We start from the raw sequence: 50,917 nt of genomic DNA, 5'->3' as shown, positions 1-50,917 counted from the left end.
AATCTTTCGAGTAGCCAGTGATAGATTTCGTCTAGCTCGACATCGTTATAGTCACGTGATAAAGACGGTATGTGGATTAGTTAGGTTACATCTCAATGCTTCATTTATACTAAACCATGATATTTAAATAATTCGCTTGAACATTTACTTTTTTAGAAAGCTATGTTTTGAGAAACTTTTGATATTTTTCAGATTTTCATCCTTAAACCGTGATTTTTACGTTCAGCAATGATAACTATCTTATCTCAGTTATATCTCCTATAATCCCTTCACAGTAAGCTTTTTATCTTTTGTAGACAAGTCTATTTTAATGAATTAAGCAGTAACTTGGGACGTGCCATCTTTACAGCAGGATACCAATTAGGATAATTGACAAATATATAATGTTCATATTCATACCAATTCATGTCGCTCTTTTCTTGGTTACAATCTCGGCAAATTACCCATAGGTTTTGAAAATCTATTGATAACCAAGGATATTGTGAGCGTGGTAACTTATGGTCTATACTTTTACCACCTTTTACAGAATAATGTTGCTCACAAATTGGACAATAACCGTCTGAGTTTTCTGTTACCCAATCTTTACTTTCTTGGGTAGTGCCGCATTCATAATCACCATTAATATATCGCCAGTAATCAAATTTTCTGTAATTTTCAAAGTCTTGATATGTAAGTTTGTGATATCGCTTATTCCCAATCTTATTTGCTAGGGAAAATAATTCTTTAAGTTGTTTATCTTCTAGATTCATAATACTTTATTTAATACTGAATATTTTTATGAGAATTGCGTTTATATTTTTTCTTATTTTTATTTTGATAACTATTACTAAAATCAATAAACTCTATTTCCGTGTCAGGAAAATGCGTATCTATAGACTCGGCAATTTCATTTACTTCTACAGCTAACTTTTGATTAAAATCAGTAATTTCTTGAATCGTCTGATATTTGTTACCTATCCGATCTGCTTCTAGAAATAACTCCTCAAGCGTTAAATCATTTAGATTATATTTTTGTAAGAATTCTGCAATTTTTTCGTAAAGACTAATCACATCATTCCAGCCAACATTTTTGTAGCCATTTTTCTTTAGCCAAAATTGGTCTTCTTGATACAATTTAAGTTTATTTTCAGAGTTATTGATTTGTATTACACGATAACTCATACCCTGGAAATTTCTTTTCTTCTTAGTCATAAAATAAATTATCTATCCAAGTGTAGATTTAAACATATGGATTAGTGCTTTCCTAAGTTCACTATCTTCATACTGAAGCAGTTGTTTAGTATTTATAGCTAATTTGAGCCTGATTTCATCTATAAGGTTTTTCAAAGCTTTGTTATCATTTTGTAACTGTTTATTAGCTTGAACTAATTCATTGTTCTGAATATTGGCATTTTGAAGTTTTGTATCCAACACTTTATTTGTGTCTGATAAATTTTGAATTTCATAGGTATATTTTTGCTGTTCTTGTTGGTAAGACTGATTTAGTTGGTTGATTTTAGCTGTATATTCCTGATGAATTCTTTCAATCTCTTTATTTTTTTTTGTTACTATACCTTTCTGAGCAGCTTGGAGTCGTTGGCGATTGATGAGTTCTGTACCCGCAAAACTTGAAATAGCTCGACGAACTGTAATTTCATCAGGATTAGTCTTAAAGTCAACCACTTCCAACGCTCTCATCGCATCTGCTTTTGTCCATCCCTCGTTTTCTAGTAGATTAATTGCTTGTGACTTGTTCACGGTTTTTTGAGGACTGCTAGTAAAATTAATTACATTTTTCTAGATATATCTTACCCATATAGTTAAGTTCAAATAACAATTTCAGTCTATTATCGAAAAATATTAGGCGTTGCTGACTCAATGGATGAAATTTGAAGTGCTGAAATTTCCAAATCTTTATGCTTTCTGCGTCTCTGCGCTACTCTGCGGGTACTCCTGCGGAGAACTCGTAGAGTAGCAGCAAAGCGTCTACTGCGTGATAGAAATTATCCCATATTTATGTAACGCCAAATATCATTTACTACTGCTCACAGCTACAGTGTCTTTAACACGGCACTTGCAAGAATAGTACAAAATGATACCGAGTTAATCTCTGTTTTCTCTTCCCCTAAACCCCCACATCCTTACACCCCTATTTCTTATCAGACAACACCGTATAAGCTTCATTAAATAAACGCATTTTCTCCTGCGCTTGTTTCTGCATCTGGGGTTGATTTACAAATAAATCTGGATGCCATTTTTTGACTAAAGTTTTATAAGTTTGTTTAACATCAGCAAAAGTAGCATTCTGTGGCAATCCTAAAACCTTATAAGCATGAGCAATTTTATCTTTTTCTGTTTGGCTTTGGGGTGGTTTAGGTGCTTGGGTATTTTGATTTGGCTGCTGACTATTTTGAGAACCAGGAGAACGCATATCTGCTTTCATTTGTGCTATTTCCTCATCCATTTCCCAGTTGCGAAACTTTGCTTCTAACTCTGCGGGATTGGGTGAAGGGGTAGTTTTTGGTGGTGGTGAATAAACTTGCTGCTTTGGTTGTGCAACTTTTTTCTCAGTAGTTTTAGCTGTATTTTCTTGTTGTGGTGGGTTAGGTGTAGCTTGGGGTGGGCGAGTATATATGCGTTCTTGTTTTGTCCAAGATTTTTGTTGAGTTTGAGTAACTTTTGGCGTTTCTATATAAGGTTGATAGTTAGAAGCAATTTTGAATTTTTTTAACTCACTCAGTAATTGATTGAAACTCTGTTGCAATCGTTGTAGCTCTGCACGTTTTTGAGTAATTTCTTGTGGTTCTTGAGTAACCTTAAAACAAATTACCTTTTCTGCTTGGCGTTCATATTCAGCTAAGATTGATAAACCTTGATGGCTGAGATGAGCAAAGTACTCTTCCGTTGCAGCTATACAAAGTTTGGCAACTTGTTGATGATAAGATTCATTAGCTAATTGGTCATCTTGCTGTTGTACATTTTTGTTGAGTAAATAGGAAACACTACCAACCACAGCCGCACCGACAGGCCCGCCTAATAACCAACCTATACTACCACCGACAGCAATTGAACCGGGTTCACTCCACGTATCACCACTGTCAGATTTAGGCGGTAGGGTAATAATTGGTTCACTAGGTAAAGGAATTGATAAATCTTCTGGTCGTTCTTCTTGGAAAAATTCGTATGCTTGATAAAGCCACTTCACTACAGCTATTTGTAACTCATTCAAGTCTTTTTTAAGATTGTTTATTTGCCAAGATTTAAAGTTATTTTCTGCTAAAGCAACGGCAGCATCAGCTTGATATTTGGCAAGTAAATTAGGTAAAGCCAGCCAATCACCTAATTCATTAATACTAGCAGTAAAACCTCGTCCAATTAAGTCTTGCGCTTTTTGTTTAATTGCAAACTTGGCATTTTGTTTATCATCAAAAGCTTTAAACTCATGAGCAATAGGGTCAATTTTATTTTTTAATGATAATTGAATTTGGGATGCGATCGCCTGCACTCTCGGTAACTTCACACTGCCCCGATTTTGTTGCAAGATACCCACAACATTTTGCACAGCTGTTTCAAACGCCGCTAAACCGCTACTACTAGCCGCAGCCACATCACCCTTCAACCTGGCGCGTAAAGCGGGTAAAGCATCAACCCGATACAAATTACTAAATCCTGGAGGTAAATCAGCCCGAAAACTTTCTGCAACAAACCTGAGCCGATTTTGTACCTGTTGTTGTTCTTCCGGTTCCAGTAAATTAAGAAAATTAGCAACAAAAATAACTGTTTTAATACCCCTATCCAATAACCAATCGCGCAAATTTTCCCGTTCACCCAGAGTCATCAACTTGCGCCCATCGAGTAATTGCACCACCAAATCTGCACTCAATAATTGTTCCTTAACTAAATTATCTTGCTCCTCCCTATCATTAGTTCCTGGTAAATCCACAAACTCAACACCAGTTTCTAAAAACGGATGGGGACAAAAAACCTCAACAGATGCCACATCCCGGCGCATCTGTCTATTACCATCGAGAATAGCGAACTGCTGTAAAACTTCCGTACCACTGCGATAAACTTCTGTACCATCTACCAACATGATACGCGATCGCACACTAGAACCATACTTAACCGTAATAGCCGCCCCTGTAGTCGGAATCAAATCAATTGGTAAAGCGCGACTACCCAAAACCGCATTTAACAAAGTAGACTTACCATGATTAAAAGGGCCAAAAACCGCAATCCGAAAATTAGGATTTTCCAAATAACTACAGATAGACACCACATCCTGATGTAACTGAGAAGTCCGTTCCAACCCCAACAACCCAGACGCAGACTTCAACACCTCAATCAAACTTCCATAACCTGTATACTGCTCCATAAAACCCCCCGGCTCAATTCAAAATTCAAAATTCAAAATTCAAAACAGCCACCCACAAGAAGCGTTAGCGTAGCGGGACGAAATACGTTTTTAAAGCCTCTCTCCTTGCAGGGGAGAGGTTTGGAGAGGGGTTTTTCCAGCCGTCAAACTCACATGGTTTTAAACCTGCCTTTTTTTCATAAAAACAAAGAGAGAAGAAAAAACTCTCCTCCTCTCTTACATCTCTGCGCCCCTCCGCGTTAAAACTCCCTCATTTAGCCATAATAAGCCAACAAATTACTATAAGCAGCCTCAATCTTTTGCAACTGAGCAATCACATCTTCCTGCAAACTCTTAAACCTTTTTAACTCACCCTCCCGATTAATCTCCCGTGTTTCCTTCTGCTTCAATAAATTATCTAACTCCGACTTCCGCGCAGTAATATCATCATTAATCCGCTTACTCACTTCCCTTTCATAAGCATCAAAACATTCCTTCACCGCATCATAGACAGTTTGCGATTGTTCATGAGCTACTTGGGGTAAATATTTAACCAACTCCTTCTTAGCAGTTTTAACCAACTCTTTCCGCGCTTGGTCTGCTTGTAAAAAACCTACACCCAAACCAAGTAAAGCAAATCCAATGGGGCCGAGAAGTACACCTGTAACGGCTGTAATAATCCCCCCAATTCCAACCACAGTAAAGTAATTTAACAAAATATTTTTCCAATCAAACCCAGCACCAGCCAACGCCACACCAGCCAAATTTCCGCGAGACAAAGATAACAATCCCATTGCCCATTTTGCCCAACTAGGAGAGTTATCATCTTCTGTGGTAGTTGTAGGATTCACCGTAACTTTTTGTCCCGTAAGTTTTTCGGTGATTTGGTCTGTCACTTTACTGTAAGATGCACCATATTGGGATGCACTGCGGGAAAGTTCTTTAAACGCCACATTAATATCTTTTTCGGCGGTTAAAGTCCACGCTGCAAACTTATCAGTAATGTATTGCTCAAAAGCTTTTTGTAGTGCAGCATTAAACGCTTCTCGCTTCCCATTACTTAAGAAATCAAACAAATTTAACTCTGGTTGATAACGTAAAAAATCAGTTTCAAAAGTATTACCCAAATTTAAAACATAGCTGCGGAAAGATTCCGAAACTTTGCGCGCTTGGGTATCCCTAGTAGTAAAAATTTCCTTTTGAAATTGGTCACGAATATTGTTTAGTTTAGTAAACTCCGGCTCGACAGAATTAATTTTTTCTTTTAATTCATCAACATCCTTGTCTAATAATGGTAAGCGTCTCCCAATTGCTTCGCGGGTGTGGTTGACAGCTTGTCTTGCTAATGTTCTGGCTTGTCGCAGTTCTGCGATCGCCCGTTCTCTGGTAAGAAATGTATTGAGGGAAGCTGTAAACTCAGGAAAGCCAGTCCCGGTTAAATCTGCTTGAGAATCCTTCAACCGTCGCCGCAGTGCTTGAATTGATGACAGTTCAAACACCCTCTCATCATAAATATCTTGACCATCTACATAACAATAGTCCGCCAAATTTGCCTTAAATACCTGTCTTAGCCTATTCTCTGACGCTTTTAACTCCTCAACATCATCAGGATCAATCAATGATTCCTTCACCTGATCCCACGCATTAATTAAGAAGAAAACAGATAAACCCCGACCTTTAATATAATTCTCTAAATAGCGACGCTCCCCTAAAGTACAAGGTTGGGAAGCTCGCATCACAAATAAAATTGCATGACAGTTATTAACATATCCCAAAGATAATTCGTTGCGTGCTTCCGTGTCATTTAACCCAGGACTATCAACAATTTCAATTCCTTTTTCTAATAAAGTCAAAGGATATTCTACAACTGCATAATCAACATCAGGAAAAGCTGATTTTTTTTCTTGCTCTAACTTCTTTGCTTCTGCCGGATCAATTGTATATTTATATTTAAAGCTAGCAAAATCTAATACTTGTGGTCTTTTGCCATCATTAAAATGAATAGTAACTTTCTTTTCTGCACCGTACCGCAATACAGTTAATACAGCAGTACAAGGGTTAACATCACTAGGTAATAAATTTTCACCAATTAAAGCATTAAGAAAAGTACTTTTACCCCGCTTCATATCCCCTAAAACTAACAGGCGAAACACACCTTTTTTTAGGTTCTTACTTGCTACAGAAATATCCTCTAAATCTCTTTCTAAACTCAGCTTACCAGATGATGTATCCCCAGCTAATTCCGCCTGATTAATTGTGTCAGATAATTTGCTTAAACAGACTGCCATTTCCGAACGCACTTGAGCCACACGTTCCAAATCTTGAATAAATCTATCAGTCGCTACTTGATTAACCACGATAATTACACCTTAGTTAAGAATTATTTTTTTCGAGATACAAAAAATAGCTGATAAGATACCCATCCTAAAGTTGCAATGATAATTAACCCAGCCAAAGCCGAAGCAATCCTCACTGCAACTAACGCCGCTACACCCAAAGCAAACAACTTTGCACCCAGAATTACTTTTTTTATCCAAGGTTTTTGTTCTGGTTGGTGCTTAACAGTTTTATGAAAGGTTGCATCTTCTGGAGAAATTTGTTGTTCTATTTCTCTTAACCGCAATTCTACTTCCTTCTCCCGCAGTATCCGTTCCCGTTGTTCCAGTTCTTGATGGCGATCGTTTGGAAATGTCATTGATGTCCACCCCGGTTAGGACGTTGATGATAATATTTGCACTTACATTGATAATGTATATTAATGTACTTATTTAGCTAATTACCTCAGTAAAATAACTAAGATTTTAAACTCAGGGAACACAAAAAATTAAGCTCATCCCACTCCTAAAAGAAGATGGGATTTCACGTTGACAGTTGACGGTTAACAGTCATCAGTCAGCAATTAACGGTGGCGGGGCGGCTATCCCTCCCACCCCTTGAAAGGAGTGGCTTTCCCGCCGCCTTTGATGAATTATCCAAAATTGATGCTTTGATAGAGTGCATCAGTATAAATATTTTCCGAGTATATTTAGGTTTTATTGCACTGACACATCCTAAATTCTGCATATTTTCTTATGTAGGATTTCTTTGTAACAATTAAAACTTATGCAAGTGTCACAAAAAATAAATTTTTTTGCGTGTAGTTAGGACTTTAGCTTTTATTTTAAGGACTAAAATCCTCACTACAGATTTAAAATAATATGCCAGTTGCGTAAGTGCTAACAATGAATGTTGATTTTTTGGCAACTTTTGGTAATCTTAGCGGATGTTTAAAAAGTATCATTGCTAACACCAAAATCTTAAAAACCTAACCCCTTGAGCCTCCCCTTCCCTGCGTTCGCGCAGCGTGTCGGAGACAGGGAATGGGGGTTTCAAAGCCTCTCTCCGTTTCGGGGAGAGGTACCCTGCGGGAAGCAAGCTATGGAGAGGGGTTTCTAGTATACTTTTCAAACACCCTCTTAAAAGACTGTCAACAGTCAACAGTCAACAGTCAACAGCCTTTTATTATATTTAGCTTGTAGGCAAAGCTACACTTTGACGAAAAGTACGCTTACGCTCACTTTTCCGAATACCTCCAGCCATTTGATACTCATGGCTATTGTTACCAAATTTATAGGCAACACCACGCAAAATTTTCTCAGAATAATCTGCTAAATCTCTTTCATGTTCAATGATTTGGGTTAGCAAAACATCAATAGTAGAAAGAGTGGTATTATATGTTTCTAGAGATTGCCGCAGGTTTTCAATTTTTTCAGTATAAGATTTAACTGTTAATCCTTCTCCCACATCAAGCATTGGATTAATTGATTTAACACTTGCTAGACGGACTTCTGCTTTGTCGAGAATGCGTGAACTGCGCTTATGTCTTGCCATAATTAATACTTGTTCTGCAAATTTGTAATAACTCTATGGTGGACAATTGTTAAAAAAGTTGTCATACGTAAAATTGTTGATTTTTATTAAAAAATATAAATTTACGTAATTTACAGTAGTTTTTATTTTTTATTTTTAAAATAAAGCCCTTCTGTTTTGCAAAAACGTAGTTTACTTCAGTAAAAATAAGCGTAATACTATTTCATCAACATCTTAGTAACTATAGATTTTGCGTAGAAGTTGAGCAAATGTCAAAGCAAAAACTCTTGCAAACTGCGCGTAACACGGAAACTTTAAAGCAGCAGTTACTACAAATAAAGCAAAAACTTACGCAAACGTGGAGGCGGAAGCTGCTACAGGGAAGACAGAAGCCTTTACAGACTGCGCGTAATACGCAAACGTGAAGGCGGAAGCTGCTACAGGGAAGACAGAAGCCTTTGCAGACTGCGCGTAATACGCAAACGTGAAGGCGGAAGCTGCTACAGGGAAGACAGAAGCCTTTACAGACTGCGCGTAATACGCAAACGTGAAGACGGAAGCTGCTACGGGGAAGACAGAAACTTTTACTACAACAATTTAAAAGTTGATCTTAATACTAATTCTCTATAAAGTTGTACCAAATGAATGATATGGAAACGTTGCGTACAAAGTCTTTACAGTGCAGAATAAAACACATCTTCATTAGAAAACGGTATAGTCTCTTTTCTATTAATTTACCAAGTACAAGCTCCGTCTTGATTTTCTCCCTTGATCCCTGCCCCTGCCCCTTTTTCTCTTACTGACCTTACTTAAAGATAGCGATCGCCTAACGATTTGAATTAAGTGTATATCCTGCCACCGCTATAAGTCACAATTTTTATATGCACTCCACTCAAGTCAAAACACAATGGATATCAAGAATGGTTTTGTAGGCACTGTTGGCAACACACCACTGATTCGTTTAAACAGTTTTAGTGAAGAAACAGGATGTGAGATTCTTGCTAAAGCAGAATTTCTCAATCCCGGTGGTTCAGTTAAAGACCGCGCTGCACTTTACATCATTGAAGACGCAGAAAAAAAAGGACTACTTAAACCAGGTGGAACCGTTGTAGAAGGAACTGCTGGTAATACTGGCATTGGATTAGCCCATATTTGCAATGCCAAAGGCTACAAATGCCTGATAATTATTCCTAACACCCAATCACAAGAAAAGATTGATGCACTCACAGCTTTGGGTGCAGAAGTCCGTCCCGTGCCGGCTGTACCTTACAAAGACCCAAATAACTACGTTAAACTTTCTGGCAGAGTTGCGGCGGAGTTAGACAACGCAATTTGGGCAAATCAATTTGATAATTTAGCTAACCGCCGCGCTCACTACGAAACCACAGGCCCAGAAATCTGGACACAAACTGATGGTAAAGTTGATGGCTGGGTAGCTTCCACTGGTACTGGTGGCACATTTGCCGGTGTAGCTATGTATCTGAAAGACCAAAATCCTGCCATTAAATGCGTAGTAGCTGACCCATTAGGTAGCGGTTTATATAGCTATATCAAAACTGGTGAAATCAAGATAGAAGGAAACTCTATCACCGAAGGTATTGGTAACAGCCGTGTCACAGCTAATATGGAAGGCGCACCAGCTGACGATGCCATCCAGATAGATGACCATGAAGCTTTGCGGGTAGTTTACCAATTGCTGCGAAAGGATGGCTTATTAATGGGTGGTTCCACAGGTATTAATGTTGCCGGTGCTGTAGCTTTGGCAAAGCAATTGGGGCCTGGTCACAGGATTGTTACTATATTGTGTGACAGTGGTTCTCGCTACCAATCCCGCATATTCAACCGCGATTGGCTTGCATCCAAAGGATTAACTGTAGATTAGTCATTAGTCATTGGTCATTAGTTAGTAGGGTGCGTCAGTATAAATAATTTCCTAGTACAGCTAGATTTTATCGCACTGATGCACCCTACATCTTGGACTATTGATGTCCTAACACTACTGGCGACAGCCATATCAGACGAGGAAAAACATCGGCAAACCCGTGTTAGGCAAAGCGAACAACAGCAAAATGTAACCGACAAGATTTCAGGTTGAAAAGATGACTAACATTACGCAACCATCAAACTTGCCTTTAACAGAGCCTTCCACCCCCAGATGTGTACGCGTATGTCAACATCGCACCTGTAAAAAGCAAGGTGCAAAAGAGGTGTTAAGAGCTTTTGCAGCTTTGCCTGTCGTAGATGTGACTGTAACAGGTAGTGGTTGTTTAGGTCAGTGTGGAAACGGGCCGATGGTGCTGATTTTACCCGATATGGTTTGGTATAGCGGCATTCAACCTCATGAAGTACCTCTATTGGTAGAACAACACTTGCTAGGTGGTCAAAAAGTCCAGCAGATGCTTTATTATCGGTTTCATCCCCAGGGATAATAAGCTAATGCGCGCCTAAATTGCATAACTACTAATAAAGGCTGTTGACTGTTAACAGTTAACAGTCAACGGTCAACAGCTCTCACGATGGATTATGCAACTTCAAAGCAGAATAGCTTACATACAGGTCTGCACTATTTTTGACTGAAGCGAGGCATCCAATGGACATTCAGGAGCTGCGTCAATCCTTGAAGATGAAGTGGCTGAGTTATTACGAGCAAAATCGTTTTTGGTTAGTCAAAATGAAGGTCTGGGCTACTTATAATGGTTTGCGGCGACCTTCCTCTGGATTTATTTTGGCAACGCTATCTGTTTTAGAACCACAATTTGAGCAGACACTGGCTTTTATTATGGAACTAAATAATAACCCCGATGAGATTGTTGCTGCTTTAGGTTTGAATTTTAATCCTGATATTGAATTACGTAAAAACGAATCTCACACCAACCAGGAAAAACAGCAGACAGAAAGCAAAGCCATCACATTCAATGAATTTGCTCTTAAGAACGGGTCTCACAATCAACATTGGGAAAACCAACCTGTTTTGTCACTGGTAGATAAACCTTTACCATTGCCTACAGCAACTCAGGAGGCTGATAGTACACACGAATTTAAACCAGCAATTCTCTCTTCGAGAAACGGTCAAGCAGCAATCCGCCATACTACATCACAGGTAAACGCAGTTTCTAGCAATTCTCAGCCAGAGCGATCGCCTGCAATCAACCGTAAGTTATCATCTATAACGATACAAACTCCTGACAAAACTAAACCTCTACCATCCCTAAAATTAGCCTTAGCTACCGCATCTCACCGTAACGGTAAATCAGTCAGAGTACTAGAAATTATCACTAATGTTTCGAGTCAGCCAAAAACTCTACCATCACCAACATTAGCTACGGAAATTACCCAAAACGAACAATACGCAAATCAACAAACACCAGCACCAAACAACAAATTTCAGCCATCACTTGGTAGTAATGCCAGTAGTCTAGCTTCTTGGATGGATGAGTTTTGTCAGGGTACTGGGTGTTAAGCTATGACGCTTTTAAATGATAGGTGTTGACGGTTGACTGTTGTCTGTTGACAGACTTGAAAGACCTGTGTTGTCAGGGTTTTATCTTAGCTTGATCGAGAAGATTGAAGATAGCAGATAGCAGATTGCAGATTAAATGTTTTTGGTACAAACCCCGCCGCTTGTCGGCGGAATAAATCTAAAATCATCAATCTCAAATCTTCAAGCTGCGTCTCTTGTGGGTGCAGTCAATCTCAAATCTACAATCGGCAATCTACAATTGGTTGACACTCAACCGTCAACCGTCAACTGTTAACAGCCAAAACGAAACGATGTGCAAATAAAACTATTCCCATATCTCGTTAATTAGTCTTTCAGTGCTAAAACTTTGCTAGTTTCCGGTTGTAGTAATTCATTCAATAGGGATGCAGGACGTTCACCATAAGGCCAAGCAAAGGCATGGCGGAAAGCTGCATCCTGACAAGCTTGTAACTGTTCAAAGTTGATAATGTCGTAAGTTAAGAGATTTTCATACTCAAATGGCAAACGTACATTATGCAGCCCGGCGTTATCGGTACAGATAGCAATATCTACCCCAGCATCAAAACATCGGTCAAAGACTAATTTCAGTTGGCGGATGTCTTGTAAAGTACCTGTTTGAATATAAGTTGTGGGACAGACTTCTAAACACTGACCGCGCCTAGCTACATCTGGCAGTAACTCTGGATACAAGAGGGGGATTTGGATACCGTGACCAATCCGCATTAGGTAAGGTAAGAGTTGGGGGTAACAACCAGATGGGGTTTCGTAAAAGTGTCCAGTAGTATTAACCCCTAGCGATCGCCCATACTCATATAAACTGATCCATTCGGACAGGCGATCGGCGTAATGGCTATCACCCCCCGCTACATCTATGCCACACACATAATTTTTGTTTTGCGCCGCCAAATCAATAATTGCCTTGTTCACCTCGTAAGGTAAACGTGTGTGCATACACAAGATTTGGCTCGTCACAATAGGGTATTCTGGCTGTCTACTAGCCTCCCCTACAACTTTGACAATTTCTGCCATCTTGTCAATTCTTTGGGACTGGCTGAGATGTTCTGGTGTCCGCAAGTAGGGAGTGTAGCGCAGTTCCAGATAAGCCAAATTCTCAAAAATGTAGGCACCCCGTACCAAACGATAAATAAAGTAAGGCAGAGTTTCTACAGTTTGTACACTTTCTACAAGGGTGTGCAGTTCTAAATACTCATCTAGGGTATTACGGGGACGGGTGTAGAAGTCTTCAAACTCTGGGTATTCGGCAAACTGGGAAATCAACTCCGATGAGTGTCGCTCAAAATAGCGCCATAAGACACGGGGGACAACAGAACCACCCAAGTGTCTATGCAATTCTGCATATAATGCCATAGTGTTACTTTTTGATAAAAATTTTAATAATATTAACAAAATTACGGAGATAAAAAATCTATATCTTCAGGAAGATTCTGTAAATTCACTGTTAATTGTCAGTGTGGACGGTATGAATTGTCTGTACTAACTCTTTGGCTGTACAGGGTTTAGATAAAAATGCCTTTACTCCCATGTTAGCAATTGCACTCTCATGGAGTTCAGATAAAAGCCCACTAATAGCGATAATTTTGATCCGGGGATTAATCTTTTGTAGCTTGCGGATAGCGATCGCCCCATCCATTGATGGCATCATCATATCTAACAACACCACACTAATTTGCTCTTGGTGTCCTGTATAGATTGATATAGCTTCCTCACCATCACTAGCAGTTAATACTCGATAATTGTATGCTTCTAGAGATGATTTGGTAATTTCACGAATAATTGCCTCATCATCTACTACTAAAATTAATTCTCTATTGCCAGTAGGCGATTCCATCTCTACAGAATCAGCTGATTGAGTCTCCATGTCAGAAACTAAAGCCGGCAAATGCACCTGAAATCGTGTACCTTTACCTTCCGTACTCTGCACGTTGATAGAACGACTGGAGAAAAAAACAACTATGTTAAATATTGTAAAAACAATAAGATTGAGTTCATAGTAAGGACTTTAATCCTTGTAAATTTCTCACTATAAGTCTTTAATTATCCCTGTTCTACTCAGTTCATTTAAGGCTAACAACTTAGACGTGGTGGTAAGTTGAAGCCATCTCTCCACTGAACCGTATTGATATATAACCAACAAAAAAGGCCTGGTAGAGCCAAGCCTTTATGTATACCAAGCATTTACTACACCAAGCTTAATTTAAACCTTCTAGCACCTTAGTTCATCTATCCTTAGACTGTATGCAAATTCTTTCAGACCTGTTATGAACTGGCATATTTACATACAAAAAAGGCTTGGTTCAACACCAAACCTCGATAATTGCTGTGCTTAACAACGTAATAAATTAATTTAAACTGGATTGTTGTCCTGATCATCTTCCTTTAGTATGTGTTGCCAAAAAACAAAAAATGATAAGTGATTTTGACTTTTCAGGAAAATACTTTTGACCAAAAATAAATATTTTAAATATAAAATAGAGGCTTGAATAATATTTCAGCCTCTATATTTACCAGGTGTTTACCATATATCTCTAATTTATTCCTTTATTAATAATAGTTCATCTATCGAATTGGTGTGTACAAAAAGTTAAAAATTTGGTAACACCAATTTGAAAAAAGAATGGCACAAATAAACCATTTGTTTGTAGAGACGCGATGAATCGCGTCTTCTTCACCCAATGATGTGTTGCCCATTTCAGGCGTAGGGCGCGTCAGATATCAAAAATTTGTTGATTGACAGAATTTAAGCCGTCTGACTCACCCTACTAATATGGTTGCTCAAAAACTACTCAAGAATAGCCAAGGTGAAAATCGCTAATCTGATCTAATTCGCTGCTGTCTGGGCTTCTTGATAAATTATTTCTTGGAACTGAATTACATCCTTTTGCGGATCGGAGATACTAACTTTTACTAATACCTGTTCACCGAGTCTCACCGATCGCTTGAATACCATTGGTAATTGTAAACCCAAATCTTCTAACAATATTAGTGCTAAGTTACTATCTTCCCGTAACCACATGAGAACTGTTACTTGCCAAATCTCTTCTGGATGGCGGCGCAAATATTCCAACGCCCAGTATCTATTTGTTTGCCGTTCTACCATTGTCAGCTCTTGGGTGGTGCTGGTGACGGTCATCATCACTTCCTTGAGTTCTTCGGCGGTAAAGGGAGGAACTTCACCCCGCAGGTGGGCTTTGAGTTGAAAGTGCGTGAGTAAGTCACTGTAGCGGCGAATTGGAGATGTAGCTTGGGTGTAGGTATCCAAACCTAAACCAGCGTGACGCACAGGAGTAATACTCATTTCACTCTTGGGCATACAACGCCGCATGGCACAAGCACGGACAAATCCGGCTGGCAGTCTGAGTAATTCGTCTTCTGGGGGTAATTCCGGTTGTGGTTGACCACGAAAGGGCAAGGGTATGTTGTGTACTTGACCGTAACGGGCTGCAACTTCCCCGGCTAGAATCATCATTTCTGCTACTAACTGCCGGGAACGGGAGTCATCTAAAATGTCGATACTGATGTCGTCATTTTTGACTTTAATCATCGCCTCCGGCATATTGATGCTGATGGCACCCTGATTATACCGCCAAGATTTGCGTTTAGTTGCCCATGTAGCGATCGCCGCAATTTCTGGTTCTGCTTGTACGCCTAGTTCCAACATCTCATCTACGTCTTCGTAGGTGAGGCGATAGGTAGGCTTAATTAAACTAGGATGAATAGTAAAGTCCTGTACTGCCCCTGTCCCATCTAAGACAACACCAAAACTCAAAGCGCAACAAACTCTTCCCTGTACCAAACTCATGGGGCCAGTTGCCAATACTTCGGGGAACATGGGTATCATTCCCGTGGGTAAATAAACTGTGCTACCTCGCTTCCTGGCTTCTAGGTCTAAATCATCTTCTGGCGCTAAATAGCGGGTAGGATCGGCGATATGCACCCACAATCTTTCCCGGCTATCGGGGAGTGTTTCCCAACTCAATCCATCATCTATTTCAGTGGTGCTTTCATCGTCAACTGTGTAGACCTTCAGGTGAGTCAAATCAAGGCGATTTGTGTCTAAGTCTGTCGGCGGGAAATCCAAACGCTGTTGCGCCACTTCTAATACCTTGCTAGGAAACTGAACTGGAATTGACGAACGACGCAGGAACAAGTTTTCTGTGGCACTCCACCACCCCAAATCTACCAGTAATTGAAAAGCGCCTTGGGGGGTTGCGGGCCGCCCCAGCATATTCATTGTTTCTAAAACTGGGGCTGGAGGAGGATAGGCACGCGCCAGAGAATCATAGTTTAGCCCCACCTTTACAATGTCAGCCAAAAGTGTTCCATACTTTTCCAATCCTTCTAGGCGTTGGCGGTCATGACGCTGCCACTCTACTGCTTCCCCTTGGAGTGCTTGCTCGACACGCGTCAAAAATTCCTGCTGTCCCCTAGCTTTGAGGGCTTCTACTTCTATCTGGTGTTTGCGCTCTGCTACTTGAGCCGCCGTTCTCGGTTCGTAAGCATCACCTTTTTGTTTAAAATATAACTTGTCATCTGATAACAAGCAATGAGCAGCATAACTGGGAGCTGAGTTGGATTCTGAAAACAGTAGATTAGCCATTTGGGATGGCGTGACTGTTTCTCCATCTTCTACTAGTAATTCCCACGCCACTTCTAAGCTAGAGGGGTCGAGATAAGGCTTGACTTCCTCCAAAAACCTGTCAATCTCTGATGGCTTATAAGTATTGCCGTTAACTGTATATGTAATTTGTCTAGGCGCGAGGCTGTGGGATTGACCACGTTCATCTACCACAAACCAACGGGTTTTTCCATCTGGGCGGTCTACCACGCCCAAACGGCGATCGCCTTGAACCCTAAATTCAACTAGCGTCCCCTTCTCCACAACTCTCGCAATTAATTGGTTAACAAATAGATTTTAGATTTTGGAGTTCAATAATGACTACTAAATCCAAAATCCTGTGATTTTAACTGTAGAACAATATCCTACACTAATTGAGATTTTAGATTATGGACTCAGACGATTTAAAGCTACATAACACTATTTATGTAGCCACTTCCGTTTATCCAAAATCTAAAATTCTCGCCACTGACTAGAATTAGCCTTCCGCATTGATAAATGGCAACAAAGCCACAAGACGGGAACGTTTAATTGCTAATGTCAATTCTCGCTGCTGTTTAGCGGTTAGACCAGTAATTCTTCGGGGTAAGATTTTACCACGCTCGGTGATAAATTTACGCAACAAATCAACGTCTTTGTAATCAATCGGTTCTCCAGGCTTAATTGGAGACAGGCGACGACGGTAATAGCTCATCTTTACTTGATTTCCTTGTGAACGGTATGTTTATTACAGTGGGTACAGAACTTTTTCAGTTCTAGACGATTGGTGGTGTTACGACGGTTCTTGGTTGAGGTATACCGGGAAACACCTGGCGATCGCTTGTCTGGGTTTGTCCGGCATTCAGTACACTCCAGTGTGACTATAATGCGCGCACCTTTACTTTTAGCCATAATCTTATCAAACGCTAAAGCCTGAAGAGAATTAACACAAATGACTATCGTCTCACATTTCGTCGTAAAGTTCCAACTATTCGCTTAATTTTTAAATCAAGAGAATAGCCCCGACTAGACGAAACTATGAAAGTTCCAGCGTAGCGGTCATGCCAAGCCTGCCGCATCTGGGTATCAGAGAAAGCCGCACCACAGTCAATTGCCAGAGGAATCACTAGCAATATGGCAGTAGGGTTGAGTCTAATGTTGCCCAAAGCAATGGACAGCAAAAGAACACCAAAGCCAATTATAACTTCTCTCTTGAACAGTGCCAGCAATTCAGGAATCCTGGGGACAACTTCCCCGTTTTCCACTTCCAGCACCTTTAAATCAAACGCCCAACGCCCTAAACTTTGTCCTTGATTGTTAAAGACAACCAACACCCGCAAAATTAACCAACCGATCACAAAAACTAAAATTTGCACAACTTGAATACCGATACCACCACTATTACCCAAGAAAGAACTAACTAACCAAACACCAAGAAAATCCACACCCAAAGCGAAACCTCTTCGCCAAATATCAGCCTTAGGATAATGTTTTTTGGGGATGCGTTCGATAGTCATAAAAATGGGGGGTGGGGAGTAATTCTTGTTGCTTATATATTTTAGGACTTACACAAACAGGTTGTCTGTTGAGACCGGTGTAAGGGTTTCCAACATTTATACTCGAATGGGTATTAAATTTTGAGGAGTATATTGATCATGTTACCTCTACTAAAACCTTTCGCTTTTCGCCAACTCCTATGGAGTATGGTTTCGGCAATATTATTCTTGACAAGTATTGTCATATTTCCTGCGCCTACTTGGGCTTCTCATTCTGGGTTGGGGGTTGATAGCGGTCATCTTAGTGCTTGTCCAGCTTCTCCAAATTGTGTTGTCAGTCAAAATGCTGATCCTAAACACGCCATTGAACCAATTCCCTATCATGTAGACCGGGACAAAGCACGAGAAACTTTACTCAAGGTGCTGACAGTTGTACCGCGTACGGAGGTTGTAGAACAGACTGATAACTATATCCATGCCCTTTCTAAGAGCCGTATTTTTAAATTTGTTGATGATGTAGAATTTTATTTACCTCCTGATGAGTCAGTAATTCATCTGCGATCGGCATCTCGTATCGGAGATTCGGATCTCGGTGTTAATCGCAGGCGCATGGAACAAATTCGTCTGGCTTTACAGGATTTAAATATTTAAGGAAACACCAAAAAATACATTATTCTGCTTAAATTTTGTTGACTGTTAACTTTCAACAGTTAACAGTCAACAATTCCAATGGGATATTGTTTTATCTGGAAGTCCGTAGACAGAAGAATAGCTAACCTCAGATAGAAGAACTACAGGAAAACAATATTTACCATGTTCTAAGTACATTCTCTATCTGTGTATGTCTTCTGTAATCGACCAAGGTTATCATCGCCAAGAGTTATTCCGTGGTATTTTAGCTGTCGCTATCATCATAGTCGGCATCACCCATTTTCTTAGACCAGAGCAGTATGCTCGGATTGTACCACCACCATTTCCGCCATTTACATCAGTCTACGTTAGCGGGTTTTTTGAAATTCTCGGTGGTATCGGCTTAATGATTCCATCCGTCAGCGTCGCAGCAGCATGGGGGCTTATTTCCTTATTTATTGCTGTGTTTCCTGCCAATATTTATATGGCGCTGCATAACATTCCCATTGATGGCATTCCGCATAATCAATTACTCTATGTGGCAAGATTACCATTTCAAGCGGTGTTAATTGCCTGGGCATACTTGTATACTCGCAGGTCAAACCCTGAGGGAAACTCAAAAACAATAAGTTAGCGCTGATAACTGCATATAAACTTTTGCTAACCTGTTGGTTTGACAGTAGTTTTGCTGAGGTTAGTTTTCAAGTGTTTTGTATAACATTGGTTGAGCAAAGTCTAAGTAATCGATAAAAACCCTTAATGAATAGGGATTTTACTCGTGTATAAGCTTGGTTCTTCTCAACAATTTATACAAAAAAGTCTTGGGTCAGCATGGGTAAAGCAATCGGAATTGATTTGGGAACAACTAATTCTGTTGGTGCTTTTAAGTTAGCGGAAGTAGAGGTGGTGACAGCTAACGACAATACACCACCAGATAGAAAATTGACGCGATCGCTTGTTGCCTATGACCAGGATAAATTATTGGTGGGAAATCAAGCTTACAATCAGTTACGGGCTGACCCGGAAAATGTGATTGTTTCCATTAAACGGTTGATAGGTAGGGGTTTTAGCGACCAAGCAGTCAAGAAACAAAGGTTAGAGGTTGGTTACAAAATTACTGAACCTAGCCACGGAACTGATAACAGCATTGCGGTTTGGCTAGGAGGACGGGAATACAGTCCAGAGGATATATCGGCGGAGATTCTCAAAAAAGTTGTATCTAATGCCCAAGCTTATCGTCAAGGAATTGGCAAAATAGACGAAGTCATCGACCAAGCGGTAATTACTATCCCTGCCTATTTTAACGACCAACAACGGCACGCCACCCGTACCGCCGCCCTCAAAGCCGGACTGACACCCTTAGAATTACTACCAGAACCGACTGCTGCTGCTATATCCTACGGTTTTTCGCCAGATAGCGAAGATGTAAAGACGATTCTAGTTTACGACTTTGGTGGCGGTACATTTGATGCTTCCCTGATTACCGCAGCTGGTACTTCATTTATTGAACAGGGGAAAGCGGGAGATTTATGGTTAGGTGGGGATGACATTGATTCTCAAATTATGAACTTTGTCAAAACCCAAGTTGCCCAGGAAGAGAGAATTGCCGATATTGATGGCTTAATAGCCAAAATGCCCCATTACCAAAGGCTAAGATTTAACGCTGACCTGAAAATGGCGGTAGAACGTGCCAAGGTTGAATTAAGTAGCGCCCAAGTAGCACGGATTAGCCCAGCAACTCAATTACTGGACGAATTAGGCATTGCCATCCCCATTGAAGTAGAAATTACTCGTCAGCAATTTGAGGCGATGATTAATGACTTGGTTGATCGTTCAGTGCAGATTTGCCGCCTAGCCTTACAAGATGCAGAATATCACTTGGAAATGGTGGATATAGTGCTGTTGGTTGGGGGGTCTTCCCAAATTCCTTTAGTACAACACAAAGTTAAGGAGGCTTTTGGTAATAATAAGGTAGTTTTGCATCCGAGACCGATGTATGCGGTGGCGGAAGGTGCGGCGATTGTGGCGGCTGGGCAAACAGATAAAGTTACAACAGTATCCCGTGATTACTACATCAAGTTACTAGACGATCGCTATAAAGTTATTAACCGTAATGATATTCTGCCTGTCATCACATCCCACACCTTCAAAACTGTGGCTGATGGACAACGGTTAATTCACTTCCAGTTTTTTAGCCCTGACCAAGTGAGGAAAGAATTGGATGGGGTCGATAAAGAAGAAAGTATCGGGGATATGTGGTTGGGTTTAAACGAGGTTTATCCCAAAGGAACGGAAATTTTAGTGAATTTGGAGTTGGACGAGAAAAATAGCGATTTGAAAATGACAGCAACCCTGAAAAATGACCCGGCGGAAAGAGTGAGCTGTACGTTTTCACGGGGGCGCTCGGATGAGAAAATTTATAGAGAATTAGAAGTAGCGATCGCTGAACTCAATAATCAAGACTTAACTCAATTTGGTGTGGAAGAAGCATTGAAGCTAGCAGTTCCAGTAGTCAAATTAGCTAACAGTATTATCGATCCTAAAACTGAGGAAGAACGCATTGATAAACGTGATGATGCTAAAGTCAGCTTGCAGAAATTCCAAGTTTCCATGTCTAAGGAAGCTTTAGACGCAAAGTCATTGATGAATGAATGCGATCGCATCGTTCAAATTTGCGGTTTCCTCATTCCCCCACCACAAAAGGAAAGATTACAAAAGCTGAGTCAAGATTTGCAAGGGGCAATTAATACCCATGACTTATCGGGAATGGAGTCTTACAGCGAAGATGCTAGACGAGAACTGGATAATCTACCAAATGAAGTCCAAGTTATTCAAGCTAGTTTATTAGCTATCCGCCAAGCAAGGCAAGTTGCACCTACTCAAGCTAGTGCTATGTCGGATAAACTTTATCGTCTACTAGAAGCGATGGAAAGTGGCAATGGAAAAGAAAGCGATCGCTTGTGGCAAGAACTACAGCCAGATGTCAAACTTTGGCTGAATCAGGAATTACCTAGCAATATAATTGCTACAGGAATCAGCCGATGATGCAAATTAATTGTCCTGTGTGCAGTTACCAAGATATTACAGGCGATACTTGCCCCAATTGTGATGCCGATTTACGTGTAATTCGGATGCTGCAAGCGTTACCACAAGTCCCGACTCAATCGCCTTGGCCATTAAGAATTGCCCTGTTGCTGCTAATTATTGCCATAGGTCTGGGAGTGGCGACGAATTTGATATTTTCTCGACCGCAGTTAAATACAGTAGTTATTACTCAACCCAGCCCTGTTACACCCCAAAAGCCCCCAGAACCAACCACCTACACAGTTCAAACAGGAGATAACCTCAGTGCGATCGCGCAAAAATTGTGTGGTCAGGGAGTTTCTTTGCCAGCAATAGTACAAGCCAACCCCCAACTGATAGGTAGAGAAAATTATCTAGAGGTGGGACAGGTGTTAAAAATTCCTCAGTGCCAGGAAGGTGTTCAATGAACCTACTGGAAAACTTGAATAGATTCACTAAAAATCATTTGGGGATAGGAATTGTGAATGCTTGGTTGCAAGTACCACAAACTAAGGAAGCTAGCCAAAAAGCAGCACGACTAGCCCAAACAAAGCACCTGCGGGAAGCCATCACCATAGCCGAAAAAGCCCTAAGTTTTTGGTCGAGAAAACCCGGTTTTTGGGAACGGTTGATTTGCCAAATCCTCTTAGGTAATCTGGTAAATCAACTAACTCAGCAATTACAAGAATGGCGTAAACAAGTAGCGACAGTTGACAAACAACTTGCTAGTGCTAAAACTCTGCTCAAACAAGATACTGGCGATCCTGGGGAGACAACAAACCTGACGAGTATTATTACCATTTATCAGCGTTGTAGCAAAATCCTCCACGACGAGAAGATATTGCAAGCCATTCAACAATGTCAACAAGAACTACAGAAACGCCACCAGTTCCAAGGATTAGTACAGCAAGGCCAATCCCAGGTAGAAAATCTGTTTTTTAAAAATGCGATCGCCATTTACCAGCAAGCTGAACAACTTTATTCCACCCAGCTACTAACTCAAGCCATTGCTACCGCTACACAGCAAGTTCCACAAGAAGAAGTTTACGAAGCTAGTTTACAAAGAGTGCGACAGGGAGAAACGGAAGGAAAATTACGAGGAGCGATCGCCCTTTTAGAATCTGCTTTAGCTAGATTTCCCCGCACCGATGGACATGAGTTATTACACCAACTCAAATCACTAGTTAAAGGTAGAGAATTTTTTCGCCGAGGTTTAGCCGCAGAAAAAGTTGGTGATTTCCCCACAGCTATTTCTTTATACGAAAATGCTGAATCTCTATTACCAGAAAACACTAATTGCCGCATTAGGTTAGGCTTAGTCACAATTAAAACTCAAGCCTGGGAAACAGCACTATCTTACTTGCAAGATTTACCGGGAGAACAAGCTGTATATCTACGGGGATTTGCTTATGCACAACAAGAAAATTTACAAATAGCATATCGAGAATGGCAAGGATTATCGGGCGCACAAATCAGTGAACAACGAGAAATTCTCAAAATTCTCAGCCAAAGACAAAGGCTATTTTCTCTACAAAATATTGAAGAATTAGTTAAGGCCGAAAATATAGAACAAGCAAAAATAGCTAGTAGAGAATTTACCCAAATATTTGGTTTTAATCAGTTAGTAGAAAAAAATCTCCAACAACATATCCAGCCACGTCTTGAAGCGGCAACTTGGCAAGGAGCTAACTGGCAATTGATTAGCCAACAAGCTGAAAAGGATTGGATTGCCGAACCTAATATGATTACCTTACATAATTGGGCTATAGCTAATTACTATTACGCTCAAAATGACTCAAGTCAAATCATGAATTCAATTATTTCTTTATCCACGTCCTTAGCAAATCTCCATAAAGATATAAATCTTCAAGATGTGCCTTGGCTAGGTAACAAATCTGTTGATTTAGACTTGGTATTTAATCAAATAAAAAACAGAATAGAAATACTTATTGATACTATAAGAGACAAGAATATTAATAATTATTTAAAGTCTCGTGATTGCTGGCGACTAGAAACATTAGCTCTTGATTTAATGAGCAAACCTCCAGTCAAAGGCATGAAAATAAACGATATATTTTTAACTCCTGGTTGCTATAATCATTATCTCAATCTTATCCAAGGCAATAATTTCAGTCAAATAGATCCTCAACAAAAAAACTTACATTGCTTATACACAAATTGGGGATTAGCAGTAGCGGCTTGTGTGGCAGGAGATAGCCAAAGAGCAATTAAACTTAAACCTATAAATCCAGCAACTTCTGAGTTAGAAATATTTGCTCATAACTTTGTTGCTTATTATGAAGGATGCTATTACTTACAACAACATAAATGGCGTGAAGCAATTAATCCACTTAAGCAAGCAAAATCAGAAATTCAGGTTAATGAAGAATGGCAAATAGAACTAGATAGACTTTGTAGCTTACAGCGTCAAAATATCTCGGAAGACCAGGAAAATTTAGTTTTTGCTCAATTTTGGTACGACATTTTAGATAGCCCCAAAGCGAGAACTTATTTGGCTGAATACAAAGCAGAAAGAATTAGAGAACAAGTTGCTAATAAACAAATATCTAAGCAAAAAGCTCTTAGAGAACTAGATAAAATTAAACTAATTGATGCTGACAACCCTATTGTCATAGATTTAATTCAGCGAATTGAATTAGCGTTGGCAGTAGAAGTAATTGAAGAAATTTTAAATAAGAATAATCTAGAAGGAGCAGTTAATTTTGCTAAACAAAATGGACATCCCAAAATTAAAAATATAGTCACTGAAATTTGTGTAGATATTTTAGTTGATGGATTTAAAACCCGAAAATTTGGCTTTGAAGAAATTTATGATTTAGGTCGCTGGGCTTATGAACTTAGTCCCGATGAACCAAATATCCAAGAAATCTATCTGATTAGCCAAGAACTATATGAAATCCATCATCTCATCAAAGGCGATCGCCATCAAGAAGCCGTCCGCCGTGCCAAGTCTTCACAATATGACGCTATTCATTCCTATGTTGGCGATTATTTGATGATGACCTTGATTAGAGGACTTAAAAGTGAAACATTACCTACCCATTTAGTCCATCAATTAGGTCGTTGGGTATATGAACTCTGTCCCCATGACCCAGATTATCAAGAAATTTACCGCCGACTAAATATTCGTTGAAAAAAGGTGAAACATGGAACAGAATCCCTACGATATTCTAGGTGTATCTCAAGCAGCATCAAAAGCTGAGATTACCAAAGCTGTAGCAGTAGCGATGAAGCGCAAGCAATATCCTGTAGATGTGATTGCGAAAGCCCAAAAAAGCTTGATGAAGCCAGAAGAACGCATCATTGCTGACTATTTACGTCCTATATTGCCTCCCATTAAACGTTTTAAATATAGTGACTTATCAGCCTTAGCAGAGTCCGCCCCCACCTTAGCTATATTGCCAGAATTTGATGGATTAGAAAAGGCGATCGCTCAAGCAACCCAAGAAGAAAACCAAGAACGAGAACCCTTAACCATACCCCTAGCAGAACTCTTAAGCGAGGGTATCACAGCTTGCCAAGAAAGACGTTACCCCAAAGCCATAAAATACTTAGAAGACTACTGCCACATCTGTCAAGACCGCTATACTCAAGCTTATATCCAAGCACAGATGTGGCTCATTAGAGCTTATCAGCTCGGTGGACAATTACAAAGAGCCGTGGCACTCTGCCAGATGTTAGTCAATCATCCCCATCCCCAAGTGCAAACTTGGGCAAATAAAACTCTACCTCATTTATCAAAAGAGATGTCCCGTGTCTGACTCACCCTCAATTTATCTCCAAGTCACCAATTGGCTAAAATCCACTTTTCTGGGTATCAAGCCAGAAATCCCCACATCTTCCCCAGATGTAGCGACATTTATCGAGAACCGCTATCTGCTAACTCAAGCACAACGGGACTGGTTAATCCAAGAATTTAGCAGCTTACAAAAGCAAAATACCTCACTCCAGCAGTCCCTGCGAGAACAACAAACTCAAACCACAGCCAATACTGAAGATTTATTCTTAGAACTGTTGGAAGTTACCGACGCACTCGAAGCCTTACTCAACTACCTAGAAAATAACCCAGACCCCAGCCCAGAATTTTTCCAGCGCTTACCCAAATCCGTAGGCGCAGTCCATCGTAAATTTCTCAGCGTCCTCAGCAAGCGCCAAGTTTTACCTATAGAATTGCAAAGTGACCAACCCGATTTTAATTTTTGCCGAGTGGTAGACCGAGAAATTAGAGATGATGTAGAAGACCAAACAATTACTAAAATAGTCCGTCAAGGTTTCCTCATCGGTGAAAAAGTTTTACGTCCCACAGAAATCATTACCTCAAAATCAGAACAGAGTTAATAATTTAATATACTTCATCATGGCTACCAATATCAATCAGTAAAATAAGCATTTCTAATAAAGTTTCATCCTCAGAAAAAGTGAATACAATTCTACAATTATAAGTAACAGAACAAGACCACAAACCAGCTAAATCTCCTGTTAACTTATGAGACTTTAAAGAAGGTGTAAATGGGTCGTCTGCTAAAAGCCTTAATACCTTAACTATCTGATCCTTTAATTGTGGTTTTTTCTTGATAATTTTCTTGAAAGAGCGCTTAAATCCACTACTCCAGACAACTTCCATCATCGTCTCCTAGTAAATCAGCGATCAAATCATCAACGCTGCCTCTCTTTGCTGTCCCATCTTTCAAAGCCTGCATTACTTCCTGACTATTAGCCAAAATTTCAACCCGTCGATTCTCAATTCTTTGCTGGCGAAGAAACTCAAATAAATACTCTTGATCTTCTGTGGGCAAACTTTCAATAGAATTAATAATTTCTTGTAAAGTCATCATAGAACTTCCTAATCTAGTAAATTCTACCTTTCCTAACTCTATTTTAACGTGAGTTCGACAAGTCTTTTCTGACCTCTCCCCTAGCCCCTCTCCGACGCGGAGAAGGGAGTAAAGAAACCCGGCAATTTGCAGTTAGGTTTAATTTAGCCCTTATACTTAGAGGATGTTTGAAAATTTTCTATTAATGTTCATATATTTCTAAAGGCAAATTATCCGGGTCTTTAAAGAAAGTAAATTTCTTACTAGTAATCTCATCAATTCTGATATTTTCCACCTCTACATCATGAGATTGTAAATAAGCAACAGTCTCTTCTATACTCTCAACAGCAAAGGATAAATGTCTTAAACCGCAGGCTTCTGGAGTACTTGGTCTTTGGGGTGGGTTAGGAAAAGAAAACAATTCAATTTGCGTATTTTCGTTAATCCGTAAATCTAACTTATAGGAATTGCGAGCAGCACGAAAAGTTTCTTGAATAATTCCGAATCCTAGAACTTCCACATAAAATTTCTTCGATCGCTCATAATCTGAGCAAATAATCGCTACATGATGAATACCAGTAGTTTTCATAGAATTAAAAACTTTGTAAAACTGTCTTGGACACAATTCTAGTCTTCTTTAAATCTGCATTTGAAAGTTTTTCCCCAGCTTGCAGCCGAGTAGCAGAAGTTTGTAAAATCGTGGCTGCATTATTATCGCCGATTTGTAAAGCAGTTTTGGCTGCTGTTTGTAACATTGTCGCCGCACCAGAGCGATCGCCTTGGCGCAATTTTGTCTCTGCTAATTGAGTTTGGCGATACTTAGCTAATGTCAAAATAGATTGATGTACATGAGGGTCGAAATCCGCTTGATAGGCCTGCATCACATTTGCATATATCGGCCAAATTTGTGAAAGCAAACCCTCTTCATTCAGACTTGGATTATCATAGCGGACTTGTACATTACCAATTACCTGCTGTCCTTCCGGTAGCTTTCCCAGGTAAAGATTCGCTAAAACCACCCGGTTCTCATCTTTCATCAAATCTCCCAGACGGATAATAAAAGTCCCATCTGCTTCTGGTTCTACAGGTAACTCAATAATATCAGGGGCAACTTGGGCAATGGGTCGCAGTTCTGCTAGCCGGACTTGCGGCGCAAGAGACAGCATGAGGTAAGCATTCGTTAAACCAACCGATTGCACCCTCGCAAACAGGCGATTAAAGTGATGGACAGCTTGTTCTGGACGCTCAATGTGAGCTAAAGTTCCGCCACCAGCATCAGCAATTGTCTCTAATAAATCCTGATTCCAATTATTACCAAATCCCAAAGTATTAATAGTGAGGTTGATTTTTGCCGCCTTCTTGGCAAATTCCAGACAACGCCTGCTATCATCTTGGCCAATTTCCCACTTCCAAATTTTGAGACTATCTTCACCATGACCATCCGTAAGGAGAAATGCTTGGGAAACAGCGCCTCTTGTCCCCTTCATCAGTTCTGTAATTCCCTGTTGCAAACCCTCGGCAATAACTGTACCGCCGCTAGCCTGTAGTTTCTTTCTAATTTGAATTTTGATACTTTCGGGATCTTCGACTATTTGATTGGGGATAATGACTGTCGCAGACCCGGAAAACGCCACAACTGAAATCCGATCGCCCGGCTGTAACCTATCTAATAATCTCTCAACAGCCGCAATTACCATTTTCAAAGGTTTACCGTGCATGGAACCACTTTGATCCAAAATCAAGCATAAATTGAGTGGTAAATTTTGCTCGAACTGCTCGGCGACAGCAGAAATGGAAATTGCCAATTGACGCTGGCTGCTCAATTGAGTGGCATCAATATTAGTATCACTTAACGCTCTTAGCAATTGAACTTTCATTTGGGAGGGGTATCTTGCAAGACGGTTTTGGAGACAATCCGGGTTTTCTTGCGATCGCTTTCTGATAAATCTTGCCCAGCCTGTAGTTGAGTCGCAGAGGTTTGTAAAACTGTCGCCGCGCCTGTGTCACCCATTTGCAGGGCAGTTTTGGCAGCAGTTTGCAACATAGTAGCCGCACCCACGCGATCGCCTTGTTGCAATTTGGCTTCTGCTAGCTGGGTTTGCCGATACTTAGCCAAAGCTAAAATCGACTGTTGCACCTGGGGATTAATAGCTGGTTGGTACGCCCTAACAACATTGGCATAAACGGGGATATTGGGAGTGAATAACCCGGTTTGGTCTTGTGCTGGGTTATCATAACGGATCTGCACATTGGCAATGGGTTGTTTACCCTCTGGCAACTGACCCAGATAAATATTAGTCAAAATCACCCTTTCTACATCCTTCATCAAATCTCCCAGGCGAACAGCAAAACGGCCATCTGTTTCTTGTTGCAGGGGTAACTCAATTGTGTCTGGGGCAACTTGGGCAATGGGTTTAAGTTCTGCGAGGCGGACATTAGGCGCAAGAGACAATAGCAAATAGGCGTTTGTCAAACCCACCGTTTGTATCCGACTGAACAGACGACCAAACTCATCTACCGCTTGTTCGGCTTTCTGGATATAAGACAAACTTCCCAAGCCTGCATCCGCAATTTTTTCTAAAACATCTTGGTTCCAGTTGTCGCCAAATCCCAGAGTATTCAACGTCAAGTTATAACCAGCCGCCAGTTGAGCAAATTTCAAACAGCGATTGTTATCACCGTGTTCGTTTTCCCCATCGGTTAACAAAAAAGCTTGAGAAATCGTTTCTTTTTTCCCCTTGGCTAATTCCTCAATCCCCAAGCGCAAACCCTCATCAATGGCTGTCCCACCATCAGCCGCCAGCCGACTGATTTGTTTTTTGATTTGTTCTGGGTTATCGATGACTTGATTGGGAACTAAGATTTTAGCACGGTGATCAAAAGCTACCACACTTAGGCGATCGCCTGTCTTCAGACGGTCAACTAAACGAATTGCCGCCTGTTTGACTATTTCTAGGGGTCGCCCATTCATCGAGCCACTATGGTCAAGAATCAGGCATAAATTAAGCGGCACAGTACGGTCTTGAGGTTCAGCACCAGCCGAAATCGAAACTGCCAACTGACGCTGGCTGCTTGGCTGTTGTGCATCCAAATTGGCATCATTGAGGACAGGCTGCAAATTAACTTTCATAACCCTTAATTCCTGGTTAGGATAGATACATTCATGAATAACTCCAAAACGCTACACCAGCGCTACGGAAAACTTTATTAAAGTCAATCCATTAATATATTTCAGATAATATATTCAGAATATCTTAGGAGCCACCTGTTGGCAGATGCTCTGTTACCTCTGATTAGCGAGAAAACCGCACTTGAAGAGAGCTAGCATCGCGCTAGGATGTATTACAGTTAACGGCACTATATCAGGCGATCAGTTGCTATGGACATTTCCCCCATCAAGGCTGTTCAAGCCCCTTACTACGGTGACAACTCCTACAGGACACCGCCACCAGATTTACCCTCCCTTTTACTCAAGGAACGAATTGTCTATCTGGGGATGCCACTGGTTCCTGCTGTTACGGAATTGATAGTCGCTCAACTATTGTATTTACAGTCTGACGACCCCGACAAACCAATTAAAATTTATATAAACTCCACTGGCACCTCCGGTTATAGTGGCGAACCTATTGGCTTTGAAACTGAAGCCTTCGCCATCTACGACACCATGAAATACATCAAGCCTCCAATTCACACCATTTGCATCGGTTCGGCGATGGGGATGGCAGCAATGTTACTGAGTGCTGGGACAAAAGGTTGTCGCGCTAGTTTACCCAACGCCTCAATTATCCTGCATCAACCAAAGAGCTACGCCCAAGGTCAAGCAACGGATATTCAAATTCGAGCCAGAGAAGTCTTGGTAAACAAAGGTTCAATGGTTGATATTTTCGCCCGCACCACCGGACAAGCACCAGAAAAAATCACCAAAGACATGGATCGTCTCCTATACATGACTCCTTATCAAGCCAAGGATTACGGTTTGATTGACAGAGTTTTTGAAAAAGAAGAACTTGCAAATCCACCACTACCAGCAAGTGTTCTTTAAACAGTCAACCGTCAACCGTCAACAGTTAACTAACTAGAACTAATTACAAACGGAGTCAAAAAAATGCCTATAGGAGTTCCTAAAGTTCCGTACCGGATGCCAGGCGGCCAGTTTACAGATTGGATTAGCATCTACGATCGCCTATACCGGGAACGGATTATTTTTCTGGGACGCGACGTTGATGATGAAATTGCTAACCAAATCATCGCCGTCATGTTGTACCTGGATTCGGAAGACCCAGGTAAAGATATTTACTTGTATATCAATTCCCCCGGTGGGATGGTAACATCTGGCTTGGCAATTTACGACACAATGCAACACATCAAATCAGATGTGGTAACAATTTGTGTAGGTTTAGCCGCTTCGATGGGTTCTTTCTTGTTAGCGGCTGGTACCAAAGGTAAGCGCCTAGCATTACCCCACTCACGGATCATGATTCACCAACCCTCTGGTGGAACCCGTGGACAAGCAACCGATATCGAAATCGAAGCCAGAGAAATTCTGCGGATTCGCCACCAGCTCAATCAAATTTATGCCAACAACACCAATCAACCCCTAGCCAAAATTGAAAAAGACATGGATCGGGACTTTTTCATGTCAGCTCAAGAGGCGAAGGAATACGGCTTGATTGACCGTGTGATTGAAGAACGCATCTAGAAAGGGGGCAGGGGAGGCAGGGGGCAGGGGAAGCAGGGGGAGAACTTACCCCAAAATTTTCGCCCAGTCCCCAATCCCCAAGAATTCTTTGAATTTTGAATTTTGAATTTTGAATTTTGAATTTTGAATTTTGAATTGATTTATCCCCAATCCCTAGAAAAACTGTCAAATGTGAACTATAAATTATAAGATTATTGTTTATTATTAAAACTTTCAGCAAAAAGCTTACTCGCTGATGGCTGAATATTACAGAATTAAGTAGATCAAAATGGATCTCGGAGATTGCTACCGTTTATTGGGTTTAAGGTCGGGAGCTTCATTTGCTGATATTAAAGCCTCTTACCGACGGCTGGCGCAGCAATATCATCCTGATATCAACCCTAGTGATAAAAAAGCTCAAGATAAGTTTATTGCCTTGACTGAGGCTTACAGATTTCTGTTGACGGTAGTACCTCCAGAGGAAACGTCCCCAAAGTCAAAGCAATCACCTACCTCTAGTAGTGAAAATATCAAAGCAACTCACCAAGAGAAAGCGCCTACGGCTACCGTCACAGATGAAAAGCCGTCTCCATCAAAACCACCAAATATTATAGAAATCGAACAACGGTTAAAGTGGAAGACTTACGAACAACTGCAACGGTTTTTGCGGGAAAGAAGGTTTCCCCAAGCGATCGCCTTAGCAGAAGCTTTAGCCGCCCGTTTACCAAAAGACCCAGAAGTACGCCAATGGCAAGCGATCGCCTATCAAATCTGGGGACGCGCCCTCATTAACGAAAATCAACTCCTCAAAGCCAGAGTCTATCTCAAAAAAGCTTTAAAAACTGACCCCCATAACAAAGCATTATGGGAGGAAGTACAGCGCGACTTTCAAAAGTTGGAACAGATATTTTGAGAGGATTCAACAGTTAACAGTTAACTGTTGACGGTTAACTGTTAACTGTCAACCGGTTCTTATTTTTCAGCGTGGATATAATCTACAAAGTAAAATTTGGGAACTAGCCAAAATTTTAGCCAAGAGTAGAGTCCCAATCCTAAGATGGCTGTAATTATTAAGGGTAAACCTAGCTGGACTCGTAAAGAGTCTGGGAGAACGGCAACCCCAGCAATAATAATGGCGAAATAGCCTAGCAGTATCACTTGTAATAACTTGATATTTTTCAGTGCATTACGACAACTACTGCAATGCTGGGTATGTTGTTTGTATCTGTCTAACACAACATCCCGGCTGTCGTTGATTGTGTAAGCTTCAGGAATGGCGATTCCCACTTCTTTCCAAGGTAATCGCCCCTCACAGTATTTATCAAACCACTTGCGAAATTCAATTACTAGGCGATCGGCGCTTGTGGGCATCTTGTAAGCTGTTTTCCAACTGGCTGATAATTGTCTTTGTTGGAGAAAATACTCTTGCTGCTTGAGCAAAATCATATCCCCATCAAGTACTAAATTACGCGTTTTGACGTGATCCCACCATCGGGGTGTAAGACGATACAGTGTCTTAGCAAAATTGCGAGGAAACTGAGCGACAATTCTTGATTTGCCAGGAGAGACAGGAAGGCAATAAGTGACAAGTCCTACTTTTTTTCCATCATCACCAATACTAATGGCATATTCTAAACGACAAGGCGGTTCAAAGGTAATCTTTGCTTTGAATCGTCCATCCGCCACAGCTTCAATCAAGCCTGGTGTTGATTGCTGAATAATAATAGGTGTAGCCCTGGCCTGTTCTCGATTACCCTGTACTCCATGATGGGCAAAAGGAACGTGACTAGGATCTGCCACATTTTCTACTAGGGTTTGCCAGTCGTATTCCAAATCGCGGACGAAAGAACTCCACACAAAACCTTTGCTAGCGTCTACTTGTGGTGACAGAGGTAATGGTGTTTGATGGGCTAATTCCTGAGAGTTTACATCTGGCCAAACCCAGAGTAAATCATTCTCTTGACGTACTGGTAAGGAAATAACACAAAAATCTTGGCGGTTTTTAGTAACTATTTCTGGATTATCGGCTTGAGGAATGTGGGTACACACACCCTCACTATCAAATTGCCAGCCGTGATAACTGCACATTAAGTTACCTGTTTTATCATCAATACGCCCTTCACTTAAGGGTGCAAGACGGTGAGGACATTGATCTATAAATATCCGAAAACCCTCTGACGATTGTGGTTTCCAGATCACTAAACGAATTCCTAAAAGAGTAACAGGGGTTGGTCGTTTGGGGTCTAAGTCTTCTATGGGTGAGACAGGATACCAGTGCTGAAAAAAATTGAATTCAGGTTGCATTTTACCTTAAAATTGAATAAATTTTATTAAGTGTATGTAAAATCAGATAAATTCAAAGTCAGCAATCAACTTGCTGTATCAAGCTGCCAATTTCTATCATTACCTAAATTGGTGACCATTTGTCTTCTCATCTAAGTCTTTGCCAAAATCCTCGCATAGTAAGATCGGGGACAAAATATTATGTCCAATTCTGCAATCACTATCACCATCAAATTATTTGCTGTTTACCAAGAAGCTTATGGAGTACCACAACTGGTGTGGGAATTTCCCAATGGTACACCTGTAAGCGCAGTGTGCGATCGCCTCATAGCCGAACGCCCAGAACTAGCTAAATGGAGAGATATCACGCGCTTTGGCATTAATTTAATATTTGTCGAGCCCGATACAGTTTTAAAAAACGGGGACGAAGTAGTGCTAATTCCCCCTGTTAGCGGAGGTTAGGCTGAAGTAATTATCCAAACTATCTCATTCCTGGCTCAATTCGCCCCTATTTCCCACCTTGTACTTGTGATAAAGTTTGTGCAAACTGCATGATTTGATGCCAAATATCCTGCGGCGTAATGCCAAAACCAATGTTTAATAAAATGAGAATGGCAGCAATAGTTAAGGCATTAGTGAGAGTCGCTTTTAATACCTTCCAAACAATAACAAACACAATCCAAGCCAAAATAAGCGTAGGAATCATAAATATAAATTCCTCAAGATTTATCTCTGAATTTTCAAGGGACTTAATTAGTCAGTCTATATTTTTCCGGGAAATAATTACCTATAATTTTTGTCGCAAGTGTAATGTTTTTAACATCATATTATGTCTAGCAATACCTGAATCTTTGGGCAACTATTGCAAAATGACTATACATAGAGGAATTGCTTGATTCCGGAATTTAACATGAATTTTTAGACAAATGCACTAAAGAGATTTTTATTTTTAAAGAATTCATTAAGGATAAAAAACTTCTGTATCTTGATACCTTACGTGATTTCAGATTTTTCTCACGTAAGACACCAAGATCAGCTATTTTGCTTTTAATTTGCATAATCCATAGTGAGGGCTGTTGACCGTTGACCGTTAACAGTCAACAGTTAATAGCCCTTATTAGTAATTATGCTTTTTTAGGGGACATTAGCTTACTAAGTATTTGCAATTTCAATGCTTAGTTGACGGAAATTATCTGAGGTTGGCTTGCTAAATTTTTAGTAGCTGTTAAAACTTCTTGTCTTGCCCATTGATCTGCTGCCAAGATATCATCTAAAGAAGGATTTGCACAGTTATCATTTTGATGGCGATCGCACACTAATTCGATACACCGAGGAATATCTAAAAATTTGATTTTCTCGTCGAGGAATAATGCCACAACCTGTTCATTAGCGGCATTTAACACCGCTGGCATGGAACCACCAGCCCTACCAGCCGCATAAGCCAACTGCATACAAGGATACTTTTGGTGGTCTGGTTCACGGAAGGTGAGATTACCAGCTTTGACTAAATTTAAGCGTTCCCAGTCTGTGTAGATGCGTTCTGGCCAAGATAAAGCATATAGCAAAGGTAAACGCATATCCGGCCAGCCGAGTTGGGCTAAAACAGAGGTATCTTGCAGCTCAATTAGTGAATGAATAATACTTTGGGGATGGATGACAATTTCGATATCTTGATAATCTAACCCAAACAGGAAGTGAGCCTCAATTACTTCTAAACCTTTGTTCATTAAGGTAGCTGAGTCTACGGTAATTTTTCGCCCCATTGACCAGTTAGGATGTTTCAGGGCATCAGCCACCGTCACTTGGGCTAATCTTTCCACATCCCAATCCCGAAAAGCACCACCGGAAGCTGTGAGTAAAATCTTCTTTAAGCCGCCTTTTGGTACACCTTGGAGGCACTGGAAGATGGCAGAATGTTCGGAGTCAGCAGGTAATAATTTAACGCCATGTTTTTCTACTAAGGGTAAGACTACAGGCCCACCGGCGATGAGAGTTTCTTTGTTTGCTAAGGCGATGTCTTTACCAGCTTCAATGGCGGCGATTGTTGGCAATAACCCAGCACAACCGACAATACCAGTCACAACTGTTTCAGCATCACCATAACGAGCAACTTCGATCACTCCGGCTTCGCCCCCTAGTAAAATCGGTTGGGGATCAAGGTCTTTGATAGCTGCTTGGAGTGCTGGCAATTTTTCGGCGGCAGAAATCGCTGCTATTTGGGGACGGAATTGGCGAATCTGTTCTGCCAACATTTCTACATTGCTTCCCGCCGCCAACCCCACAATCCGAAACTGATCTGGGTACTGACTGACGATATCTAGGGTCTGAGTACCAATTGAGCCAGTGGAACCAACAAGAGTAATACTTTTCACAATTGCTTAAGGATTTACCGACAACTCCCACTATAAATTGTTGAGGACTCATTAATAGGACTTACGTACCCAGATTTTTTGTTGAGACTGGGTGTAAGGGTGTAAGGGTGTAAGGGTTTCAAACACTTATACCCCTATACCCCCACCCTTCAAAGGATTAGGGACTAGGAACAAAACTCATGGGACATTTGAGAGATTATGTGTCTTTAAATACTAAATATTGAGTTTTAAATCATTAAAATTTTTCCGAAAATCATTGAATGACCGTTATCTTGTGGTGGCATGAAAGCCAATCATAGCTATACTAAATTTTGTCCAATTTTCTGTTGTTTATTTCTATAAGAAAAAAATGTGTAAGGGATTGTTAGGAAAGACTCAACTCTATGTTTGAAAAGCCAATATTCATCAAAAAATTTTTATGGAAAACTGATTTTCTCTTTCCTGGCATTCTCTGGTTTCTTAGCCGCATCCTCATTTGGATAACGATGTTGTTAGTTGCGCCAAATTTACCGTCAGCACCAGAAAGATTATCTAGTTTAAGCTGGGAAGTTTTCGATGCTTGGGATAGCGTGCATTATAGAGCGATCGCCACTACAGGATATGAATTTGTGGATGACGGTAAACAACACAATCTAGCGTTCTTTCCCTTGTTTCCCTTGTGTATTCGGTTATTGATGAATTTGGGTTTGTCTTTTGAAGTAGCTGGTCTTTTAATCAACAATGTGACTTTTTTGGCAGCACTTTATATTTTGTACTTCTGGCTGAAAAATTCTTATGGAATCAGTATCGCTAGATGGGCTACGGCTGTGGTTTCTTTTTACCCATCGGCGATGTTTACAGGAGTAATTTATACAGAAGGACTATATCTGTTTTTGAGTACAGCTGCTTTACAGGCTTTTGATCAAAAGCAGTATGGCTGGACAAGCTTCTGGGGTGCTTTGGCGACAGCAACACGCCCCACAGGGATGGCTATGATTCCCGCATTGGCGATCGCTGCTTGGAAAGAACGCAGACCCCCAATTGCTTACATCGCAGGTTTAGCGACTGCGACAGGAGTCATGGTCTTTAGTTTATATTGTGCCGTCAGCTTCCACAATCCTCTTGCCTTTATCGCTGCACAACGGGGCTGGCGACCATCTCTAGGCTTTGATTGGCAAGGATGGTTAGGTATGCTGATGAGAATTGTCGTGGGGCCACAAAACTGGCAGTTTGGTTGGGTTCAGCCTACATCTGGTTGGATTAATGACCCTTGGCATCCTTTGTTGTTTATCCTGATTGTTGGTGGAGGATATTGTTTATACTACTTTCGTCAATATTTGCACTCCGTCAAGATCATTTATGGTTGTTACGTTTTAGCGTTGTTTTTGTTATTACTAGCACCAGAAGATTTAATTAATCGCTTACTCAATGTATTCATGGTCTTTGGCGGTAGTTATGCGTTGTGGCGTTTTCGTGAAAACCTAACTTCTGTAACTGTGATGTACGGTTTTTGTGGTATCGGACTGCTGCTTGCTTCTGGGGGAACAATATCCTTAAGCCGCCTAGCTTATGGCATAGTACCTTTGAGTGTAGCGATCGGTGTGCTGTTATCTCGCTGTCCCCGTCAAGGATATTTTGTTCTAGGTTTATTTATCACACTACTCGCTAGGTTAGCTGTGGGATTTGCCCAAGAACAGTGGGTAGGGTAAATAAATCAGTGTTTTGTATGTGTTAAATCCATTTTCTCTGTTACACGCGTTGACACAGCTTCTTTTTTTGGCGCACTTTCGCATACTCCTCTAGAAAAGCAAGATACACGCAACTGGCATTCCTTGCTTTTCTAGAGATGGTATTTCGCCAGTTTCTCTAAGTCATATATAATAACCACAATTTCCAGACACTCCATACCATCTGCCACTTATGACGAATAATTCAAATAAGAGTTTATTTAAACCGATTAAATCATTAAAAATATTTCCTCAACAAGTTCCCAATTATTTAACTATTTCTATTATTTTTGCTGTCCTCATTCGGTTAATTTGTGTTCCTAATAAATCCTCTGATTATACCTCTTTTTTAGCTCCTTGGTATGATTTTATAGCCACTAATGGTGGGTTTAGTGCTTTAAAACATGGTTTTGCTGACTATACACCTCCCTATCTCTACTGGCTTGTATTGGCAGCCACTCTACTTTCAGGATTGCCAAAAATATTTTCAATTAAGCTTTTTGCTATGGCTGTTGATTTTGTTTGTGCTTTCTTCACTTACAAAATTGTTAAACTTAAATATCCACAAGGTAGACAAGCAATTTTTGCTTTTATAACTGTTATATTGAGTCCTGTTGTTATCTATAATAGTGCTATCTGGGGACAGTGTGACGGCATATATACAACAGGATTGATTGCCTGTATTTATTTTCTATGTATACAAAAAGAAATTCCAGCATTGGTGAGTTTTGGGATTGGGCTTTCCTTTAAACTACAAGCAATGTTTCTCTCCCCTTTATTATTGATAATGTTGCTTAAAAAAAGAATACGTTGGTACTATATGCCAATAATTCCTTTAGTATATTTATTAGCAGTATTGCCTGCTTGGTTTGCTGGAAGACCGATGTCAGAATTATTATCAGTATATTTTAATCAAGCCAATAAATACAAAGAACTAGCTAAAGCTGTCCCTAATCTTTATCAGTGGATTCCTAATGATTTATATAATATAGTTGTTCCCATAGGCTTAATATCAACTATATTCGCAATAATTTTATTAGCTTACGTTGTAAATAAAAGTAAATTAGAAATCACGCAAGAAAGATTGATACATTTGGCAACAATATCAGTTTTATTAATGCCTTATATACTGCCAAAGATGCACCAGCGATATTTTTATCCGGCTGACATTTGTTCTATCATTTTAGCTTTTTACTTGCCACAATATCGTTGGGTAGCAATAGCGGTACAGTTGTCATCACTTTTCAGTTATTTGGGAACTCCTATACATATCAAGTTTTTCTCTATTGTTTTGGGTTATGTACTTTGGTTTGTGATCCGCAAGTGTGATTTGATTTATCCAAAATTAAATACTGCATTGCGGTAGTGAATTAACGAATTTTGAAATTTAATCTCAATTAAAGCGTTAATTAGATTTTTACCTAAATTAATTTTTGGATGGAGCAATCAATGTAAAGTTTTCCACCGTCCCTAGAATTTTGTTTCCAGATAAGTTTATCTTTTCTAAAATTGTATTATCTAAAAGCCAATAATGATTATTAGTTTCTATTTGCTGTGAAATTGATGGCTTAGTCAGAACTTGACAATCACAGTAAAAGTCTAGACTAGGGCGATTATAAGCGAAAGAAGTATAAATCTTTGTACCTGGTAAAACGTGTTGGCGGATTAATGCGGCGACTGGTTTGACTGGAAATGCTTCGTTTAACTCCCAAATCCATGACTGGGAACTCACAAACATGGCTAAAACTAAATACATTCCTGTAAATAAAACTGGAATAAAGTTGCGATCGCCCCGATGAACCAGCCATGCTACCGTAGCCATACTCACGGCTAACACAAGACTCATAGCAATTAGAATAGGCTGAGGTTCAGTAGTCACAAAGTAGACACAACCACCTAAACCTGCGATCGCCAGTATGGCAAAGAATACTACCCAAGTTGTTGATTTAACATGATGGTACTGCCAAACATCAGCCAATTTAGCACCAATGGCCAGAGCTAAAAATGGATATATTGGCATAACATACCAAGGTAGTTTTGTTCTCATCACGGAAATGCTGACTAAGTAGACAATTGTGCCAACAAGAGTTAAACAACCCCAAGAAGTGTCACGCTTTTTTGCAGCTAAATAAAGTCCTCCTGGCAAGAACAATAGCCACGGAAATCCATATTTGAGTATTTCCAGTACATAGTACCAAGGTGGGCCACTATGTCCTTCTACAGGTTGGAAAACTCGGTTAAAAGTTTGTGATTGCAGGTTTATTTGTAAAAAACTACCTCCGTAATGTTGCCATTGAGCGATATACCAGGCGATCGCTGGCGCATTTCCTAAAAACAGCCCTGACCATAAATAAGGGCTGGTTAATAAAGTTAATTGTCTATTTGCTAAAAGAAACAAACCAGCAATTCCACCTAATAGCAAAACCATCATCCCTTTAGTTAGAGCAATTAGCCCTAAACCGATACCCACACCTAAAGCATATTTTTGATTTTGGCGGGCTTTTAGTAGACAAAACAAAACGAATAAAAAAAAGGTGATAAGTGTACCATCTAACATTGCTAGTCTTCCGTGACGTACCACAGGCAACATAGTTAAATACACTAATGCGGCAAACAATGCCGGTAAACTGCGGTTAAAAAGCGATCGCCCTAACAAGTACAACAAAGGTACTCCCAGCGCAGTGATAAATGCGCCAGGAAAACGTGTTGTCCATTCATTGACACCACCAATAGAGTAAGCCCAAGCAATTAATAAGTGCATTAAAGGGGGCTTGTTATGATATGCTTCCCCCGCCAAGGTGGGATAAAGCCAACGCATAGAACCAACTGGAGCCTGCCAAATGTCACGAGCAACCTGTGCTATTGTACCCTCGTCCCAATCTCTTAAAGGTAAGTTACCTAAAAATGTGAGCCACAAAGCCAAAGCAGCCACCAACAAAACTAATAGTAATTTTCTTTGTGTGATTGGGAGCATATTAAAACTTTTATCTGATGTTTTAAAAGTGAACTAATGGCAAGAATTTCATAATATTTGTTACCGTTTTCAAGGTTTTTAATTCTGGTATATCTGGTTGTAATTTTTCTGCGATCGTTAATTTTGCTTCAGCTTGTTTTGGTTGAAAATCATACAAATAAACAAATGCTAGATACAGCCACACGTAGGGATTTTGTTTATCGTATTGAGTTAACTTGGTTAAATTTTCGATTAAATCTGGAACTTGTCTTTGTAAAAGTTGTGATAGCACCAAAGTATAACGCCAGTTTAAATTATCCGGCTCATTTTGCAGATGATAACTAGCTGCAAATTCAATTTGTTTTAAGTAATCTTGAGTAGGATCATATTGATTAAAATTCGATATTTGCTCAAATATCTGATCTAATTTACCCTTTTGTAGTTCTAATCCTAATTGGGACATTCTAGAAACTAAATCTAAAGCTGGTGCCTTTTCTATTATCCCCGTATCGGACAAATTTACGGTAATATTAGCGATATTCAAAGGTGTAACTTTACCATTTCTTCTATCTAAATATAGCGCTGATAGTTGATATTTTCCCAAAGTAATGTTTTTGGGAATAAATGCGGAGAGATTTTCTGTTATCTGAAAAACTCCTTGAGGATGGCATTGCAGACCACAATATAAGTTACCTAGAGCGATCGCGTGGTCATGATAAAATGATGACTTTTCATTTTGCCATTTTAATAGTAATAAACCATTTTGTAATTCATCCCAGGCACCTGTTATTTTATAAATAATTGAGTTGTTTCTATCTGTCACAAAATTATTAGCCGTTATAACTTGTTTTAAAATAACTTGAGAATCACCACTATCTAACTTGTCAACGACTACAGCAGGATTTATGCGGTGATACAATCGTAATCTATCATCTTGGGGCAATTGCCACTCATCCTGTAGTTTTAGATATTTAGAAGATTCCACTAAAGATTTCAATTTTCTTTTAGTTTCTCCCCTTTCTCCAGGTTCATCAGGTTCATTTTCTCTAGTAACATACCAAGAAAAATACTCTAAATCCTGCTCAACTTGAGATAATTGCGTCGTCAATTTTCTGCTATATACTTGAAAATCAGCTAATGTGCCAAAATAATCTAAAGTAAACTGATTGACTTGAGGTGTTGAAACTGGAATGACTCCTAAAGCTGACCTTAAATATGGATTTATTTGTTTAATTTTGCCTATTAGTTGGGAAAGTGGATATTTTTTCGCCTCATCATTAGGAAAATGCTTAATTCCCAATCCTTGAATCATTGGTAGAGGGAATAAACTATTGAGTAAAACTATGAAACTCAATCCAATAGTAGTTATTCGGAGTCTGTTAAACCATTTATTATCAATCAAATTACAAAAATAAGACAAAATTAAACTGATTATCGGAAAACAAGGCAGAATAAACCTACTATCTTTATTAGTACCAAGAGAACAAATTACATAGCTACTCAGCAAAAAAATGATTAACCAATTTAAACTTGACTGATGCAATTTATGTTTAATCGCACGAATATCAAATTTATTTTGCCACAAATAAACTAGTAAAGTCCCTACACTTACAACTAATATCGGTAAGCCAACACTGTCTGGGATCATTTGTGGATAAACTAACCATCCGGCAATAGTAGTAGCTGGAGGATCACCCTCTCTTTGACCTACCCTATTAGCATTTAACGCGGATGTAATAATAGTTAACCAATTTAAACCGTACCAAAAACCACAAACTAGCCAAGCTACTATCAAAGATAACCCTGCTTGGATTAACTTCAGATAACTACCTTTTTTAATGAAGCTAATTAATGTGAGTATGCCAGGAATAAAAATAAAAATAAATCCTGTCGGTTTTGCTAACATAACAAACCCTAGACCTATTCCTAAACCTAAGGTTAATAACCATGTTAAAAAGCCTGTTTTTCTATCTTTCCAAATAGTTAATATAGTAAATGTTAAGGTAACGATCGCTGTTAAACCATAGTCTAATAAATAGTCTGTTCGTATAATTCCCAATACGGGAAATAGTAAACAAAATATACTTGCTATTATGGCAATACTTCTATTTTTAAATAAATAAATGCCTAAGTTATAAACTGAAACGATGATGATAGCTGTATATAACAGGTTTACCAAACTTGCTTGGTCATATCCCCTACCAAATAAAAATAAGAATGGCACTGTACAAATATATACAAAAGGAGCGCGATAACTAGGAGTTATTTGCCACAGAGATAACCACCAGTCACCAGAAAAAATATTGAAGTTTTGAAAAATTCGATAATGGTGCAACACCGTTGTTAGATGTGCGCTTTGATCATAAGCGGGAATAGATTCATCTATGAAAAACCAAATTCTGTCTATAACTAATGTGGCGAGAAAAATTGTCAACAGGATGATATAGTCTCTTTTGATTTTAGAAGCATCCGAGTAATTCATATTTACGGCAAAATATTAGTACAACTAACTATAGTTAGCCAGCCTTGCAAATTCAGTGGCAATGAATAATAAGTGTTCTAAGTTACAGAAAAGGCTAGCGATCGCCTTTTGTTCTTTCAACGTCACAAATCTTACTATATATGTGTGTTGTCAATTAAAAAAATTTAAAGCTGGTGGGATTAAACCATACAATAGCGCTGACTCAGCAAATCCTGTCACAAAGAAAAAAGGCCGACCAGTGATCTAACAACCAATCATCTGTTGGAACACTTAGATGAAAAGCTGATTAATTAAGATTAATCATACTATGAGCGATCGCATTTCAATACTGATCCATAGACTCTAAAATCAGATATTTATGTAATTTTTTGACATCAAACAGCTTTTTTACCGTGTAAACCATAATTTACCTTGTCAATACAGGCTCTTTTGTAGTTGTTAAATATTGAGAATTTTCGATAATTTCAGTAAATATACTGTAACAACGTATATATAATTTTTATATTAATAGGATAGCAACATTAATTCACTAGAGGATTGAAATAGCAATTATCAAGCTAGTCAGATTTTTGTTGAAATTATATATATTGAATAATTAAAGTATTTTTATACATAAAATTCAGTATTTAATTATTAATTTTTCATGAATATCTCAAAGAGTATATAGATTAACTAATCTAAACTTCTTGGTAATGCGAAACTATGTTTAGGCAAATGTCGTCCATTTGCTGGACAACAAAGTTAAGAGGGACGAAGTTAACTCAAAATTTAATTTTTTCTTTAAAAGGTAAAAATGCTAGTTAGCAGTAAAATGTTTCTTATCAACAGGCGAACTTATACAGCATTCTTTAAATGAATGGAATATTGACATCAAATAATAGTAATTTATCGATTTGACAATACTGATAATTTGATGACTTTTCATGTCTTAGCTTAAGTGTTTATTTACAGTGTCTAAAAGCCAGGGTCTAATTCATAATATTCGATAACTTTGATTCAAAGGCAGGAACATACATTCTACACTGTGAGGATAGGTTTATTTTGATATTAAATAATAGGAGTTTTTACATAGGCTAGTAGCCTATCATATCGCCCATTTTAGCTGATGAAGCTAGGTCAAATTAGCTATAGCTGGTGTATTTTTAAATTTCTTTTAATTTGTATTAAAAATTTCAGGATTAATAGAAATTAGCTCAGTATCTAAATATTGATACAGAGATGTATGCAACATTACAGTCGTCATCGTCACAAATGATTCTACCCCTGAAGGAGCTATGAAGTGGAAAACAATAAGTCTTTTCTTTGGCCACAAGGAGTATTATTTGCATTGTTAGCTCTCAGTGCTAGTTTGAGTCTTGGTGTGATGATGTTGCTCAAACCCAACGCATCAGATGCACAAAGCCGAGTCAATATCAATAATATCAACATAAATATTACACCCGCTAAAGCAGGAACTCGGCAGCGAATTGAAAAATTCAAATCGATGATGTTGACTAGTTGGCAGCAAGAAGCAAAAACTAAGGGTTTGTCTTATGCTGTTCCGGCACGTTTTCAAGGTGCAACTATTAAAACAGCAAAACTTACCCACGGACAGAAAGTCATTGCACTTACCTTTGATGACGGCCCTTGGCCTGAAAGTACGACACAAGTATTAGATATTCTTAAACAAAATAATATTAAGGCAACATTTTTTGTTGTTGGACAAAACGTAAAAAATTACCCAGATTTATTAAGAAGAGTGGTCGCTGAGGGACACGCAGTTGGCAACCATACTTGGCATCATTGGTATCATTTCATGAATCCCCAGGTAGCAGCTTATGAAGTTAATAATACAAGTAATCTTATATATCAAATAACAGGTGTGAAAACAGACTTATTTCGTCCACCGGGAGGCATGATGAATAATGGACTAGTCTCCTATGCTAGAAATAATAAGTATGCGGTGATCATGTGGTCATCAGACTCAGTTGACTACTCGCGTCCCAGTGTACCAAAGTTAATTAATAATGTGTTTAGACTAGCAAAACCCGGTGGGATTGTCCTTATGCACGATGGTGGTGGTAATCGCACTCAAACTGTACAAGCTTTACCAGAAATTATTGCTAGATTTCGCAAGCAGGGTTACAGTTTTGTTACTGTTCCCGAACTTTTAGAAATGCAAGATAAAGATGAAAAATTAATTGCCCATCAAAAGTAGTTGATAAATCCGTTATGAAAAAAGACGCGATATATCGCGTCTTTTGTTCAAATGAGTATGTCCCTGTCTCTAAATATTGCTGTATTAGTCATAAATAATTAGGACTTACGCATGAAAACGAAAAATCAAGGGTTTGGAGAAGGGTATAAGGGTATCAATGTTTAAAATCCGTACACCCCTATACCCTTACCCCCTTACACCCAGTCTCAACAGAAAACCTGGGTGCGTAAGTCTTACTAATAACCAATGATTAGACAGAACTCAGATATTTCTCTACTACAGCTTGGGGGTTAGCTTCTGGGCTTTCAGCCTCTGAAGGTGGTACTAACTGCCAGAACTTAGGCAAGTATTCCTGCCAATTTTCTAAGATTATCTGACCTTTTGGCGAACCTGTACGTTCTACATGAGCTTTAATTAAGTCTTGTAGTTGTTTCTCCCCGGCTGTGGTTAGCACCCGTTGAATTTTCACAATTTCCCTGTTAACTAATTCAGGAAATGAACCATCTTCGTCTAAGAAGTAAGCTAACCCACCAGTCATCCCCGCAGCTACGTTGCGTCCTACTTTGCCAAGGACGACAATTGTGCCACCTGTCATATACTCGCAGCAGTGATCACCTGTACCTTCAATCACGGCTACACCTTTAGAGTTGCGGACAGCAAAGCGTTCTCCGCCTAAACCATTGGCAAATAATACCCCACCAGTAGCACCGTAGAGACAGGTATTACCCACAATGACGTTTTGTGCAGGATCATAAGTAGCCTCTGCTGGTGGCTTGATGATAATTTCACCACCGTGCATTCCTTTACCTACGTAGTCGTTGGCTTCTCCCTCCAGCGTGAGAATGATTCCAGGGAGGTTGAAAGCACCAAAGCTTTGACCGACACTACCTGTGAAATTAAGGTTAATTTGTCCCTCAAAACCACTATCACCGTATTGAGAAGCGATCGCCCCAGCTAGTCTCGCCCCCAATGTTCTGTCAGTATTGACTATAGGTAAAGTCTTGGTAACAGCAGACTGGTTGCGAATGGCTGCTTGAATGTCGAGATCAGCCAGTAATTGGTCATCCACAACGGGGCCGTTGCTGTGGACTTCTTCATGTACCAACCAACTCCGATTTTCTCTGGTGTCTGGTAGTTGGAGTAAGCAGTTGAGGTTGATAGCTTGGGTTTTGGTTAGTTTTGCGTCCTGGCGTGTTGTCAAAATATCAGCCCGGCCGATGATTTCCGACAAAGAACGATAGCCGAGTTTAGCTAACAGATGACGCACTTCTTCCGCAACGAAGTAGAAGAAGTTGACAACGTGTTCGGGGATACCTGTAAAGCGTTTGCGTAATTCTTCTTTTTGGGAAGCAACGCCCACAGGACAGTTATTGGTGTGGCAGATTCTCGCCATAATACAGCCTTCTGCAATCATGGCGATGGAACCGAAGCCAAATTCCTCTGCACCCATCAACGCACCAATTAACACGTCCCAACCACTCTTGAGACCGCCATCTACACGTAAGACCACGCGATCGCGCAGACTATTTTCCATCAACACCCGATGCACTTCACTCAAGCCCAGTTCCCAAGGCGAACCGGCGTGCTTAATTGATGAGAGTGGTGATGCACCTGTACCACCATCATGACCAGAAATTTGGATGATATCCGCGTTGGCTTTCGCCACACCGGCCGCGATTGTCCCAATACCAATCTCCGCTACTAGTTTCACCGATACTTGGGCTTTGGGGTTGATTTGGTGTAGGTCAAAAATCAACTGTGCTAAGTCTTCAATGGAATAAATATCGTGGTGCGGTGGTGGTGAAATCAAGGTGACACCGGGCTTAGACCGCCGTAACATGGCAATGTAAGGACTCACCTTTGGCCCTGGTAGCTGTCCACCTTCCCCTGGTTTTGCACCTTGGGCAATTTTGATTTCGATTTGTTTGGCGCTGGCTAAATACTCTGGTGTGACACCAAAGCGTCCTGATGCGACTTGCTTGATGGCGCTAGAGGCTGTGTCTCCATTCCGCAAACCTCGCAAATGGGGGAGAGTTGGAGAGTGTCCCAATGAATCCACATCATCCAACACTTTGTAACGTACTGGGTCTTCTCCACCTTCCCCAGAATTGGATTTACCACCAATCCGGTTCATGGCGATCGCTAATACTTCATGGGCTTCCCGTGACAATGCACCCAAGGACATCCCCCCAGTACAGAAGCGCTTGACAATATCGCTGACTGATTCTACTTCTTCTAGAGATATGGGGGTGCGATCGCTGTGGAAGTCTAGCAAGTCTCGTAAGGCTGTAATTGGTCTACCTTGTAAGTACTGCTTGTAAACTTCGTAGTGGTCGTATTTCTTCCCATCTACAGCCTCATGCAGCGCTTTTGCCAGTTTGGGATTGTTCATGTGGTACTCGCCGGTGGGGCGGTAGTTGACAAACCCCAAGTTTTCCAACTTGTGGGTTGCTAGTTCTGGGAAAGCCTTGCTGTGGATGGACAGGACTTCTTGGGCTAACTCGCTGACACTCAAACCACCGATGCGAGAAGCTGTTCCTTGGAATCCCAAAGCTAACAAATCGCCACCAATCCCGATAGCTTCAAAAATCTGCGCTGCTTGATAGCTGGCGAGCAGCGAAATTCCCATCTTCGAGAGGATCTTCAACAAACCCGACTCTACAGCTTTACGATAGTTGGCGATCGCTTGTTCCAATGAAAGGCTTGTGATTTTACCCCGTTCCATGAACTGTTGGGTTGCGGGATCTGACCACCAATTCCGCACAGTATCCAAAGTCATGTAAGGACAAATAGCGCCTGCACCATAGCCAATTAAACAAGCAAAATGGTGTGTACTCCAGCATTGAGCCGTATCGACAATTAAAGATGTCTTCGTTCGCAATCCTTCCCGAATTAGGTAGTGATGCACTGCACCTACAGCTAATAGGGGAGGAATGTAACTATATTCTGTGCTGATACCTGCGCCTGCGCGATCGCTTAAAACGAGAATTTTCGCACCGGCCCGGACTGATTCCGCCGCTTGTTGTTGCAAGGCTAGGACTGCTGCTTTGAGACCATCTGGCCCATTGGCGATCGCAAACAAGGTAGACAATTCAGCTGTAGCAAATCCTGATAGCTTAATTGCTGCCAATTCTGACTCTAATAGTACTGGCGATTCTAGCTTTAGCCTTCTAGCGTATTCTGGTTTGGGTTCCAATAAGTTACCCCGTTCCCCCAGTTCCACTTTCAAAGACATCACCAACTTTTCCCTTAAGGGATCAATTGCTGGGTTGGTGACTTGGGCAAAACGCTGTTTGAAATAGTCATAAAGCAAGTGGGGTTTGTCTGTCAGCACTGCCAAGGGGATATCATCGCCCATACAGAAAGTCGGTTCTGAACCAGTGGCGGCCATTGGTTGAATGACCATTTCTACATCTTCGGTGGTGTAACCAAAGGCTAATTGCTGACGCAGTAAGGTTTCTTTGTCAATCTTCGTGGTGCTGACATGACCGTTATCCGCTACCCGGTGACCGTTACCATTACCATTTACCTGACTGGTAAGCTGCTTGAGTTCCTGACGGTACTTTTGCAGCCATTCTCCATAAGGTTGCTGTTTGGCAATGCGCTGCTTAATTTCCCAATTCTTCAGGATTTCATGGTTGACTAGATCCACTGCAATCATTTGTCCAGGGCCTAGTCTACCTTTCTCAATAATGTCTGCTTCTGGGAAATCTACTACCCCAGCTTCCGAAGCCACTACTATATAGTCATCTTTGGTAATGAGATAACGAGCAGGTCTTAAACCATTCCGGTCTAATGTTGCCCCTACTGTTTTACCATCCCCAAATACCAGCAGTGCGGGGCCGTCCCATGCTTCTTGCAAACCACTGTAATATTCGTAAAAATCAACGATTTCGGGATAGTTACGCAAGGATGGTTGATTTTGGTAAGCCTCTGGCACCATAATCATCAAGGCTTCTAAGGGGCTACGTCCAGAATGCACCAATAATTCGAGGACGTTATCGAGAGTTGCCGAATCACTGTTCCCCATGAGAACTGATGGCTTGAGTTCATCAAAGCGATCGCCCCAAATGGGATGACTCAAGTTAGCTTCTCTCGCCATCATCCAATTAATATTTCCCAACAGGGTATTAATTTCCCCGTTATGACCCAATAGCCGCATCGGTTGCGCTAAAGGCCACTTGGGCATAGTATTTGTACTAAAGCGCCGGTGATAAACAGCAAAAGCACTCTTATAAGCTGGGTTTTGTAGGTCTAGATAGAATGCTCCCAAAACCGCCGATCGCACCATTCCCTTATATACAATAGTGCGACTGGACAAAGAACAAATGTAAAATTCTTCCGAGATACTTTTTACGGCTTTGAATAAACGCTTACGAGTAATAAAAAGTTGCCTTTCTAGTGCATCACCAGTGTTATCGGCGCTTAAAATAACTTGCTCAATTCGGGGTTGATTTTCTTTTGCCTGTATCCCCAATAAATCAGGTTGTACCGGAACTACTCGCCAGCCCAATACAGTAAATTTTTCTTCAGTGGCAATTTGTTCAAAAATGGCTTTAGCCTTTTGGGCAACTTCTGCATCCTGTGGCAAAAAAATCATGCCCACAGCAATATTTTTACTGGACAAAAAGTCTATCTGTCCTTGGGGATAATCTTGCTGCAACAACTCCCAAGGAATAGCGGTTAATATACCAGCACCATCCCCAGAATCTTGGTCGGCGCTACAACCACCCCGATGTTCTAAACAGGTCAAAGCCGCTAAAGCTTTAGCCACAATTTCGTGACCGCCATGATTTTGACGATGAGCGATAAAACCTACACCACAGGCATCCCGTTCTTCTACTAACCACCTTTGCCCTTGGTAGGTATCCCCTGAATTATTATTCGCCGTGATTTGTTGGTTTTGATGCGTCGAGTTATCATTCATAGCCTGTTCCTGAGATCGTTGAGTCACGAATTGCGCCACTGTTTGTGAGAAAAATTGCTAAATTTCGTGTTCTATGAATACATAAAATCACTGAAATTTAGAGAAAAAAAATTTTAACTCTGGCTTTTTACTACCCTGTTAAAATTTTGACGTTATGTTTTATGTGTTTATTCTATGGAAGAAAAAATTTCTGTACCTTGACAGTCCTCTACTTAATATTGTCTAGCTTGATATTTTCCCAATTTCTTTGTTTTAATTTTTCCAGCAAAGCGATTTTTGAGTGCTAGCGATCACCTAAGGTGGGGCATAGCCCATCGCATATCAATTTCACACTTCACTGTATCTTTGGCTAGAAATAATCCTGATTTAGCAGCAAAATCAGCGTAGTACAATATATACCCCTTTGACAATTACTAAAATATTTTCATTGTTGTGAGATAGATTTTTGCTGTTGCCTCTAAAGTCCCCACTGTGTAACCTTCACTCAAGTAGCAACAGCAGGAACAATGTATCAGTATCTAATATCTTATCCAAATATAATAACCAAAACTACTAAGCTGTCACGCATTTAACTTGCACATCTTTTCATGTTGGTCGTTGACAGTTGAACCTGAGTGTAGTCTACGGGTCAGCAATCAACAAACCATACAGGTGACCATGTAATTTAAAAGCGTAGTAGCTTATTTTTAGTTTTGTTATAACTAGTGCTAGTTAAAGCATTCAGTTACAGTGGTTTTTGCGGCAAAATTTTAGCTTGTCATCTTTAAGAGATAAGAAGCCAATATATATCCTATCACATTTACTACTAAAATAGCTCTTTATGTTTCAAGATTTCCACACAATTAGCTAACTAGGTCGTTGGGTGATAGGTTTCAAAAGTAACTATGTAAATTATGGACAAAATGACAAATTTTTGCCTACGAAAAAATCGCAATATTGTTACTAAACCATTAAAATACAGCTTCTTACCAGCTACTCTGTCCTGTCTAACCGCAGTATCACTATGTTTGTCTGCTG

General features: G+C 40.1%; 43 protein-coding genes (1 of these 43 only partly in view). 19 read left to right on the top strand and 24 right to left on the bottom strand.

Annotated features, from left to right (window positions below):
• Positions 1-302 precede the first annotated feature (302 nt).
• The 7 genes from H6G14_RS09070 to H6G14_RS09040 form a co-directional block, all read right to left on the bottom strand.
• Positions 303-749: an HNH endonuclease gene (locus H6G14_RS09070; RefSeq protein WP_190567004.1), complete on the bottom strand. Its 447-nt coding sequence runs from the start codon at positions 747-749 to the stop codon at positions 303-305.
• Positions 750-759: 10 nt separating this feature from the next.
• Positions 760-1,191, bottom strand: a complete 432-nt coding sequence (locus H6G14_RS09065; RefSeq protein WP_190567002.1) for a hypothetical protein — start codon at positions 1,189-1,191, stop codon at positions 760-762.
• A gap of 12 nt (positions 1,192-1,203) precedes the next feature.
• Positions 1,204-1,737 carry a hypothetical protein gene (locus H6G14_RS09060; protein ID WP_190567000.1) on the bottom strand — a complete coding sequence of 178 codons (534 nt, stop codon included), beginning with the start codon at positions 1,735-1,737 and terminating at the stop codon, positions 1,204-1,206.
• 391 nt (positions 1,738-2,128) lie between these two features.
• Entirely contained in the window at positions 2,129-4,354 is a 2,226-nt protein-coding gene (locus H6G14_RS09055) for a dynamin family protein (RefSeq protein ID WP_190566999.1), read from the bottom strand.
• A gap of 254 nt (positions 4,355-4,608) precedes the next feature.
• Positions 4,609-6,690, bottom strand: a complete 2,082-nt coding sequence (locus H6G14_RS09050) for a dynamin family protein (protein WP_190566997.1) — start codon at positions 6,688-6,690, stop codon at positions 4,609-4,611.
• Positions 6,691-6,713: 23 nt separating this feature from the next.
• Positions 6,714-7,028 carry a DUF3040 domain-containing protein gene (locus H6G14_RS09045; protein ID WP_190566995.1) on the bottom strand — a complete coding sequence of 105 codons (315 nt, stop codon included), beginning with the start codon at positions 7,026-7,028 and terminating at the stop codon, positions 6,714-6,716.
• A gap of 812 nt (positions 7,029-7,840) precedes the next feature.
• Positions 7,841-8,203, bottom strand: coding sequence for a hypothetical protein (locus H6G14_RS09040; protein WP_190566994.1), 363 nt, complete (start codon positions 8,201-8,203; stop codon positions 7,841-7,843).
• 886 nt (positions 8,204-9,089) lie between these two features.
• On the opposite strand from H6G14_RS09040, the gene H6G14_RS09035 reads away from it, so the two are divergent.
• The 4 genes from H6G14_RS09035 to H6G14_RS09025 all read left to right on the top strand — a co-directional run bounded on the left by H6G14_RS09035 (position 9,090) and on the right by H6G14_RS09025 (position 11,642).
• On the top strand, positions 9,090-10,064 hold the full coding sequence (locus tag H6G14_RS09035) for a cysteine synthase A (protein WP_190566993.1): 975 nt from the start codon (positions 9,090-9,092) through the stop codon (positions 10,062-10,064).
• Between the two features lie 78 nt (positions 10,065-10,142).
• The gene (locus H6G14_RS34005; protein WP_277884309.1) at positions 10,143-10,277 is read left to right on the top strand and encodes a hypothetical protein; all 135 of its coding nucleotides are present in this window, start codon (positions 10,143-10,145) and stop codon (positions 10,275-10,277) included.
• 4 nt (positions 10,278-10,281) lie between these two features.
• Positions 10,282-10,611, top strand: a complete 330-nt coding sequence (locus H6G14_RS09030; RefSeq protein ID WP_190566990.1) for a (2Fe-2S) ferredoxin domain-containing protein — start codon at positions 10,282-10,284, stop codon at positions 10,609-10,611.
• A gap of 161 nt (positions 10,612-10,772) precedes the next feature.
• Entirely contained in the window at positions 10,773-11,642 is an 870-nt protein-coding gene (locus H6G14_RS09025; RefSeq protein ID WP_190566989.1) for a DUF5331 domain-containing protein, read from the top strand.
• A 345-nt stretch (positions 11,643-11,987) separates the two neighbouring features.
• Here the strand turns inward: H6G14_RS09025 and H6G14_RS09020 are convergent, their stop codons facing one another.
• The 6 genes from H6G14_RS09020 to H6G14_RS08995 all read right to left on the bottom strand — a co-directional run bounded on the left by H6G14_RS09020 (position 11,988) and on the right by H6G14_RS08995 (position 17,795).
• Positions 11,988-13,031 (bottom strand): adenosine deaminase, encoded by a 1,044-nt coding sequence (locus H6G14_RS09020; RefSeq protein ID WP_190566987.1) that lies wholly within the window; start codon positions 13,029-13,031, stop codon positions 11,988-11,990.
• Positions 13,032-13,122: 91 nt separating this feature from the next.
• Positions 13,123-13,605, bottom strand: a complete 483-nt coding sequence (locus H6G14_RS09015; RefSeq protein WP_338421186.1) for a response regulator — start codon at positions 13,603-13,605, stop codon at positions 13,123-13,125.
• Between the two features lie 897 nt (positions 13,606-14,502).
• Entirely contained in the window at positions 14,503-16,563 is a 2,061-nt protein-coding gene (locus H6G14_RS09010; protein ID WP_190566985.1) for an RNB domain-containing ribonuclease, read from the bottom strand.
• Between the two features lie 214 nt (positions 16,564-16,777).
• Positions 16,778-16,993 carry a 30S ribosomal protein S18 gene (gene rpsR, locus H6G14_RS09005; RefSeq protein WP_010998584.1) on the bottom strand — a complete coding sequence of 72 codons (216 nt, stop codon included), beginning with the start codon at positions 16,991-16,993 and terminating at the stop codon, positions 16,778-16,780.
• 2 nt (positions 16,994-16,995) lie between these two features.
• Positions 16,996-17,190 (bottom strand): 50S ribosomal protein L33, encoded by a 195-nt coding sequence (rpmG, locus tag H6G14_RS09000; RefSeq protein WP_010998585.1) that lies wholly within the window; start codon positions 17,188-17,190, stop codon positions 16,996-16,998.
• A gap of 44 nt (positions 17,191-17,234) precedes the next feature.
• Positions 17,235-17,795: an RDD family protein gene (locus tag H6G14_RS08995; protein ID WP_011318155.1), complete on the bottom strand. Its 561-nt coding sequence runs from the start codon at positions 17,793-17,795 to the stop codon at positions 17,235-17,237.
• Positions 17,796-17,933: 138 nt separating this feature from the next.
• On the opposite strand from H6G14_RS08995, the gene H6G14_RS08990 reads away from it, so the two are divergent.
• From H6G14_RS08990 to H6G14_RS08960, 7 genes are all read left to right on the top strand, one after another.
• Positions 17,934-18,425, top strand: coding sequence for a DUF1499 domain-containing protein (locus H6G14_RS08990; RefSeq protein ID WP_190566982.1), 492 nt, complete (start codon positions 17,934-17,936; stop codon positions 18,423-18,425).
• 190 nt (positions 18,426-18,615) lie between these two features.
• The gene (locus tag H6G14_RS08985) at positions 18,616-19,038 is read left to right on the top strand and encodes a DoxX family protein (RefSeq protein ID WP_190566980.1); all 423 of its coding nucleotides are present in this window, start codon (positions 18,616-18,618) and stop codon (positions 19,036-19,038) included.
• Positions 19,039-19,235: 197 nt separating this feature from the next.
• Positions 19,236-21,449, top strand: a complete 2,214-nt coding sequence (locus tag H6G14_RS08980) for an Hsp70 family protein (RefSeq protein ID WP_190566975.1) — start codon at positions 19,236-19,238, stop codon at positions 21,447-21,449.
• On the top strand, positions 21,446-21,895 hold the full coding sequence (locus H6G14_RS08975) for a LysM peptidoglycan-binding domain-containing protein (protein ID WP_190566972.1): 450 nt from the start codon (positions 21,446-21,448) through the stop codon (positions 21,893-21,895). Before H6G14_RS08980 ends, H6G14_RS08975 begins: the two co-directional genes overlap by 4 nt.
• Positions 21,892-24,621, top strand: coding sequence for a tetratricopeptide repeat protein (locus tag H6G14_RS08970; RefSeq protein WP_190566969.1), 2,730 nt, complete (start codon positions 21,892-21,894; stop codon positions 24,619-24,621). The genes H6G14_RS08975 and H6G14_RS08970 overlap by 4 nt, the downstream gene beginning before the upstream one ends.
• 13 nt (positions 24,622-24,634) lie before the next feature.
• A complete protein-coding gene (locus H6G14_RS08965) occupies positions 24,635-25,249 on the top strand; it encodes a J domain-containing protein (RefSeq protein ID WP_190566968.1) in 615 nt (204 codons plus the stop codon).
• Entirely contained in the window at positions 25,242-25,826 is a 585-nt protein-coding gene (locus tag H6G14_RS08960; RefSeq protein WP_190566966.1) for a nucleotide exchange factor GrpE, read from the top strand. Before H6G14_RS08965 ends, H6G14_RS08960 begins: the two co-directional genes overlap by 8 nt.
• 4 nt (positions 25,827-25,830) lie before the next feature.
• Here H6G14_RS08960 and H6G14_RS08955 read toward each other — a convergent pair whose 3' ends face one another.
• The 5 genes from H6G14_RS08955 to H6G14_RS08935 all read right to left on the bottom strand — a co-directional run bounded on the left by H6G14_RS08955 (position 25,831) and on the right by H6G14_RS08935 (position 29,432).
• Positions 25,831-26,112, bottom strand: a complete 282-nt coding sequence (locus H6G14_RS08955; RefSeq protein ID WP_190567009.1) for a type II toxin-antitoxin system mRNA interferase toxin, RelE/StbE family — start codon at positions 26,110-26,112, stop codon at positions 25,831-25,833.
• The gene (locus H6G14_RS08950) at positions 26,093-26,323 is read right to left on the bottom strand and encodes a hypothetical protein (protein ID WP_010998603.1); all 231 of its coding nucleotides are present in this window, start codon (positions 26,321-26,323) and stop codon (positions 26,093-26,095) included. Before H6G14_RS08950 ends, H6G14_RS08955 begins: the two co-directional genes overlap by 20 nt.
• Positions 26,324-26,504: 181 nt before the next feature.
• Positions 26,505-26,891 carry an SMU1112c/YaeR family gloxylase I-like metalloprotein gene (gene gloA2 / locus H6G14_RS08945; RefSeq protein WP_190566964.1) on the bottom strand — a complete coding sequence of 129 codons (387 nt, stop codon included), beginning with the start codon at positions 26,889-26,891 and terminating at the stop codon, positions 26,505-26,507.
• A 4-nt stretch (positions 26,892-26,895) separates the two neighbouring features.
• Entirely contained in the window at positions 26,896-28,179 is a 1,284-nt protein-coding gene (locus H6G14_RS08940) for a vWA domain-containing protein (protein WP_190566961.1), read from the bottom strand.
• Entirely contained in the window at positions 28,176-29,432 is a 1,257-nt protein-coding gene (locus H6G14_RS08935) for a vWA domain-containing protein (protein ID WP_190566960.1), read from the bottom strand. The genes H6G14_RS08940 and H6G14_RS08935 overlap by 4 nt, the downstream gene beginning before the upstream one ends.
• A 249-nt stretch (positions 29,433-29,681) precedes the next feature.
• On the opposite strand from H6G14_RS08935, the gene H6G14_RS08930 reads away from it, so the two are divergent.
• From H6G14_RS08930 to H6G14_RS08920, 3 genes are all read left to right on the top strand, one after another.
• Complete coding sequence (locus H6G14_RS08930; protein ID WP_011318142.1) at positions 29,682-30,344, top strand: ATP-dependent Clp protease proteolytic subunit; 663 nt, start codon at positions 29,682-29,684, stop codon at positions 30,342-30,344.
• Between the two features lie 63 nt (positions 30,345-30,407).
• The gene (locus tag H6G14_RS08925) at positions 30,408-31,001 is read left to right on the top strand and encodes an ATP-dependent Clp protease proteolytic subunit (protein WP_011318141.1); all 594 of its coding nucleotides are present in this window, start codon (positions 30,408-30,410) and stop codon (positions 30,999-31,001) included.
• A 268-nt stretch (positions 31,002-31,269) separates the two neighbouring features.
• Positions 31,270-31,893 (top strand): J domain-containing protein, encoded by a 624-nt coding sequence (locus H6G14_RS08920; protein ID WP_190566958.1) that lies wholly within the window; start codon positions 31,270-31,272, stop codon positions 31,891-31,893.
• A gap of 59 nt (positions 31,894-31,952) precedes the next feature.
• On the opposite strand, the gene H6G14_RS08915 is transcribed toward H6G14_RS08920, so the two are convergent.
• Positions 31,953-33,284 carry an aromatic ring-hydroxylating dioxygenase subunit alpha gene (locus tag H6G14_RS08915; RefSeq protein WP_190566956.1) on the bottom strand — a complete coding sequence of 444 codons (1,332 nt, stop codon included), beginning with the start codon at positions 33,282-33,284 and terminating at the stop codon, positions 31,953-31,955.
• A 180-nt stretch (positions 33,285-33,464) separates the two neighbouring features.
• Between H6G14_RS08915 and H6G14_RS08910 the strand changes: the two genes are divergently transcribed.
• Positions 33,465-33,725: a MoaD/ThiS family protein gene (locus H6G14_RS08910; RefSeq protein ID WP_190566951.1), complete on the top strand. Its 261-nt coding sequence runs from the start codon at positions 33,465-33,467 to the stop codon at positions 33,723-33,725.
• A 46-nt stretch (positions 33,726-33,771) separates the two neighbouring features.
• Here H6G14_RS08910 and H6G14_RS08905 read toward each other — a convergent pair whose 3' ends face one another.
• Together H6G14_RS08905 and H6G14_RS08900 are read right to left on the bottom strand one after the other, a co-directional pair.
• On the bottom strand, positions 33,772-33,969 hold the full coding sequence (locus H6G14_RS08905; protein WP_011318137.1) for a hypothetical protein: 198 nt from the start codon (positions 33,967-33,969) through the stop codon (positions 33,772-33,774).
• A gap of 469 nt (positions 33,970-34,438) precedes the next feature.
• Complete coding sequence (locus H6G14_RS08900; protein ID WP_190566949.1) at positions 34,439-35,635, bottom strand: 1-deoxy-D-xylulose-5-phosphate reductoisomerase; 1,197 nt, start codon at positions 35,633-35,635, stop codon at positions 34,439-34,441.
• A gap of 383 nt (positions 35,636-36,018) precedes the next feature.
• On the opposite strand from H6G14_RS08900, the gene H6G14_RS08895 reads away from it, so the two are divergent.
• Entirely contained in the window at positions 36,019-37,323 is a 1,305-nt protein-coding gene (locus H6G14_RS08895; RefSeq protein WP_190566946.1) for a mannosyltransferase family protein, read from the top strand.
• A gap of 211 nt (positions 37,324-37,534) precedes the next feature.
• Entirely contained in the window at positions 37,535-38,707 is a 1,173-nt protein-coding gene (locus tag H6G14_RS08890; RefSeq protein ID WP_190566944.1) for a hypothetical protein, read from the top strand.
• 60 nt (positions 38,708-38,767) lie between these two features.
• Here H6G14_RS08890 and H6G14_RS08885 read toward each other — a convergent pair whose 3' ends face one another.
• Together H6G14_RS08885 and H6G14_RS08880 are read right to left on the bottom strand one after the other, a co-directional pair.
• The gene (locus H6G14_RS08885) at positions 38,768-40,315 is read right to left on the bottom strand and encodes an ArnT family glycosyltransferase (RefSeq protein WP_190566942.1); all 1,548 of its coding nucleotides are present in this window, start codon (positions 40,313-40,315) and stop codon (positions 38,768-38,770) included.
• 22 nt (positions 40,316-40,337) lie between these two features.
• On the bottom strand, positions 40,338-42,776 hold the full coding sequence (locus H6G14_RS08880) for a hypothetical protein (RefSeq protein WP_190566941.1): 2,439 nt from the start codon (positions 42,774-42,776) through the stop codon (positions 40,338-40,340).
• A gap of 1,279 nt (positions 42,777-44,055) precedes the next feature.
• Here H6G14_RS08880 and H6G14_RS08875 point away from each other — a divergent pair.
• On the top strand, positions 44,056-44,973 hold the full coding sequence (locus H6G14_RS08875) for a polysaccharide deacetylase family protein (protein WP_190566938.1): 918 nt from the start codon (positions 44,056-44,058) through the stop codon (positions 44,971-44,973).
• Between the two features lie 250 nt (positions 44,974-45,223).
• Here the strand turns inward: H6G14_RS08875 and H6G14_RS08870 are convergent, their stop codons facing one another.
• Entirely contained in the window at positions 45,224-49,900 is a 4,677-nt protein-coding gene (locus H6G14_RS08870) for a glutamate synthase-related protein (RefSeq protein ID WP_190567008.1), read from the bottom strand.
• An 893-nt stretch (positions 49,901-50,793) separates the two neighbouring features.
• Here H6G14_RS08870 and H6G14_RS08865 point away from each other — a divergent pair.
• Positions 50,794-50,917, top strand: partial view of a phosphodiester glycosidase family protein gene (locus H6G14_RS08865; RefSeq protein ID WP_190566936.1) — the start only. It continues 1,877 nt past the right edge of the window; 124 of the gene's 2,001 nt are visible here — the first part of the coding sequence; the start codon lies at positions 50,794-50,796; its stop codon lies off the right edge, out of view.

Origin of the sequence: Nostoc parmelioides FACHB-3921, assembly GCF_014696625.1 — a bacterium.
In the GTDB taxonomy this organism is placed as follows: domain Bacteria; phylum Cyanobacteriota; class Cyanobacteriia; order Cyanobacteriales; family Nostocaceae; genus Trichormus; species Trichormus parmelioides.
The sequence above is the reverse complement of the archived record's forward strand: the minus strand, read 5'-3'. Positions and strand labels throughout refer to the sequence as shown.

What these genes read in the sequence shown, in the direction of transcription:
- H6G14_RS09070 (WP_190567004.1), bottom strand. Translation starts at nt 749, where the DNA reads ATGAATCTAGAAGATAAACAACTTAAAGAATTATTTTCCCTAGCAAAT.
- H6G14_RS09065 (WP_190567002.1), bottom strand. Translation starts at nt 1,191, where the DNA reads ATGACTAAGAAGAAAAGAAATTTCCAGGGTATGAGTTATCGTGTAATA.
- H6G14_RS09055 (WP_190566999.1), bottom strand. Translation starts at nt 4,354, where the DNA reads ATGGAGCAGTATACAGGTTATGGAAGTTTGATTGAGGTGTTGAAGTCT.
- H6G14_RS09045 (WP_190566995.1), bottom strand. Translation starts at nt 7,028, where the DNA reads ATGACATTTCCAAACGATCGCCATCAAGAACTGGAACAACGGGAACGG.
- H6G14_RS09040 (WP_190566994.1), bottom strand. Translation starts at nt 8,203, where the DNA reads ATGGCAAGACATAAGCGCAGTTCACGCATTCTCGACAAAGCAGAAGTC.
- H6G14_RS09035 (WP_190566993.1), top strand. Translation starts at nt 9,090, where the DNA reads ATGGATATCAAGAATGGTTTTGTAGGCACTGTTGGCAACACACCACTG.
- H6G14_RS34005 (WP_277884309.1), top strand. Translation starts at nt 10,143, where the DNA reads ATGCACCCTACATCTTGGACTATTGATGTCCTAACACTACTGGCGACA.
- H6G14_RS09030 (WP_190566990.1), top strand. Translation starts at nt 10,282, where the DNA reads ATGACTAACATTACGCAACCATCAAACTTGCCTTTAACAGAGCCTTCC.
- H6G14_RS09025 (WP_190566989.1), top strand. Translation starts at nt 10,773, where the DNA reads ATGGACATTCAGGAGCTGCGTCAATCCTTGAAGATGAAGTGGCTGAGT.
- H6G14_RS09020 (WP_190566987.1), bottom strand. Translation starts at nt 13,031, where the DNA reads ATGGCATTATATGCAGAATTGCATAGACACTTGGGTGGTTCTGTTGTC.
- rpsR (WP_010998584.1), bottom strand. Translation starts at nt 16,993, where the DNA reads ATGAGCTATTACCGTCGTCGCCTGTCTCCAATTAAGCCTGGAGAACCG.
- rpmG (WP_010998585.1), bottom strand. Translation starts at nt 17,190, where the DNA reads ATGGCTAAAAGTAAAGGTGCGCGCATTATAGTCACACTGGAGTGTACT.
- H6G14_RS08995 (WP_011318155.1), bottom strand. Translation starts at nt 17,795, where the DNA reads ATGACTATCGAACGCATCCCCAAAAAACATTATCCTAAGGCTGATATT.
- H6G14_RS08990 (WP_190566982.1), top strand. Translation starts at nt 17,934, where the DNA reads ATGTTACCTCTACTAAAACCTTTCGCTTTTCGCCAACTCCTATGGAGT.
- H6G14_RS08985 (WP_190566980.1), top strand. Translation starts at nt 18,616, where the DNA reads ATGTCTTCTGTAATCGACCAAGGTTATCATCGCCAAGAGTTATTCCGT.
- H6G14_RS08980 (WP_190566975.1), top strand. Translation starts at nt 19,236, where the DNA reads ATGGGTAAAGCAATCGGAATTGATTTGGGAACAACTAATTCTGTTGGT.
- H6G14_RS08975 (WP_190566972.1), top strand. Translation starts at nt 21,446, where the DNA reads ATGATGCAAATTAATTGTCCTGTGTGCAGTTACCAAGATATTACAGGC.
- H6G14_RS08970 (WP_190566969.1), top strand. Translation starts at nt 21,892, where the DNA reads ATGAACCTACTGGAAAACTTGAATAGATTCACTAAAAATCATTTGGGG.
- H6G14_RS08965 (WP_190566968.1), top strand. Translation starts at nt 24,635, where the DNA reads ATGGAACAGAATCCCTACGATATTCTAGGTGTATCTCAAGCAGCATCA.
- H6G14_RS08955 (WP_190567009.1), bottom strand. Translation starts at nt 26,112, where the DNA reads ATGGAAGTTGTCTGGAGTAGTGGATTTAAGCGCTCTTTCAAGAAAATT.
- H6G14_RS08950 (WP_010998603.1), bottom strand. Translation starts at nt 26,323, where the DNA reads ATGATGACTTTACAAGAAATTATTAATTCTATTGAAAGTTTGCCCACA.
- gloA2 (WP_190566964.1), bottom strand. Translation starts at nt 26,891, where the DNA reads ATGAAAACTACTGGTATTCATCATGTAGCGATTATTTGCTCAGATTAT.
- H6G14_RS08940 (WP_190566961.1), bottom strand. Translation starts at nt 28,179, where the DNA reads ATGAAAGTTCAATTGCTAAGAGCGTTAAGTGATACTAATATTGATGCC.
- H6G14_RS08935 (WP_190566960.1), bottom strand. Translation starts at nt 29,432, where the DNA reads ATGAAAGTTAATTTGCAGCCTGTCCTCAATGATGCCAATTTGGATGCA.
- H6G14_RS08930 (WP_011318142.1), top strand. Translation starts at nt 29,682, where the DNA reads ATGGACATTTCCCCCATCAAGGCTGTTCAAGCCCCTTACTACGGTGAC.
- H6G14_RS08925 (WP_011318141.1), top strand. Translation starts at nt 30,408, where the DNA reads ATGCCTATAGGAGTTCCTAAAGTTCCGTACCGGATGCCAGGCGGCCAG.
- H6G14_RS08920 (WP_190566958.1), top strand. Translation starts at nt 31,270, where the DNA reads ATGGATCTCGGAGATTGCTACCGTTTATTGGGTTTAAGGTCGGGAGCT.
- H6G14_RS08915 (WP_190566956.1), bottom strand. Translation starts at nt 33,284, where the DNA reads ATGCAACCTGAATTCAATTTTTTTCAGCACTGGTATCCTGTCTCACCC.
- H6G14_RS08910 (WP_190566951.1), top strand. Translation starts at nt 33,465, where the DNA reads ATGTCCAATTCTGCAATCACTATCACCATCAAATTATTTGCTGTTTAC.
- H6G14_RS08905 (WP_011318137.1), bottom strand. Translation starts at nt 33,969, where the DNA reads ATGATTCCTACGCTTATTTTGGCTTGGATTGTGTTTGTTATTGTTTGG.
- H6G14_RS08895 (WP_190566946.1), top strand. Translation starts at nt 36,019, where the DNA reads ATGTTTGAAAAGCCAATATTCATCAAAAAATTTTTATGGAAAACTGAT.
- H6G14_RS08890 (WP_190566944.1), top strand. Translation starts at nt 37,535, where the DNA reads ATGACGAATAATTCAAATAAGAGTTTATTTAAACCGATTAAATCATTA.
- H6G14_RS08885 (WP_190566942.1), bottom strand. Translation starts at nt 40,315, where the DNA reads ATGCTCCCAATCACACAAAGAAAATTACTATTAGTTTTGTTGGTGGCT.
- H6G14_RS08880 (WP_190566941.1), bottom strand. Translation starts at nt 42,776, where the DNA reads ATGAATTACTCGGATGCTTCTAAAATCAAAAGAGACTATATCATCCTG.
- H6G14_RS08870 (WP_190567008.1), bottom strand. Translation starts at nt 49,900, where the DNA reads ATGAATGATAACTCGACGCATCAAAACCAACAAATCACGGCGAATAAT.